This is a genomic window from Gammaproteobacteria bacterium (assembly GCA_032250735.1).
Taxonomy (GTDB): domain Bacteria; phylum Pseudomonadota; class Gammaproteobacteria; order SZUA-152; family SZUA-152; genus SZUA-152.
This window is the reverse complement of record JAVVEP010000002.1, coordinates 1-47902: the sequence shown is the minus strand read 5'-3', so window position 1 is coordinate 47902 and position 47902 is coordinate 1. Positions and strand designations below refer to the sequence as shown.

The window sequence follows — 47902 nt, the reverse complement described above, 5'->3', positions numbered from 1 at the left end:
TGTGCCTCTGCCTTGGCCTGTGCCTCTGCCTTGGCCTGTGCCTCTGCCTTGGCCTGTGCCTCTGCCTTGGCCTCTGCCTCTACCCTGGCCTGTGCCGCTGCCTCGGCCTCTACCTGTCGAGCAAGTTCCAGCTCCGCCTGGCGACGCGCCTCGGCTTCCGCCTGTGCCTGCATCTCTGCCGCAGCCGCCGCCTCGGGTTCAACGGCAGGTTCTGTCAGTGTCGCCACCACCTCGGCCTGTTCCTCCGCCTGCAACACTGGCTGCTCCATAGGCTGAAGCTCGGCGACCGGCGCCTTGCTGGCCACTGAGGGCGTGGGAAAGAGGTCCGACGGGGTTTTGACCTGGGTCAAATACAACACAAAACCGATGACCACGGCACCGGCAATCAGCAACAGGTTCCGCGTGGTCGGTCCGGTACTCTCACCCTCCGCAATAATCGCCTCGTTACCCATCGAGCTCGCACGCAATGGGAATGCGTTTTTGTTCAGGTTGGGTGACAGATCCAGATCCAGCGTCTCATCGATGTCGTCAATCGCCAAAGACTCCGGGGTATTGGCTGAGGTCAGCTCTGACTGACACAGTCGCTCATAGGCCTCGCCGACCCGGGTTACACCGGCCTCATCATTGTCTTTTTTATCCTGTCGCAGCAGCTTCATCAGCAGGCCATAGTGCATCTCCACCTCTGAAAGGGCCGCACCCGGGGCCAGGCCCAGTACCCGGAAATCATCTCCTCCGGGCAGGAACAGCACACGCCGCACAAAAAAGCGTACCGCGGCACGTAACATGGCGGGCGAAATCCCCATCACGGCGATCTGGCGTAGATTCGCCAACACAGAATCGTCCGCAATCGCCAGCTCCAGAATGGCGCGCATGCCGCTCGGCAGTGGCTGTTGAGGATCATCAAGCCCGGGAAAACTGCGTGGTGAACGATGAAATGCCAGCACCAGCCGTAGGATCTTGCGTAACACCACCTCCTGACTGTCGCCGGGCACATCGGGAATGGGAGCCATGACGGCCGGTGAGGGATGGTTGGCGGGCCGTTCAATACCGCGTTGGGTATCAATCGCATTCTTACCACCGGCCGTCTTGCCCACGTCGGCCTTTCCACCGGCGATCAGTCTGAAACGTTCCTTTTCCTCAACCGCGGCGACAGCCTCGCCAGACGAGGTTTCAGCCACATCCGGCTGCGCCTGCGCTACGGATTCGGTCCAACCATCATCGCCCACGGCACGATCCCTGCGGCGGGTCTCGGAACTGCCACTCGTTGTGCTGGTCGTCGCGACATCACCACCCTCAGACGGGTTGATGGATGCAGGCTCTTTGGCTGCTGGCGTGGCGGTCTCTTCCACCGGCGCATCATCAGGGATGTCCGCCGCCTGGGCTGTCGAGGACGATGGGTAAAGCAGTTCATCCTCTAGATCCGACAGCTCCGGTTTCGGAATCGGTCGCCCCGACACCTCGCCCTGCAATTCGTTGGTCACCTCGGTCAGCAGCGCCTCATCGACCACATGCCGCTCTTCCAGACAACCGAAAAGCAGCGCCCGATCGCACAGCATATTGATCCGTCGCGGCACACCCTCGGTGTAGGCAAAGATTATTTCATAGGCTCGCGCCGAAAATTGCGGATCATTATTCCAGCCCACATGTTTCAGGCGGGTCTCGATATAGGTCTGACACTCGTCTGCGCCCAGGGCGCTGAGGTGATAGTTGGCAATGACACGCTGGCGCAATTGCTCAAGATCGGGGTGGTCCAGCATCTGCCGAAACTGCACCTGGCCGAGCAGGAAGGTTTGCAGCAGGGCCTTATCGCCCACCTGCAGATTCGACAGCATGCGCAGCTCTTCCAGGGAGCGGGCCGGCAGGTTCTGCGCCTCGTCCACCACCAGCAACACCCGCTTACGCTCGCGCGCACGGGCCAGAAAAAAGGCTTCCAGGGTTTTCAGCAGGCCGGCCTTATCCCGGCCTTCATAGCGCAGACCAAACGAGGCCGACACCATGCGCAACATCTCATCGGCTTCGAGCTGGGTGGTGGTCAGATGGGCGACCACGATGTCGGACTGCTCCATTTCCTGGAGCAGGATCTGGGCGAGGGTAGTTTTGCCGGTACCCGGCGCGCCGGTAATGACTACAAAACCCTCGGACTGATTCAGTCCGTAGCGGAGATAGGCCAGGGCGCGCTTATGGCCGCGGCTCTCAAAGAAGAACCCGGGATCCGGACTTAACCGGAAGGGCTTGGATCGTAGATGATAAAAATTCTCGTACACGCAAGATTCCCTTCACTTTTGTTGTTATCGGGGCATTTATCGGCCCGCATCACGTACTCTTCAGTGCTTTGCCAAAGATCTACCGACAATAAACCCCGGCCGACCGCTGCCATGCTGCGGCGTATTTTATCATTGAATTCCGCTTTTTAAAGCCAAAAGCTCAGGAAGAATAGCACTTTTGGTAAAAGTGCACCTTGGCGACTCTCAGCTTAACCCGCACCCGGTGTATTCACCGCCTTGCAATAAACCGGGGTTACTATGGAGGGTAGTCCATTGGCGAGCGCTAATTGGCGGGAGCAACAACGCTTTTGCACCGCAAAGGCCCAGCCCTTAAACTACCCGGCATTCACGCGGGCCGATCGCACAACCAACCACAAGCCGTTAAAGGATAACGTAACCCCCATGTCCCAACCAACACCCAGCAACAAGGCCATTTTAGTCACCGGCGGCGCCGGTTATATCGGTAGTCACGTGGTTCGTCAGCTTGGCGAGGCCGGCGAAACCGTGGTGGTGCTCGATAATCTCTCGACCGGGTTCAAGGAATCCGTGTTATATGGCGAGCTCATCATCGGCGACACCGGCGATGAGGCGCTGGTGTCGCGCCTACTGGAAGAGCATAGCATCGGCTCCGTGATGCACTTTGCGGCCCATACCATCGTGCCGGAATCCGTCTCCAACCCACTGAAATATTACGGAAATAACACCTGTAATTCGCGCACCCTGCTGGCCTGCTGTGCCGATGCCGGGGTGGAACACGTGATCTTTTCCTCCACCGCGGCCGTCTATGGCATCCCCGAGGTCGAACAGGTGACCGAAGACACCCCTACCCGCCCGATCAATGCCTATGGCGGCTCGAAGCTGATGACCGAGCAGATGCTCAAGGACCTCTCCTTTGCCACCGATCTGCGCCACGTCGCCCTGCGCTATTTCAATGTCGCCGGTTCCGATCCGCTGGGCCGCATCGGCCAATCCACCAAAAACGCCACCCTCCTGATCAAGGTGGCCTGCGAGGCCGCCCTGGGCAAGCGGGACAAGATCAGCATCTTCGGCACCGACTACCCCACCCCGGACGGCACCGGCATCCGCGACTATATCCACGTGGAAGATCTGGCCAGCGCCCATCTGGCGGCCCTGGCCTACCTGCGCAAGGGCGGCGACTCCACCACCCTCAACTGCGGCTATGGCCACGGCTACAGTGTCCGGGAGGTGCTGGATGCCGTCGCGCGCGTTCACGGCGCGCCCCTCAACATCGTGGAGGAGCCGCGTCGGGCCGGTGATCCGCCCCAGCTCATCGCCCGGGTGGATCGCATCCACGAGAAATTCGACTGGGAGGTCAAATGCGACGATCTGGACTTCATCGTCAAGACCTCACTGGAGTGGGAGAAGAAGCTGCCGGGATGACCGGCAGGCAGGTCTAGTTTAACGCCTCATCATCCGGCCTTTCGGGCTCGCGCCGCAGGGCCTTGCGCAACAGATGCGGCACCAGCAGGCGCAACGGCATGCGTAGGTAGTGGGATCGCACAAACAGCAGGTACTCGGCCAGCCCGGTGAAGCGCCGCCGGCAGCTGACATGATCCGAGACCAGCATCCGCGCATAACAAAAATCCATCAGCCAACCCAGCCAGCGGCTGGACGACTGAGCCTGCAATCGCTGCAGGACATGCGCCGGAATCGGCGTGTGCAATAGTCGATGGGTATAGCGCGTGGCATAAAACAGCGGCTGCACCAGGTCCATCTCCACCGCCCGCCGCATGAGCGCCTCCCAGAAATCGTCCTGTGATGAGGCCTCGATCAACAGGCGGTGCAGATCAAAGAGATCGCGCAACCCATGATCGAACTCACCCTCATGGAACAGATGGGTCGCACTATGCAGCACCCGGTCCACCGGCGCCAGCACCCGCACCGAAAAATCCTCCCGCACGGCAACGGTGATGGCCGCCGCCATCAGCTTTTGCGGATCGGGTTTCAGGTGGGCGGTGACCGGCAGAATGGTGTGATGCACATCCACCGCGGTACCGCGTCGCATATGCTGTAACGGCGGCAACTCATGCATCCAGCGACGATAATATTTCTGGTCATAGGCATCGAGATGCCCGCTGGACCAGCCGGCCAGAAACAGCGCCTGCTCCACCCTGTCGATGTCCGCCCTGGGCACCAGAATATCAATATCGTTAAAGATGCGCCCCTGCGCCGCCGTCAGCCCGGCGAACACATAGGCCGCCCCCTTGAGCAGGATCGGCGGCGCACTCACGCCATCGAGCGCGCGATAGATCTGCGCCACCTCCCAGCGGATCGCAGTCTGGTTGGCCTGCACGACCATCGTATGCGCTGTGAAGTGACGGCGCACAGCGACAGGGATGCTCTCATCGGCGCCGGCATCATGCAGCAGGCCGGACACGGTTGCCAGCAGATCGGCGCGGCGCGCCTGGCGCAGCAACAGATCCCAGTCCTTCAGACCAAATGCCTGCGCCTGCGCGGGGTCTCGCAACACGCGTAGCAGGACACTAGTTGCGTTAGTCGACATGGCTCACCCGACGGCCTGGGGAACAGGCGAAGAAGAGGAAAGGTCTTCGAATATGCGGATCGCGTCTTCTAACTGCGAATAGCGAAAATCGAACGACGCCGTGGTGTCGATCAGCTTTGCCAGGGTCTCGAAACCCTGCCGACCCAACAGCTGGTTATTGAAGGAGTTTGAGGCCAGCTGCACCAGACTGTCGCCCCTGGGGTGTGGCTGTAGCACCGCCTCGCTCGCCGCCACGTATTGTGGATAGACGACCCAGCTGGGCGTCACCCACTGGGCATTCACACAATCGGCGTCCGCTGCCGCCATGTGGGCAACGGTACCCTTGCGGGTATCCTTGCAGGCCGGCCCGAAGCGGGCCTTCGGCAGAAAAGCCTGCATAATCTCAATGGAATCATTTTTCAGTCCCACCGGTCGTGGCATAGGTATCAGTTTGCCGCACTCCGGATCGATCAGCGCCAGCTCATCCGACAACAGACGCCAGCCCCGGCCCACCAGGGCCGCACACAGTGTGCTTTTCCCAGAACCCGGCGGGGCCGGTAGGATAATGCCCTGGCCGTTCTTCTCCACCACCGCGGAATGGATAATCAGCCAGTTATGGCAATGGTTGGCGATGCACCAGTTCATCCCCCACTCCAGCATGGGAAAGGCCTGCGCCAGTGGCAGCGGCTTAAACGGAATACGACCATCAAAATCAAACAGCACCTGGGGGTGATACCACTTGCGCAGACCACCGGGCTGTTTCAGCTCCACATAAAAATCCGCAAAGTCCTCGCTGTCCGCCACGGTATAGGCACCGTAGAGACGTTGCACCGTGTCGACAACCTGCGGAAGGGTCGAGCGAATGGAAAAGATCAGAGGCCCTGTCTTGAGAAAGACGCCCCGAGTGGAAAACCGATAGTAAATTTCAGCGGCTGATAGCTCAGACAGTTTCACAGGCGGGTTCGAATAAGGATACCGCGCTGGCTGAGACCGGCCAGGGTATTTTCCAATAGCGGGGCTAATGTTTCGATGGGGGTGTTGATGTTGACGGGGGTATGAACGGAGGTATCGACCGGGTCACTGGCATAATCAACACGCACCAGCTCCAGCAATTCCTGAAAAGAGTGTTGCCCGTGACGGAATTTCCCCAGCAGGTAGGCCGCAAACTCATTGATGAGAAAAATGCTGTTCTCACCCTCCAGAAAAACGGTGACGCCATCCTCCCACTCACGGAAATGATAGCGGGAGGATGAATCCAGACTCCAGCGTTCATTGGCACTCGTCACCAGAAACAGCCGCCGGATTCAGGTTAATGATAGGTCTGTTCTATAAACTCAACAAAATCCTGTGCGTCCAGCGTCTTACCCGTTCCGGGATGGGTGTACACACCGCTACCGGCAATCTGGGCAACCATCTCGGCAACATCATTCGGCGTCAGGCCGTATCCGGAAATATTCACGGCGTTGAGATAGGCCGCGACCGCGTGGAAACCAAATTTATAGGCATCTTCGTTACCTTCAAAATTCAGTATCGTGAGAAAACTGATATCGGCATCCCATGGGCCCCCGCTGCCATACCACAGCACCCCGAACTCCTGTCTAAACTTGACCTGTTTAAACGCCTCGGGGTCGTAATGGCGGTCATAGTTATTTTTCCAGTAACCCGGGCTTTTCCCCCCGCATCGCTGACCGGCGTCATGATGCGACAGATTGCCCGACAAAAACCCCGAAACCGTACAGAAATTCGCCAGGGCGGGCTTGCTGGACACCGCCATGACCACCGGCGCAGTGGCCATGAGCCCTTTGAGCAGCCGGCGCTTGCCGGTATCGGCCTGCGCTGTAGGGGTTTCATCGGAGGACGGGATTACCGGATCGATCTGTTTATTGGAATCTTTCGAACTCATATCTCATTTCCCTGCCACTTAAATTCGCTTTAATCTACCGCGTTGAATCGGCGTGTCTACCTATTATTGTAGAACTATTTATTATCGAACTATTTATTTAGAAAATATTTGCAAATTTCACGCCAAAACCTCAGTTTCACATAGAAAACAACAGCCTGCCCCGCTATAACCCTCACTGCCAACCATACTAACGGCAGAGTGTAAGATATCTCGACACGATCCGCACCCATCGGCCAGGGGCCTGGCCTCCTACACAGCGCCGTGGGGCGTAATAACCGAAAAGCATTGCGCCCTGTAGGAGCCAAGCCCCCTCGGCGATTCTCTACCAACAATCGTACCCTCTCAACCCATCAGCACCAACAATCGTGCCATCTCAACCCATCGACCAGAGGCCTCCTAACCCAACACTCAACATATTGACAACATCTCACCACCGGTAAAGAATAAAAACCGACGCTGAACAACCGGGCAATACTGTAATGAGTGAATTACACCGCATCACCATATCCGCTGACCACTGTGGCGGTCGGCCTGCCATAAGGGGGCTGCGTATACGAGTAAAAGATATTCTTGACCTGCTCGCCGCCGGCGCCACACGCGAGGAGATCATCGAGGATTATCCCTACCTCGAACCCGAAGACATCACAGCCGTCCTGGAATTTGCCGCCCGCCAGAATGATCACACCACTCTGCATGTAGCCTGATGCGATTTTTGGTAGACGCGCAGCTACCCCCAGCCCTCGCCCGCCAGCTGGCATCACAAGGACACGATGCCCAACATGTTGCAGACATAGGGCTGCTTGATGCTCCGGATAGTGATATCTGGGAAACAGCCAAATCCAGCAAAGCCACCATCAATACGAAAGATGAGGATTTTGCCCAGCGACGTAACCTTCATAATGAGCCGTATCCCACTATTGTGTGGATAAGAACCGGCAACACCCGAAAAAATACATTACTTAACTGGTTTGGACACCTCTTACCCCGGATCATCGAAGCTTTACAGCATGGCGAAACCTTAATCGAAATCGACTAAAAATCTGTCCACTACTATCTGCCAACTTTCCACTCAGCACCCAATACCCACCCCGTAGGGCGCAGCAACCAAAGGGCATTGCGCCGTATGTCCCTTAACAAAAATCACAAAAAAATCGGACTTCATACAGGCCTCAACATTGCCTTGATTAAAGGTAATTTATTGATATTACTGAAATATGGCTAATATTAAAGCGGACATAGAAGCGGACATAAAAGCCGTGTAGGGTGGGCACTGCCTACCTATCAGACATCGTTGAGTTTGGTGCAATGGTGGGCAATGCCCACCCTACTCCTACCCGTGGATTTTTCTGGCGATGCAAAAAAGGGTTCCGCGAGGCATTTCCACGGTCAATCAAAACGATTTGGCTTTGGGTGTTGTTTCATACGGCGCAATGCCCTTCGGTTATTGCGCCCTACCGCTGGATTGTTCCGGAAGGGAATATCAAGAAACTGGATACGGCCTATATGCCCCAAGGGTGCGCGCCAGAATGACAGTACCCAACATCAAGGGCGCAATAACCTAAAGGGCATTGCGCCGTATGTCAGCCGTCACCGAAAAAGCAACCGCGTAGCCGTGTAGGATGGGCACTGCCCACCTGTCAGACATCGTTGAGTTTGGTGCAATGGTGGGCAATGCCCACCCTACACGGCTCACCACATCATTCCTTCACTAAAACGGACTCAAGCAACTGCCTGGCGTGCTCAACCGGAATCGCATAGGAGATGCCGCTGGGTTTTTCCAGGACGGCCTCTTTGGTCTCTTTTACAAACACCATGTTCAGAACACCCAGTACGTGGCCGGTTTTCTGGTCATAGACGGGGCTGCCGCTGTTGCCTGGATAGGCCGTGGCATCCAGTTGAAAGACGTCATACGGGGCCTTCAGGCGTTTGATCTGCGCGGTGCTCAGCTGGCGCGATGACTGCGAGGGCAGCACGATGGGCGTGATGGTGGAGATGATGCCGCGGTGGGTCACCGGAAACAGGCCCAGGACCGTGCCAATGGGAAAACCGGTGAAGGCGATGGACTGTCCTTCGCGCACCCGGGAGGAATCGCCCAGGCGCAGGGCCGGCAAGGGGTCGCCCTCGATACGGAGGATGGCCAGGTCGTGTTCGGGATCCATGGCCACCGCCTCTGCCGTGCGTATTTCCGGCTGCCGGCCGCGGCCGGCAAAAATGGCCAGTTGCTCCAGCTCTTCCCCGTCCAATAGCTCAGGGATGACGTGGGCATTGGTGATCACATAGCGCCCGTCACCCACCACAAAACCCGTGCCCATAAATTTGCTGGGCGGTCGGCGGGTCTTTTGCATCGTGCCCACGGCCACCACGCCCGGCTTGACCAGCGCCAGGGTCTCCGGCAGACCGGACACCCCGGGTGCGCTGAACAGCATAAAGACCACCGCCAGACCGGCCCAGACCATCGGCCGCAGCGGGCAGGTCACTACTTTTCGCGGAAAATTCCCAGTAAACTGTGGCACTTAATGATCACCTGTGAACAGAGCATGAGCGAATTACTCTACGACTTAATCCTGCAGAGCGCCAGACAATGGCCGGACAACGAGGCGCTCGTCCACAAGACCAGCCGCCTCACCTATAAGACCTTAGCCGACAATCTGCACACCGTCGCCCAGGGCCTGCTCGAGCGCGGGCTGGCCGCCAACGAGCGCGTCGCCGTGTACCTGCCCAAACAGCAGGAGACCGTCAACGCCATCTTTGGCGCCTCTCTCGCGGGCGGTGTGTTTGTACCGGTCAATCCCCTGCTCAAACCGGAGCAGGTGGAATACATCCTGCGCGATTGCAATGTCCGCATCCTGATCACCTCCGCGGACCGCGCCCTGCTGCTCAGCGAGGCGCTGGCTAACTGTCACGATCTCAATCACGTGGTTATCGTCGGCCCCGCGCCCAAGGGCCTGCCCGAAATCGCCGGCGCCGAGGTCTTCAGCTGGGAGGCGCTGGTGTCGTCCGCCAGCCATCGACGACTCCCCGCCCGCATCGACGCCGACCTTGCCGCCATCCTCTACACCTCGGGCAGCACCGGTCGACCCAAGGGGGTGGTGCTGTCGCATCGCAACATGGTGGCGGGCGCCCGCAGCGTGGCCCAGTATCTGCAAAACACCCCGCAGGACCGCTTGCTGGCGGTGCTACCCTTCAGCTTTGACTACGGCCTGAGCCAGTTGACCACCGCCTTCAGTGTCGGCGCCAGCGTGGTGCTGATGGACTACCTGCTGCCGCGCGATGTGGTCCGCGCGGTGGCCACACACGGCATTACCGGGCTTGCCGCGGTACCGCCCCTGTGGGCGCAGATCGCCCATCTGCCCTGGCCCGAGGAGGCGCAGGCCTCGCTGCGCTACCTCACCAATTCCGGTGGCGCCATGCCCGGCTCCACCTTACGCGCCTTGCGGGCCGCGCTACCCAACACCCACCCGATCCTCATGTACGGGCTCACCGAAGCCTTTCGTTCCACCTATCTGCCGGTGGAAGAGCTGGACCGCCGCCCCGACTCCATGGGCAAGGCGATCCCCAATGCCGAGGTGATGGTGGTGCGCGAAGACGGCAGCCCCTGCGCGCCGGGCGAGCCGGGCGAACTGGTGCATCGCGGCGCCCTGGTCGCACTGGGTTACTGGAATGACGCCGAGCGCACCGCAGAGCGATTCCGCCCCGCGCCCGGCCAGCAGGCGGGCATGCCCCTGACGGAGATCGCCGTGTGGTCAGGCGACACCGTACAGACCGACGAAGAAGGCTTTCTCTATTTCGTCGGGCGCAAGGACGACATGATCAAAACCTCCGGCTACCGGGTCAGCCCCACCGAGGTCGAAGAAGTAATCTACGCCAGCGGGCTGGTCGGTCATGCCGCCGCACTGGGCATCCCCCATCCCAGCCTGGGCCAGGCGATCGTGGCCGTCGTCACTCCGGCCGCGCACGCCGAACATGTCGACGCCGACGCGCTGATCACCGCCTGCAAGAAACACCTGCCCGCCTTCATGGTCCCCATCCAGGTGCAGGTGCAGCAGAACCTGCCGCGCAATCCCAACGGCAAGATTGATCGCAAGCAACTGGTCAGCGAATTGCAGGACCTGTTTCAGGATGGCACGCCATAAGGCCTTCGCCGGCCCGGTGCAGAACGCCATGCCAGGCACGGTTAACATAACCATGAAAAGCGCCATCTACAGCAGCAGTGAACGCAACATTGAACGCAAAACAGAACGCACAACCCAATACAAAGGACGTTCCCGGAATGCTCCGAACAACAACAAGGACACACTGCCATGAGTAAACCCCGCCACGCGACCTCGGTACTGGAGGCCTTTCCGGTCGAAAACGGCGAACTCATGATCGGCGGCGTGCCGCTCACCCGCCTCGCCGCCCGGGTCGGACAGACGCCCTTCTACGCCTACGACCGCGCAAAAATCACCGAGCGGGTCGCCCACCTGCGCGCCCACCTGCCCGCCGAAATACGCCTGCACTACGCCATCAAGGCCAACCCCATGCCCGCCGTGGTGCAACACCTGGCCGGGCTGGTGGATGGCTTCGACCTGGCCTCCGGCGGCGAACTGCCGGTAGCCCTGGATACCACCATGTCCGCCAACCACATCAGCTTCGCCGGCCCCGGAAAATCGGCATGGGAGATCGGCAGCGCGATCGCCGCCGGCGTCACCCTGAATCTTGAATCCGAAACCGAACTGGAAAGGGCGGCCCGCCTGGGAGAACAACAGGGCATCCGCCCCAGGGTCGCGATACGCGTCAATCCGGACTTCGAACTCAAGGCATCCGGCATGAAGATGGGCGGCGGCCCCAAACAGTTTGGCATCGACGCGGAGCGTGTGCCCGACGTGCTGCGGCGCATCGGCGAACTCGACCTGGATTTTCAAGGCTTTCACATCTTCAGCGGTTCCCAGAACCTCAAACCGGAGGCCATCATCGAGGCCCAGGAAAAGACCTTTGCCCTCGCCTACCGCCTCGCCGAGTCCGCGCCCACGCCGGTCAGGAAACTCAACATCGGCGGCGGTTTCGGCATCCCCTATTTTCCCGGCGAACAGCCACTGGACATCCAGCCGATCGGTGACCGGCTGAACGAACTGCTGATAGAAAAGGCCAAACGACTGCCCGAGGCAAAGGTCATCATTGAGCTGGGGCGTTACCTCATCGGCGAGGCCGGCGTCTACGTCTGCAAGGTGGTGGATCGCAAGATATCAAGGGAACAGGTATTTCTCATCACCGATGGCGGCATGCACCACCACCTGGCCGCGTCCGGCAATTTCGGCCAGATCATCCGCAAAAACTACCCGGTACTGATCGGCAACCGACTGGGCGCCAGCGACACCGAAATCGCCAATGTTGTCGGCCCGCTCTGTACGCCACTGGACATACTGGCGGACAAGATGGAACTGCCCAGGGCCGATATCGATGACCTGGTCGTGGTACTGCAATCCGGAGCGTATGGGTTTAGTGCAAGCCCGCAGGGCTTTTTAAGCCATCCTGCTGCGGTGGAGGTATTGGTGTAAGCGCATACGGCGCAATGCCCTGCGGTTATTGCGCCCTACATTGCTGTGAGTTATTTCTTCCGGACAACCGAAACGATTTTGCGTTTGGGAGATGTTTCATACGGCACAATGCCCTGCGATTATTGCGCCTACATTGCTCGGTGCGTAGGGCGCAATAACCGCAGGGCATTGCGCCGAATGAAATAGGCCCCAAGCCTGAGCCTCTTGATTGTTTGGTTCAACATCCACCGTAAAAAAAGTAACCGGTCAACGCCGTGGCAGGAGAGTGAATTCCTAATCGAGTCATTGAGCTGATCCTGGCCAGGTATGGCCAGGCATGCGGCGCAATGCCCTTCGGTTATTGCGCCCTACATTGCTACATTGCTGTGAGTTATTTCTTCCGGACAACCGAAACGATTTTGCGTTTGGGAGATGTTTCATACGGCACAATGCCCTGCGATTATTGCGCCTACATTGCTCGGTGCGTAGGGCGCAATAACCGCAGGGCATTGCGCCGAATGGAATATGCCCCAAGCCTGATCCGCTTGATTGTTCGGTTCAACATCCACCGTAAAAAAAGTAACCGGTCAACGCCGTGGCAGGGGAGTAAATTCCTAATCGAGTCATTGAGATGATCCTGGCCAGGTATGGCCAGACATGCGGCCCAATGCGCTTCGCTTATTGTACCCTACGGTCCTGGATAGACAGATGACTTGTGTGGGCAACCCAGATGTCGGGTGCCCACCCTACATGACTACACTCATGGCTGTATGAGGGTTTCCGAGTAAGAATCACTAGCCATTTTTGAGTTTTCTGCGACGAACTGCAAAGACTGACAGCAAGCCCAGAGAAAATAAGGCAAGTGTACCTGGCTCCGGAATGTTTGCCGTAATCCGTAAAGCTGCACCCGATACAATCGCATCGTCGCCATACGTCAGTAAAATTCGTCCATCATTGACAAAATCACCTATTCCGCCAGAGAGGTAATTCTCGAGTTGTTGTTGAGAATAAAAATTGAGCAAATCAAGCGTTACTATCTTCGAAATATTATTCGATAACAGTGGATTTGCCGGATCATTGAATAGATCGGAAATCTGAGGGCTTCCAATGAACGTGGAGTTCTCAAGGTTGAATTGGTCGGTAGTGAAGAGAAAGTCCCTCGGCGTTAGTACGAGAGATAACGTTGCGGCAAAGATTTTTCCGTGAGGTTCTGCCAACAGGTTGCTGAAGTCTGAATAGGCTGCATCGCTTCGAAAATCAAAGATACCTCTAGTCCATTCATCAATTCCGTCTCCTATCGGGTCGGACGGATCGGTTTCAAACTCAAGTATCGTGAAGTCGCCGTTCACAAGAGATCCAGACCCATCGGCTGTCCCATTTTGCATCGGTGAAGAACAATTTCCAGACGTACCATACAGAGGCCCAACGGTCAGCACATCGCCGTCACAATCAAACAATACAGACTGCACCGTTATTGGACTCGAGAATGCTGGCAGGGCCAGCACAAATGATGCAAAAAGCCAAAATAATAATCTTGTTGTCCTTGAGAACATTTTCTGCTCCTCCTTAAGTAAGTTTGTTCATTCCAGTTATGACAAGGGTATGCCATGTAATGACGCGCATCGTCCTAATGCCAATAGAAACTACGCAGACAGATCCAATTACACATCCTGAATCTCCCTCCAGCCATACTAGCAAACTTAATGCCAGCCATAGCCTTTGTGTAGTGACGACAAAAGTTTTGCAGAAAGCTGGATAGTCCGACGCGATGATCTATGGTTACTGCTGGTAGCAGTAGTGTTTATTTTGATCGACTCCAAAGGGATTAAGGATTATGCGTAAACTGGAAGTTACGGATACGACTGTTTTGAAATCTGCGCTCAGAGGAGAAGCGAGATCCACTCCTGAATTTCGCTATCTCCACCGCTTGCATTGTATGCAGTTGGTGGCACAAGGTTGCAGTTGTTATCAGGTCGCTAAATGGTTCGGGGAACACCCAAGCACTATGGAGCGTTGGGTTTCCTGCTTTTGTGAATACGGTTTGGTGGGTCTATGGGATGAACAGAAAACGGGACGCCCCAGAAAGGTACGAGACGACCAGATGAGCCAACTGCAAGGCGATATCTTAAGAACCCCCTCTGAACTGGGACTGGGGTATGGCCGGTATGTGTGGAGTGGCAAGTTATTGAAAACATATCTGGCACGCCACTATGTCATTGAGCTAAGTGTTCGCCAGTGCCAGCGCTTATTAAAACAATTGCTGCTCAACGTTGTCTCTCATGACACCGGGGGCGTGCCTCGCTCAAAAAAAGATGCTGCGCACTTTTGTCGCCAACAGGGACAACTCCACCCAGCAACGTCAGACCATTTGCCCTGACTGTAAAATTACCCGACACTGTCGCCTTGTGGAAACAGCCTTCAAGAGCGGAATTCGTAGGGCCACAGGGCTTTTTGAGCCACCCTGCAGCGGTGGAGGTGTTGGCGTAAGCGCGAACTCAGTGCGTAAGGCGCAATAACCGAAGGGCATTGCGCCGTATGGAACATGCCCCAAGTCCAATCCTCTTGATTATTCGGTTCAACATCCACCATAAAAAAGTAACCGATCAATGCCATGGCAGGAGAGTGAATTCCTAATCGAGTCATTGAGCTGATCCTGGCCAGGTATGGCCAGGCATGCGGCGCAATGCCCTGCGGTTATTGTGCGCCCTACATTGCTGCAATCTGGAGCGTATGGGTTTAGTGCAAGCCCGCAGGGCATTTTGAGCCACCCTGCTGCGGTGGAGGTATTAGTCTAAAACCCGAAATTCATAGGCCCCGATATCCAGTGCTCCCTGAATATCCCGTGTCAACAGCGGCAGATCCTTGGAGGGAAGATATCTGGGCAATAAATCATTTTCTCCCGACAACACCTCAGCGCTGCCTTTATCAATAGATGGCGAGTCTGCCGTCAGTCGATAATCACCCCGCATGCGTGCCACAAAGCCCGGGGACTCGGTGGCAAGATTAAAGGATGCCTGTGCCGGTCCCTCGAGCATTTTTCCCTTTCCCACAAAAAGATTGTTATACAACCATGCCTCGGAGCCTTTGGCGGTTTTCACAAACACCCCGTTGTGTCGATCGTTCACCAGTGTGTTGTTGGCCATATACAGGCGATTATCACTGTTCTTCAGCCCCTCCATTCCATAGGCGATTAGTGAATAATTCTCCGCATACTGCCCCTGCTGAATGGAATTGCCGACCAAAACAGAGTAACCGCCATTGGAGAGATCAACCTGATAACTGGCTGTGCCGTTAGCGCCATCACGAATGATGTTGTACTTGATAATATTTCTGGCGGCCCTGCTTTTGACATTGTGACCAATCTTTGCCCCTCTGAACGTATTGAAACGTAAGACAAGCTCTTTGATGGCCCCAATGTAGATGTTGTGACTTTGGCCATCACCCGCACCATTTTCCTGAAATTCAGAATGCTCAATCAGGATAATGCTCTCCTTGTCCTTTCCCGAGAGGATGCCATTTTCATTGTGATGGAAATAACAGTTCCTGATAGTTAAATGCGTTCCCTCCAGCCTTATCCCGGCGCCATTTTTGTCCGGCACTTTCGCACCAGAGAATTCGACATTTTCGACCAGGACATTATTACCCTTAATAACCCAAATGCCTTTCTGACCGGCGCTTTTACCAGCGGCCTGCAGGTGCGGCCGTCCGTTAATACCCCGTATGATCAGATTGTTCTGTTTCCAGATAGCGACATCACCCTGATAAATGCCGCTCCCGTCAATTTCCACGATATCGCCATCAACCGCAAAGGTGGCTGCCACAGCCGGTGAAATAAACTGCTTCCCCGGCCCCACCGAAAGAACTTCGGCGTAGGCCGCGGGCAATAAGCCAACGCAGAGCACCAGCGCCGAACAGTGGCTTAGCAAATACTGGCGTAGAGAAGTGAGTTTAATTTTCATATGCGGGCAATAATCCTTCAGTAAAAGCTGCGGCCCCTTACCGCAGGTCCTCATTACCACACCACAGCATTCATTGATTCAAAGGGTCACAAATGATACAAGCGAGAGTCAAAATATCAGCCTCTGCAGGAAAGCGTAGACTATTTTATTTTGTAGACAGGTCATCCAGCCAGGTCAATGTCCATAGACCAACCTGGTCACGCCACTGCGCTGATGAAAAAGTATGGTTTGCCTCTGGCAGCGTTTTAAGCTGAACGCCGTCCCGCGATAGCAACGCTTGCCAGTCAGCCGATACCGCTACCATATCGCGAAACTCACAGGCCACGTAATCGTTCTTGCCGCTCAAAACAAACAACACTTCGCCATTAAAACGCCGCAGACCTTCAGCCATACGTTCCGGCAATGGCGCATCGCTATTCAATACTTCATCACGGGAACTTAGCGATGAATTGGATATTTTGCTTTTTTTAAGCATGCCCAGAAATGACCGCGCAGATTCCCACACTTTCCATTGGCCGGAAAATAGTTTCTTCCAGAAAGCGCCACTGCACAAACGGGCCAGATAATAATGCTTGAGATATGCCTTTGCCTCACCCGATTCGGTACGCACCCAGGGATTCAGAAGCACCAGCCTTTTCACACGCGAATCTTTATAGGCATAAAAAATCGCCGCTGAGGCTGCGTCACACAACCCCCAGATAACAACACCCTGCATCTCTGGCATTCTTTTGTAAAACTGATCAATGGCTGCGGCGATATCAGTGTCAACGTCTGCGAAATCGACCCCATCACCCTCCGCGTCTCCCATGGCCCGATAATCGAAACGCAACACCGGAAAACCCTGCGCCGACAAGGCGCGTGCCAGCAATAAGAACTGGCGATGACTGCCCACTCGATACTGCGGTCCACCCACCACAATCAGCACACCTATACGGGCTACATCTCGTGGCTGATGCAAAATACCCACCAGTGACTCGCCCCGGCAATCAAACACAAAGGGAATTTCCTTAACGCCCACTATCATCTCTCTGCATAAGCGCTGAGGTCTTTTCCAGCAATGCAGGCAGCACCGTGATCTCCGGCGTCACCCAAAATGGTTCACCCATGGCCGTATGCGTCGACACCTGCATACCCGCATCTCGCCATGCACCCAGCACCTTTTGGCTGGCCGGACTCAGCGGCTGGTCTTCTGAACTAACCACCTCAAACCATTCAACAGGGGGTGATTCGGCGGCCCCCAGATTCAGCATGTTGAGGCTATCCAGCCCCTCGACCAGTCCAGGCGACAGCTCATAGCCCGCCACTTCCACGTGGCCACCCGCAGCCAACTGGTCGCGCAAATCCTGCACAGTGACTTTGCTGCCGGCACCGATCATATCGGCGGCCAGTCGCAGACGTAGAAACTGAGTCATCAGCTGATCGCCACGGAGAGAGGGCTGCCACAACAGGATACGATTGAGCCTGTCCCCCAATCTGTCGCGCAACCGTGGAAGCGAGTGCATGGCAACCATGGCGCCTAACCGCAGCCCCCACAGAGAAACCTGTTTGGCGCCCGCCTGCTCAAGCCAGGCGACGATGGCGCCAAGGTCTTCTTGCCAGATCGCCCAGGTCGCATCCCCAAAGTTGCCCGCGCTATCGCCCGTCCCATAATAATCCACCAGCAGCACGCCATAACCCATTGCGGCAAACTTGCGCGCCTGTAGTGACAGCATCCTTCGGGCCTTATTCAGCTCTTCCGCAAAAGGGGGGAAAAGCAAAATAAAGTGCTCGGGATGCCCTTCCTGACCCGGTCTGAAATAGAGGGAAAAGAGTTGACCCGCCGAACCCGGCAGGAAAAATGGAGATAGAACTGCTGCTTTCATTGAAACAAACTATTCGTTGACCTTGTTTTCAACAAAGCGTGCCAGCGAGCCTAATGTCTCAAAGGTTTCCGCAGAAATCTCGTCATCTTCCACCACGAAACCATACCGATCCTCCAGTGCCGTGATAATCGTCACCACGGCCATAGAATCCAGCTCAGGTAATTCACCCAGCAATCCAGAATCCTCGTGCAAACTCGCCGCCCGCTCTGCCAGCTGCAAAGAATCTTTTAATATCGCCCTAACGTCTTCGAGCATCGTCATTACCTGCTTTTCCTCTGTTGATGTCCCACTGCTATTGATATTCCGCTACTGCCCCACTACGCCACCAACCCCAACAATCGGCCAGGGGGCTGGCCTCCTACAGGCATGAGGCCATACCCGCGTATTATCACACCATCCAAATCTATTAACAAAACCGCCTCAGAAAACCGCCGTACAAACCCCTCAAATCACCTTCTAGATGCCCCCGGCGCATAAACCGCCAACCTGTGACGGCGCGCACACAGCTCATAAAGGGCCTGTGACGCGCATCACTTCCTGTGACGTGCATCACTTCAGTCGTAACAACGAAGGCCGATAGTCTGGTCAACAAATAAACAACATCGGATATGGCCCCCGGCAACGCTATGAGCAAAAAAATGAAATTTCATGGAACCAAACCGAATCGAGATAGGTTTACTCTGTCAGAAATCGTGTTTAACCATCAGACGGCCACGAATGACAATAATAAAAATAATAAAAGACTCATTAGTGGCATGATTCTAAAGAGTTTTTATACCATTCTCATCATTACACTATTACAGGCCTGCGGCGGCGGTGGCGGCGCCAGTAGTGATGGCAGCACCTCCAACGGCAGCGGCAATACCGGCAATATCGATTTCGGAGGTGGAAACACCATCCCCAGCGTCTCAACAACGATTATCTCCAGCGCAGCGGTCGGCACACCGGTAAACCTAACCGCCAGCGCGAGCGATCCCGATGGCGACACACTTCAGTTCAACTGGACCATCACAGCGACCCCTTCCGGCAGCGCAGCATTACTGGACAGTGCCGACCAACCCGACGCTACCTTTACGCCCGATGTCATAGGCAGTTACACCGTGCAACTGGTGGTTGACGATGGACTCGATCAAGTCACACAAAGTGGCGTTATCACCGCCGCGCTGGGCAACATTGCACCCACCGCCAATATCGCCAATGTTCCCGTAGCCGCATTGAACAGCGTCGTACAACTAAATGGCGCAGGCAGCACCGACCCGAATAATGACACCCTCTTTTATCAATGGCGTTTCCTCAGCCGCCCGGCCGGAAGTCAGGCCTATTTCAGTAACGCCAACATTGCAAACCCCTCCTTCACCGCAGACATCGGCGGCGACTATCAAGTACAGCTGATCGTCAATGACGGCAGCCTTGACAGCACCGCGGTCACCGCCACCGTCGTCGCCAGCGCCTTTAGCATCACCGTTTCCTGGCCCGCCAATACCGACGACCCCGCAGGCTACACCGTGTACGTGGGCCCCACTGCGGACACCACCGATGAACTGGCGAAGATCCTGGTGCGCAATGCGACAGACTGGAACCCGGCCAACCCTGAGGTCGAGCTGGGCGGTGACGCCATCCTCAATGCCTTACCCCTCAACAGCACCCAGGCGTGCTTCACCGTCAAAGCCTATAACGGCGTGGGACTGTCAGCGGCCTCAACAGCCACCTGCACACAATTGCCTTAACTTCTTCGCGCTCAATTTTCCGCGGATAAAACCGAAAACATACGGAAGCACACAAAGCCATGACCATGAATAAAACCAGACTCATTATTATTGCCGCACTGACCGCCACACTGTGGGGTTGCGGAGGCGGCGGCGGTGGAACGGATACCACACCAGCAGCCACCCCCGCACCATCAGGCAATACGAATAATGATCCGGCTCCGGCACCCGCTCCAGCCCCAACCACCGATCCCTACACCGGTGGTACCTACTCAGGCGGCACGGTACCGGCCGCACAGGTCGGCGCCACGGTCGTGGGTTTAACGATTGAAGAACTCTCGGGTGTCGAACAGACCTCCGTCCCGGTGACCTTCGGGCAGGTATTTAAACCGGGCGAGATCCCCGCAGGCTCATTACTCGCCGTACGACTGGCCACCGGCACGCAATCACTCCTGCCGAATCAGGTCACCAAAAAGGCCACACACGCCGATGGATCGCTTCGGCATGCCATCATCAGCACACGCATTCCCACCCTCGCCGCCAACAGCCAGCAGGATATCGAAATCGTCGTTGTAGATTCCGTTCCCGTTGCCCAGTCCGTGAGACTGGCAGACTTGCTGGCCACCAACTTTGATGGCGTGGTTTCACTCACCGTAGCAAGCACACCCTATACCGCTTCCATTGCCGACCTGCTGACCACCACCCAATCACAAACTTGGCTCTCAGGACCAGAGGTCACCGAATGGATCGTATCCGCCCCGCTCAAAGCGGCAGATGGCACAGAACACCCCCACCTCACCGCACGCTTTAATATACGAGCCTATGCAAGCTTTGATAGTGTTCGCGTAGATGTGATCATTGAAAACAACTGGGCCTACGTCCCCAACCCACAAAACTTCGTCTATGACGCAACCGTTTCACTGTGCGGCAACAACGTTTACAGCAAAACAGGGCTCACCCACTACCACCACGCCCGCTGGCGCAAAACCTTCTGGTGTGGCAATGAACCTGCCATTCACGTTAAACATGATGTTGATTACCTGATCGACAGTTATGCCATTCCCAGCTATGACAGAAACCTGGTCATTCCTGAGTCAGACCTTGCATCAATGGAGGCGGATTGGACGGGTAGTAAAACCGAACCCATGGGGATTGGTTTTGCCAGAGCGGATATGCCGGGTACAGGCGCAGCACCAGATATCGGCCCGCTTCCCCGCTGGACAACACGTTATTTACTGAGCCAGGATAAACGGGCCAAAGCCACCACACTGGGAACGGCGGATAGCGCAGGCAGCTGGAGCATTCATTATCGCGATCAAACCAGTAATTTGCCCGTTACACTGGTCGATCACCCGAAAATGACCATACTTGCAAACTATAGTGATACATATAATTCCTCTACCGGACAATATGAAGCGTTCCCGGCTTGCAGCGGAGACTGCGCAACACCTTATAGGCACGATTCGCCTCACCAACCCTCATTAACCTATTTACCATACCTGGTAACAGGCGATCACTACTATCTTGAAGAACTCATGTTTTGGACAAACTATAATATGTTCGAAAGTAACCCAAACTATCGTGAAACCGGCAAAGGGTTATTAGGTTGGGGTCAAGTCCGCGGCCAGGCATGGGCGATGAGAGCGTTAGGTCAGGCAGCTTATATAACGCCAGACAGTGATCCGTTAAAATCCTACTTTGCTGAGCGCCTTCAATACAACCTTGACTGGTACAACGATAAATATGTAACCAATACCCCACCGAATCAACTCGGTTTTTTACAGAATGGTTACACTTTCATTTACACCAGCGGCCGCGGCATAGCCCCCTGGATGGATGATTTTTTTACCTGGAGTATGGGCTATCTGGCTGAGCTTGGGTTCTCTGATGCAGAACCAGTGCTGGCATGGAAGGCACAATTTCCCATCAACCGAATGCTGAATACAGAATACTGCTGGATTTTCGCATCAACTTATAATTTGAATATGCGAAATGATTCTGCAAGTCCCGTATATACATCATGGGCCGAGGTATACAACAACCGTTATGATCCTGCTATAACTTCACTAAGCTGTGACAGCCAACAAATGGCGGATTATCTCGGCACACAAACTGGTGAAATGACAGGGTATGCTGACCTTCCTACTGGCTACACATCAAATCTCCAGCCAGCGCTCGCAGTTTCGGCCAATGTAAGCATACAGAATGGGCAAGCGGCATGGGCGAAATTTGATAGCCGTTCCGTCAAACCGGACTATTCTACTTATCCAAATTTTGCAATCGTCCCAAGAAACTAAACCGATAGTCACACGCATAGTCACGTCGAGTAAAAAAGATGAAGATGAATATTAAAACCAAACAGTCGCTATTCGCCTCAACAAAAGCAACTCAAATAGGTCTTTTTTCGTTTTTAATACTCTCTGCCAACTATGTAAGTGCAGGCCCAATTGAAGACTTGCAACCTGGTCATTGGTTGGAGGTACCGAACACCAATTTATCACAGGTCTACCCAGCATCGATTCCAGCAGAAACACGAGGAAACTCAGGTCCCACATCAATCATGCAAGCCTGGAGTGGTGGAGCATACGACACCAAGAGAGACCGGCTTATGGTCTGGGGCGGAGGACACCAGGACTACGGTGGCAATGAATTATATGCATTTGATACAAATACGCTTGCGTGGGAAAGAATAACCGAACCAAGCGCCAGCACCCCAACCTGTGAAAACTATATGCCTGACGGACAGCCTGCAATAACTCACACCTATAATCAAATACAATACTCACCCAACACAGACAGCTTTACGCGTGTCACTGGAGGCTTTTGGGGTAGCAACTGCCCTTGGGACATTATTTCACAGTCATATGAAGCAACAGACATATTTGATATCGAAACAAAGACGTGGACTAGAGGCACGCAACATCCATCGATCAGCAATTCAACCGGTTTGATATCTGCCGTAGATGCTGCTACTGGCCACATCTGGGTGCACGGCACCTATGGCGGCGGAAAATTATTTGAATACAATCCCAAAAAAGATCAATGGACCGCGCGTAGCGGCAACAGATATCTAGAAGTCAATGCCACAGCCGCAATTGACCCAGAGAGAAGATTAATGGTTGCTGTGGGTGGATATAATGGCCAACGTCAAATACTGGTCTGGGACCTAACACAGAAATATGGGAACGCTTATATTCCAACGACCAGCGGGGATAGCATATTAGAGAATTCATCCGCATCGGGATTTGTCTATGATCCAACCATCAAAAAATTCGTTGGCTGGACAGAAAGTAGTTCTGTTTATACTCTTGACCCCACCACATGGGTCTGGGAAAAGGTAGATGCAGCACCAACCAATACTGTGATACCCAGCACCAAGGGGCGTGGTGTCAATGGCCGGTTTCGCTACATCCCTTCAAAGAATGTTTATATCTTAGTAAACCGCACCACCGAAAATGTCTATTTTTACAAGCTTAATAGCCAGTCGATTAATAATGTTCCGGAAAACCCTGGCACACCTTCATCTACCGAAAATCAGCTATGATGCATTAGTGTTCAGGCCTGGCCATTAATTAACATTTAATCTCTGGTCGCATTTGCATGCTATTTTCAGGCAACAGGCTAAGCTAATGAGTTATCACAAAATATGTTTAACGATAGCAATTTATCCAACACTATCATTTATTTCTTCTTATAATAAATTTTAACGCTCTCCTTATATTTTCATTCGCGATTCCCACAAGCCCGCGAATCGTGGATGGATTATAGGCAACAATACCCCACTTTTCGCGCCGGCAACTCATCCAGTCGCGCTTATAGGCTTCATCACCGTTAAGGTAATCCACCTCCTTAACCCTATCAACATCGATGACATGTCGCATCAGAAAATTCGTTAAAATCGTCCCAACAGAAAGCTTGAAATACTTCTCATCATAAGCCAGCTTATAGATAGCCGCCCTACCATGACTAACAATCCAGATCTGGGCCGCAGCAGGCTCACCATTCACGTATGCTAGGGCAAGGCGGAGCTGGCCTTTTTTAGCATAGCAACGAATAAGACCCGGAATAAAATCTGGAAAAGGTTCCTGCACTTTCCAGCTTGAACGGTAGATTACCTCATAATCAGAGATGGCCTTGTCCAAGCGCTCATCATTAGCATACAACTCAAATGTACCGGAATACTTTTCTTTAAATCTTTTTCCTTTTCTATGAATCGTGTTTCGCAACACTGAAGGCAATGTTTGCGAATACTCTTCAAAGCTACGTCCGTCAACAGGAAAGTACCAATTTGCAAAACAGAAGTAGCGAAATGTTTTCCACTTTGCGCCACGCAAAGACGATACGATCACCTCATATATTTCATCATCGTAGGGCAATGGATGGATATCCATAACTGAAAAACGTCGTGGGTCTGTACGTAGCTTAGAGAACAGGAAAACCAATGGGTCCTTATTTTCTGTTGACCTAATAAAAGGACGAAATTGTGAAGTGTAGAAAGTCCCCAACGCTTCCAGTTTAAATTTCCCACGCTGATACATAAGAGGAATTACTGCCTCTGCTATGCAACCATCAGCATTTTCCACACCTGCTAATAATACCTCATATTTTTCTTGCAGCCCGGTAGATGAAAGAAGCTGGAACCAATCGAGTTCGAGATCAAATCTCTTTTTTTCCAAATTATTTATGAGTGACTGATAATTTGATGTTAGCTGCCCGAAACCATTAAACTCGCGAAGCACAAGCTGCTTCGTTGTTTCAGAAACACCCTTCACTACGTTAACTTTCTCACTGTTCTTTTGCGAAATCTGTCGTGTATTTTGTAGAAATTTATACAGCGAAAGGAAAAAATGGCTACGAAATAACGAAATATGTTCAATACTTCGCTGCCCAGTAGACCATGCAATTTGGTCCTCTGTAGCATTGGTATAAAATTCTACCGAATTTACACGCCTGACCTGGAATTCCATTTCCAAAAGATAATAAAGTAGCACCCTTCCTGGTGCGTATGCAGAATACTCCTCATCAAAAGTTGTCTTTAGAATTATCAATATTGAATCGTTATTAATACATAAACGCGATGCCGCTAATTTATCGTCTATATATAGCTCCATTACCATCGCACCCTTCTCTTCCGCGAAGCTTTGTAATAGCGATAAATAAAACATTCCCTGCGTATTATCGGCATGGATAGCAGTACCTACCTTACCTTTCCAACCAGCAGACTCGATTGCCCCATAACGGTGCAAGGCAGCCATAAGCTGATTTTTTTCTGTGTGAACTTCAATACGGCAACCGCCTTCGCTTTCAATTCTATTTCGATAACGCTTAATATTTTTCTGGAGATTTTTTGAACGGCTTTTCCAATAGTTATCAAAATCGCCAATAATATCAACTTTAATGGTTGTGGCGTGCTTCTGCATACAGACGGGAGATTCAGCGCCTAAATTAAATGCTGATGAATAATCTGGATCCTGATTAAGCATTTCTAACAAAATTGCATATCCAGGCAGGTACGGCAACAAACGATTCAGATCTTCCGGATTCTTCATCAGAATCGGTGCTATTTGCGCCTGCGATGGGAGAAACAATGACCACACACCAGGCTTTCGATTCTTCACTATTAACAAACCATCAATAGAATCAGATCTATCAAGATGTATACAAAGCTTTTCATCACCAGCTCCATAGTGCTTAAGTAACAAGTCAATAAAACGCGAGTCATAAAATGGATGGCTCGAATTAATGTCACGATTTAGACGATCCCAGACATTACAATAATCCTTTAACGATAATTCCAGATTTTCGATTACCCACGTCATAATTATAATTTATGAGATTCCGTAGTTAGGGCTAAACGTAGCACCGACGCCATCCAGTCGATATCATTACCAGCAATATTTTGATGGCATGGTAACTGCAACAATGACTGTCTATAGTCGTTCACAATCTTGCAATCTGACACAGCCATATCCTCCCACCTCCACACAGGAACCCCGTTTAATTTCAAGATATGGAAGGCTATCTTTGGTTCCTTCGTAATAATGAGCGGGAACATGTAGGGAACAACATTGTCTGGCAGCTCCTCAAACAAAGGACGACACCCGATTAAGCCCGTTACTGCATCAAGCCAATGTTGGTAGTTTTTCCTTCGCTGCGCGCAAACAAAGCCATGATTTGTATTATTAATGATCAGAGCTGACACACGAAGTCCAGCTTTACCCACTTTTGATGGATCAAACCATTTCAAATCCGAATCATATACCTCATCATTCTCTGGTGATTTTAATATTTCATCGCCATGCACCAATTCATCACCGGCTATCCCATTTTTCCTCAGGCTACCAATGATACTCACACCGGCACGTGCTGCCGCTTTTAGTTCGGAAGCTACACTTTGACTGGTCAAAATGGGTAACTCTGCTCCAGTACCGTGATTAACTACTAATACCCCACCATCTGCCACAGGTAAAAATTTACGTGGGCTCGCGATAGAAAACTGGCCAAAACTCCCAATAGCCTGGCCATTGACAGAACCATAAAAAGCATGTGCGCAATCTTCAATCAGCACAATATCTTTCCTACGGCAAAATTCCACAATCCAGTCAAGCGGCTGAGGAAACCCAAAATAGTGCGTAATCATGATCACCTTTACTGGCATGAAAGAGTTTTCAACCAACTCTTCAATTGACTGCAAATCTGGACGTAATTTTTCATCAACATGATAAAATAGTATTTTTGTACGAAGAAAAACAGCCGGCTCTACCAGCGAACGACAATGGTATGAAGGTAGTAAAATTGCCGCTGCAGGCTCAACACCAGAATTTATCAATGCGTTAGCTATTGCGTAGCGGCCTTGTAAATAAAATGGCTTCCTACTTATAAATATAGATGGAAAATTACTAATCCCTTTCTTAAATGCAGAAAAACTCATCGTTGGAAGAATAGAGAATCTTGAACACGGGTAGTTTTTAGCATTAGCTAACGGTGGATTAAATTTAAGATTTTCATTAAAAACATAATCTGCGCTGCCTCTCATTTCCAAATACCCTTCTGTATATAAAATGCATAACTCTAATGTATTAATTTGTAGATAACATCTTTAAATTCATTATAGATCTTAGGGGAAAAAAGGATAAGTAATGCTGAATATATGAAGGCACCAACCATTACTAAAATAGAAAATATTATTCCTGTTGCAATGTCAAAATCACGCAACATGTACCGTAATAGAAAAATCAGCAGCCACATTAGAATAGATGCTATAAGTGGCGGCAAGAACATAGACAAAAAACTGACAAAAGAAATATCTAACAGCTTTACACTTTTCCAATAAACAACAATCGATAAAACTGATGAAATAGCAACGGCAGCAGAAACAGCGACAATTCCCATCGGGACAGCCGCAATAATCATTATTAAAGTTATCGCTGTTATTACAGCATTATATTTAAAATTAATTGAAACATGATTCATTGAATAAAATATCGGCATTGACAACGAGGCACATGCACGGATAGCCGTATTAATTCCTAGAAACGTCAAAATTGGAATCATATCAAGCCATTTCTGACCATACAAAATAGGAACTATTTCCTGTGAAGTCGCAGAAATACCAAAACCAATAGGGATCACTACGCACGACAAAAGCCTACCACTTCTTCGTACAGAGTTTTGCAAATGTAACAGCTCATTTTGCTGTGAAGAAAATGCTGGAAATAATACTCGTTGCAAAGGAACAGCTATACGATAACGAACCTCATCTGTAAGCGAACGTGAATTTTGATAAAAACCTAAAGCAGCTGCACCTAACATCCTACCGATCAGTAGCAAGTCAAATGTCGTATTTGCATAAAAAAGAAACCCACCACCAAAATAACTGGCGCTAGTTTTCCACGTTGTGCGCAAATATACTAAGTTAAAGCGTAAGCGAGGCCAATATCGAACGAATACCTGACTAAATAAAATTTTACTTATTACTCCAGCAAATGCACCAGCAACAAAGCTCCAAACACCATATCCTTCCCAAGCAAAGAAAACTGCAATGCTTAATCTTATAAAAATTGAAATTATTTCAATCCAAAATATTGTACGAAACCCCATTGTGCGCGTTAAGATTACGTTGTGAATAACGGTAATATTTGTTAACAAAAAAATTAAACATAAGACACGCAACAACTCACCAATAACCTCTTCTTTAAAAAATGAAGATGCAACAAATGAACTTAAAAAGATAGCGACGGTAATTGCTGAACCTAACAATATAGACGCCCAGAACACTGTATCTATTTGGATTCTAGTTATTCTACGTCGCTGAATTAAGACCGAACCAAAGCCAAAATTTCCAAACAGAACTGCGAATTCAGTTACTACTGCTGTCATCGCGATAAGGCCAAAATCAACTGGCGTAAGTAGTCTAGCCAGCATGGCTGTCGAGCCAATGGTCAATACCGTCCTTAAGAAAACACCAAGAAATGTAAAACTTACTCCATATAAAACTTTCTGCCCAAGCTTGTCAGAGCGCAATACAAATGCGTGCTGAAGTAAGTTTCTTTTTCGCGTGTTGTTAGGCATTTTTGCTCATAGCTGTATTTCTCAAGGTAGATTACGTGTTAACCGTATTCATCATGCTGTCTTTTGGCACTCCATACCCGTTCGTTCCGGGTACAGCATGGCCGAACAGTTCGGTGAATTGTTGCAAGTTATTCTAGACCATCGCTCCGGTTGTGCGACCATTGCAGCCTGACACACGATCTCACGTTTGCGAGAATTCCTTTGTCTTCTCCACAATACCATTGCGTCTGTGTGACGACGTGAGGTCGGCAATGACGATGCTCATTGTTGAGCCATGTACCTGAATTCGCGGTTAAGCTACGGATTCAGGATAAAGACATGTTTTATGTCAGATTGGCATCCTCATCGGCTAAATCTAGTGCGAGCTGCTGTCGGCTGTGGGCAGTGCTTCATCATTCAATGCAAGGACTCCGAATACTGGTTGCAGTTGGTGACTAGAGATCGTCTTTGTGAAAGTGTTATGCCCAGTTCATGCAACTTGGTAAGAAGCGTCGATTTCTTCATCGGTGCACCGTTATCCGAGTGCAGATCCGGCGGTGTTCTCCAGCACCGTTCGGCCATGTCGGTTTTCTGCATCAACCCGTCTGCGTGTTCATCACATTCCTGATCGTAGCCCCCCCAACCGTTGGTCTAGTATCTGTAGATGTCTTCAACCAGGTAGAGTCCGTAGAGCCATCCACACACCAGTGAGGGCAAATAGACGTATCACATGCCCATACCTGACGGACCGCTGCATTGCTGTAGCTGGTCAGGGTTGCCCGGTGGCGCAGTGGCTGCGTATCTTCTCGCAAATGACCTCGAACAGCAGATAGTTTTACCAAAATATACGTTGCACTAAATATCCGAATTTAATAATATCAAAATATGAATCTTTATTACTATACTCATCCAAAAGGTAATTTTGGAGATGACCTCAACCCCATTATATTCAATCATTTACTTCCAAATTTTTTTGATGGAAATGATTCTACATTGTTTCTTGGTATCGGCACATTAATAAACCATCGCATTCCATGGAGCCCCAAAAAGATCGTTTTCGGTTCTGGGGTAGGGTATGGTGAATTACCTACAATAGACGATAAATGGCATTTTTACTGCGTACGAGGCCCACTTTCAGCAAAACTATTAGGGTTAAGCGAAAGTACCGCTATTACTGATCCTGCGATACTTATCCGAGAAATATATCCTAAAGAAGCCATCACCGATGCAACTTTTATATCATTCATGCCACATCATGATAGTACTGAGCTAGCCAACTGGAAAGATATATGCAAATTAGCAGGGATCACATATATAGACCCTGCTTTTAACGTGAAAGAAGTCATTAAAACTATCCAACACTCTAAGCTCCTTATTACAGAAGCGATGCATGGCGCGATCGTAGCAGATGCATACAGAATACCTTGGGTACCAGTTGTATGTTATCAGCATATTTTACCATTTAAATGGCTGGATTGGTGTCAATCTATAGGCGTAAGTTACAAACCTTTACCAATTAAAAGTGTATATCAAATCGAAGATTATAAGACCAAAACTGAACGTATCAAAAATTTAGTAAAACGCAATTTATTAAAGGCTCACATTTGGTCAAACGAATGGGATAAGCCTTGGAAAAAACGTAGCCGTCAGCAAGAAATAGAGGCGGCAGCGGCTATGCTCTCAAAAATTAGTACGACTGCTGACCCGATACTTAGTAATGCTAGCAACCAAAGTTGTTTATTAGATCAGCTGCACACCAAGCTTAAACTAGTGGAGTCAGAAAGAGGCTGAAAAACATAAACTTCAACCATACATCTTTTGGTAATATGAATCACATAACAAATATGATGCCGCTAGTATCTGTCATTGTTCCAGCCTATAATTGCGCAAGTTTTATTGAGCAATCAATACAAAGTATTCTTGCTCAGAAGTACCCAAATATTGAAATAATAGTTATCGATGATGGGTCTACTGATCAAAGCACTGAACTTGCTCGCCATTTTGGGGAACCTATAAAAGTTATTCTTCAAACAAACCAAGGGCCGGCGGCAGCACGCAACCGTGGCATAAGAGAGTCAAAAGGCGAATTTATTGCCTTCCTCGACAGTGACGATGTATGGCTACCAAATAAGCTCGCCGATCAGGTAACTTTTCTACAGGAAAACCAGGATATTGGTATTATTTATGGAACCTTCACAAGATGGTTAGCAAGTAAAAATGGATGCTATCCACCGGCTGAACAATTTGTTGCAAATGAAAATGATTCATCCTTCGATGCTGAATTGTCCGGCTGGATTTATCACAAGCTACTACTTGATAACTATATTCACATCATAACCGCAGTTATCAGACGTTCGCTCTACGACAAATTGGGCGGTTTTGATGAAAGCTTACGTACGGGAGAAGATTACGATTTCTGGCTTAGAGCAAGCCGTATAACGCAAGTATACAAATTTTCCCGCACAGTCGCTCTGTATCGCACCAACCCAGACAGTACAACAAATGTACCACGCCCCACTAACAATGAGCTTTTGGTATTGCAACGGGCTACTAATGAATTCGGCCTTTCCAGTCCGAATGGCAAGACAATCTCCAGCGAAGAAATGAACGAACGGCTATTTCGTTTATGTTTTGGGCATGCTTATCTACATTTCTGGAAAGGATCTTCATGCATCGCAAAACAGAACTTCAAAGAGGCTAAAAAATATTCGCCACGTAACTACCGTTTACTTATCTACACCATGCTCTCAGGAATTAAATGTTTTCTGAAGATAGACGATAGAAACAGCATTACACATTAAATTCATATGCGTCAGATAACTATTTACGTAACTTCATTTGTCTTTCCACTGGCCTTCAGCAATCAGCTTGTTCTTTAATCCAGGCAATGGATAACCGAGAGAATATGCCTTTTTGGCATAGTTTAAGGACTTCTTGTAATTGCCCATCTCATAATACAACAGTCCCATATTATTAAACAGCTCGGAAGAATCCTTAATATGCACCTCAGCATATTGATATCGTTTTTCTGCTTTTTTGTATTCACCCGATAGGTGCAAATGTATTCCGTACAGCATGTGCACAATATAGTCGTCGGGCCTGAAAGCTATTGCTCGTTCAAAATAACATTCCGCATAACGTTTTTCAGGTGGGGCTCCGGGCCTAGCTGGTAGTTTCCCATCATTCTTTATCTGCAGCTTTGACATAGCCCGTAATGCACGGTGATGATTCGGGAATCGAAACAGCGTGTAGTCAATATCGCCGATTAACCAGCCGGATTTCCCCTTAATAAGGCTCTCTACCTCCTTTGTAAAATGCGCTCCTTCCACCAACTGCAGGCGACCACCTTTATTGGTTGCGTCCTGACTCGGCCTTCTGTTGATCGGATCTCTATAATCCCAGGGACCACCGCCATCTCGAGCTGGAGTTACAATGATATCCCCACACAAAGCGCTATCGGCAGAATAAACATTGCCTGGAATTATAAACACGACCAAGATGACAGCCTGTAAAATATGATGAATAGATTTAATTAGCATTTCAATAATCCATTAAATATATAAGGTCAGGTAATTCACTATCTTCTCTCTGTCTGCTGACTTCAATCCATATTGTTACTAGTGTCACTTCCCATGCTCGTCAAGCCAAAATTCTAGCATCATTAATATCCAAACGAGTTCTCCGTAAAATTTTGCATGAACACCTTTGTGCATCTGAATTGTTTGCTCAATAAATGATACTTTAAAGATTCCTCGTTTCTTTATCGATTCTAATGATGAATAAGCTAGGCTCCTCAACCCCGCGTGCTCGCTTGTCCATACGCCAAATGGCAAACCAAAGCCCTGTTTGGTTTTCTCGATTATTTCCTGAGGGAGAAAACCACTTACCGCCTCTTTATAAAACCAACGGAGTTTTCCATTATTTATTTTCATACTCGAAGGGATGCGGCATGAAAAATCAATCAATTCGTCATCTAGTAAAGGATAATCGACTCCTACCCCAGCCAGCTCACACATACGATTGACCTTCACCAGATCATTGTCGTGCAATGTTTTTTTCCAATCCATCCATAACATGCGATTAAGAGCCGTCGCATCATTTGGCTGTTGATAACTATCACGCAGTGTTTTTATTGGCTGCTGATGATCTATGCCATCAAGAAATTCTTCCGAAAATATTTCAGATGCCGCATGTCTATGCAAATAATTATAGGTTTCCAGACGATCCGGCAATGGAATTTTTGCTTGCCGGATGTAACTGTGAATTTTCATCAACCCTGGAATATGTTGCGTTATGGGATTATGGAAAAACAATGGCTCCAGTAGTAAGCTGCGAAACATTGCCGGCACTTTTGTATACGATTCAAAAACACCCTGTTTTGCATAGCGTTCATTACCGGCAAATATTTCATCGCCGCCATCACCCGCCAGCAACCGCTCAACGCCCTGTTCTTTGGCCATCCTTGCGCAGAAATAGGCTGGCAATGCCGAGGAGTTACCAAAGGGTTCATCCAAATATTTCGCGATATTTTTTACTTCCGCCACGACATCTTCCGGAGTCACATAATATTCATGCTGCTGGGTTTTAAAGTGACGTGAGGCGATACGGGCATATGACATCTCGTCATAACCTTTCGCGTCAAAACCAATCGAGAAGGTACGAGCCTGGCCACAAGTTACTTTAGATAAAATGCCAGATACCGTCGAGCTATCTAGCCCGCCACTCAGAAACGCACCAGTTGAATGAGGGGACGAGTTACTCGGTATTGATCGCGAAACAGCGCGCTCAATGATCGGTAGCATTTCCTCTGTCAGAGCTTCGATTGTTCCTTGCTGCTGCTCTGAAAACATTGGCTCCCAGTAACGGTGGCTATGTTTATTACCATCTTGGAAAATCAGATACTGGCCATTTTCAAGTTTATTGACACCTTCAAAGATAGTCCCAGGGCTTGGCATGGCATGGAAATAGAAATAATTATAGATACCCTGGTGACTTATTTTTTTAGTCACCGAGGGATGGTTTACCACTGCATCAGCACGCGAGGCAAATACCACACCGTTATCTGTCTGTGCATAATAAAGATGTTGCTGGCCGATCCTATCAATGCACAGCACTAATTGTTTACGAGCATGGTCAAATATCACAATCGAGAAACGACCAGCCAGGGTATCCAAAAAACTCATTCCATGGTCTAGATATTTCTTTGTGATAAATAATGCATGCCCTTGCTCATTGGCTTGCTTTTCTGAGTCACTATTCTTCCAGTAAGGTGCGCCAATTATTGCAACATCAACCTTACCAGCCAGGCTGGCGACATCACCCTGCGCGGCAATATTTAAATGCTCACTTTCAAACCAGCTTGCTTGCCATGATGAAAAGCAGGAAAGCATTGCTGAGCGTGCAGCTTGAACATCAGGCATTACCGATCCAGCAGCACACCAGCCGCAAAGAAAAGCATTACCCGTCATCTATATACCCAATTCGAATCTAAGATTGTATTATCGTTCACAACACTCTCTCTTCCATACCGTTATAACGCATTTTAGCCAGGCGAAGCAGGAACTTCGGGATGCTATTATCCCAGGGTGTAAATCGCGGGAGCTGATAGATGTCGGATTGTTGTGATGCCGTTCCCCATGCAGTACTCACTGCCGCATCAAAGCCGATCTCTTTCATCATTTCAATATGCTCTGCATGATAGTCCTGACCGGGCTTTCCATTGGGATAAGCAAACAGTCTGATCTTGTCACCGGTAATATTTTCTAAATAGTCTTTTCCGTTTTCTATTTCCTGTCTTGCTTGTGGCGCATCGATCTTACTCAGTATGGGGTGGTGAACCGTATGGGCACCTATTCCCATGCCTTTCTGATGCAAAATCCTCACCTCTTCGTCTTTCATCATCAGGCCATCCGGCTTTGGTACGCCGAGAATAGTTGGTAATTCTTCCACCAATCTCTCGCGCGCATCGAAGGATAAATATTTTATTGCTTTCAGAATTTCATTGAGACATTCATTGCGTTGATCAGGAATGTTAATAAAACCCAATCCATAATCGGTCAGATCAAGCCTGGTTTTACTTGTTCTGCGTAGACTCTCAATGACGACATCATTCCACATGATGCCACCATTTAAAAACCCCGTCGCGATGAAAAAGGTGGCAGTGAGGCCATGCTTTTCCAAAATTGGCGCTGCATTCTGGAAGTTGTCCCTGTAACCATCATCAAAGGTAATGCACAGTGCACGCGAAGGTAGATTATCATCCACCAACCTCTTCACTGCATCTTCCAGATCCAGCACATTGTAAAACCGTTTGACCCACTTCATCTGTTGCTCAAATCGTTTGACACAGGGCTCGGACGGCATCAATGAATCTTCCCGCTCCAGAACACGATGGTAGAGCAATATACTCAGCCTTGCATTACTCATACCAACGGCCTTTCTATATTAACGACACCTTGCTCTTTACTAACTCGACTTTCGAGTTCCCGATTCACAAAAAACTGACACAGGACACAGATAACCATAATGTGGTACGGGAGATCGAAATAGGCCAGCCCTAAGAAGGCACCACCAACACCATAGGCGACTAAACTGACCTGTACCATTGAGGCCAATGCCTCTGCCCACTTCATATTTTCTATATCTCTAACCTGTTTGCGAATATTCCCACAGGTCCGATAGCACAAAACCCAAAGCGTTAAAAATAGAAATAGTCCAACAAAACCCTGTTCGCCTAACACCTCAAAATAGATACTATGCGCGTCATGGAAATCGAGTGGAGAAGGAGCGTAGGTCAAAAACAATAATTTAGTAAAAGAACCAAATCCACCGCCAGTTAGTGGGTGGTCAGCAGCAAGGTTCACCGCAAAATGCCATGCATTTATTCGACCCATTGCCGACGCATCCTGCTCATAAGTCTGGATAGTATTTATGCGCTCAAAATAATGTGAGGGCATAAAGCTAAGCACCGTAATAGCTAGCGCTACCAGCACTGTGCCAATCAGCAACTTTTTGTTGCTTTTCATCCAGAACATCATCATCACTGCAGCTGATGCCACAAATGCACCGCGTGAATAGGTACTAATAATCGACAAAACACACAGCAGTATTGAGACTAGCAATGCATGTTTGATCCATTTATTAATAGACTGAGTCCTCAGATACCACATTAATGGCAACACCATTAATAGCGCCAGAGCAATCTCATTATTACCGGATACAAAAGAATCAGGTGGCCCCCCAACTCTGAATGAGCCACCCGTTGCGGCGACAAATAAGCCTCCCTTGATACCGAAAAATCCAATTGATAACACAATCACCCAAATGAGCTGGTTGAGCCTTTCCCGTGAGGTAATCAGCAATAGCGTAAATAGGGTAATCAACTGAATTTTCACTACCCGCCTCCATTCAACCATGGAAACCTCAACATTAATTGCAGTAAATGTTGACAAGGTGATCCAAAGAAAAAACGCAATCCAGACAATTGTAATGGGTGTTACGATAAATTTATTCTTGTCTTTAGTTAGCAAAAACCCAGTAATTAAGGCGCCAGCCGTTATGGCTGAAAATGGCATATTGTAGGCAAATCCCCATGAAAACCGATGCGGGTTCATATAGGACAGCCAGGACCAAACATAAACGCCAATATAGGGGCGCATCAATATGAATGGCACAGCACCGATAATTACTAATGTAATTATAAGGTCACGCATTGCCGACAACCTGCTCAAACAGCTTTAATTGACCTTGTGTCGTATCTTCCCAGCCGAATTGCTCCGCATATCCTCGTGTTTCATCACGATTAACATGTCGTGAAAATAGGCTTTTTATTGAGCACGCAAGAGAATCAGGGGTTCTCTCCTCTACCAGCACACCTGAGGCTGGAATCGTAACAACCTCAGGAGTACCCCAAATTCTGGTCGCAACCACGGGTGTTCCACAGGCCATTGATTCCAGCAGAACATTGGCCCAGCCTTCACGACTTGATGCCAACACAAGCGCATCAGAAGCTCCGTAATATTCTTTAAGACTTTCATGAGGGACAGCGCCCAACAGAGTCACCCGTTCATTCAATTTAAGCTTATTGATCAAGGCGACCAAATTTGATCGCTCCTCACCATCGCCAGCGATTAACAACTTGTATTCCGGCAATAAGCACATAGCCTCGACAATAAGATGGTGGCCTTTTCTTTCGACCAAATGACCGACGCTTAATAGCGTCTTCCCATTAATATCCAGCTTATTTCTTAGCTCTTCTCGATTAAGTGGTGGAGAAAATGTTCCCAGATCAACACCATTCCTAAGCACTGTAATTTTATTATCTGGCACTCCCATTTCCAGCAGGACATCTTTCAGCGCCTGGCAAACCGTAATCAATGCATCAGCTTTATTGGCAGCCCAGAGGATTTTTTGTCGTGGGATCTCATATTTAGGAATAAGGTTGAGATCTGTTCCTCTGGCAGTAATAATGACCGGCTTCCCAAGCGCCTCTCCGAGCATCACAGCCGCAACACCATCTGGATAAAAATAATGTGCATCAATCAAATCAAAATCAAATCCGGATTTTATAAGTGCCTTGGCACGCGGCAAGGCCACTCGAAAAATCGACTCCGGCGCATTGTTCATGCCAAGCTTTGGCAGTAAAAGATAACGAGGATGTAAAACATCAACGCTATTTCGCTGTTCCTCATCAGGCACCGATGAAAACGTTGCATATTTCCCAAATATTGGCGCCTTGAAAGGAAACCACGGCACTGGGGCGATAACTTTGGTTGTTATCTCTCCCGTTTCCAGCAAGTGGCGCAGCCGGTTTTCAACAAACACACCGTGCTGTGGCTGAACACTATTAGGAAACAACGTGCTGAAAAGCAGGGTCTTAATCATTGTGATGCAATGACCCTTTTATATATTGCCTCATAGTTTGCGACACTATTTTCCCAATTTCTCACATTTTCAACGAAATCACGCCCCGCATCATGCATGGCTTCCCATGAATCCCTGCTATCGATTAATTTTGTTATCGCATCTGCCAGTGCGTTTGGGTTTCCTGCCTCAAACAGTACGCCGGTTTTACCATCTTCGATCAACTCTTTGTGGCCTCCTACATCAGAGGCAACAACCAGCCTTTTTTGCGCCATTGCCTCCAGGGGTTTTAGAGGGGTGACCAGGTGGGTTAATCTCATTGGCAAGCGGGGGTACGCGAAGATATCGACCAGGCTGTAATATTGCTGGACGATTTCATGTGGAATCCGGCCTGGCAGTATCACTTTATCTTCTAGCTGTTTATCTTTAATGAGCTGCCTGACATATGCATCCTGTGGGCCACCACCTACCAGCAAAAGGACAATATCGTCGCGGTCGCGACTCAGGAGAGAAATTGCCTCAATCAGCTGCGGAATCCCCTCATACGCATAAAAAGATCCAATAAATCCAATGACGATCTTTCCTATCAGACCATGTTTTTTCTCAAGCTGTGCCTCTTTTCCATCGCAAACCGGAAACCGCTCGATATCAACCGCATTAGGTATAACGCCAACCTTTTCTGCTAGGACGCCACGCGCAACAATATCCGAGCGCAAGCCTTCGCATATCGTGGTCACCGCATCGGCCTCTCTTATCACCTTTGTTTCCATGGCTCGCGTGAGGCGATAACGCAGACTCCCTTCCGTGGTCGTCCCGTGATCAACCGCGGCATCTTCCCAAAATGCCCTTATTTCATAGACAACGGGTATACCGTATTTTTTTCCGACGTTGACCGCTGCACGACCATTTAACGCGGGCGAATGTGCATGCAAGATATCTGGCTTAATTTCCTTAATAACGGCTTCAAGCCGCGCCTCAAGCGCGGATACGATTGATAACTGATTCAGAATAGGCAGTTTTGAGAACAATCCCTTCGATGGTTCTGTCCTATAAAAATGAAACCCATCAATTTCCTCTTCTTTGCCATCAGGTTTTGTTGCCTGATTGTGCTTTGGACTCGTAATGTGCTCGGTCGTCCAGCCAAGTTTTCGTTGGTGCTCCAAAATCGCACGCGAACGGAATGTGTAGCCACTGTGCAGCGGGATAGAATGATCAAAAATGTGTAATATTTTCATAACAATTATTTTTTAATACTAGTGGTATAAATTTTTTGATTTAGTCATGAAGAGCAACATCATCAAACCAAAATCATCACCAACAGTTGCGCTACCAGGTTTCTTTTTTACGCCAAAATGGCGAAATGTTTGTTATATGGGGAATGGAATAATCAAAAATACGGGATCACACATCAATTCTCACCCATCATTATTTTTCGTAAAAACGCATCAAACATCAACAATGTCCAGATCGCTGCGCTGTAGTCTCTCAAGCCGGACTGGTGCTGTGAGACGAGATGCTTAATGTAGTCCATATTGAAGATCCCGCTTTGCTGCATGGTTTCGCCCAGCAGCGAATCCTGCACACGCTGTTTCAACGGGCCTCTGAACCACTCTGCCAGCGGTACCGAAAAACCCATCTTGTTTCGGTACAACACATCATTGGGCAGATAGGGTTCCATTGCCTTTTTGAGGATGTATTTGCTTTCTTGCCCATGCAGCTTCAGGTCCGGGTTCAGGCCGGAGACCCATTCGATCAATTTGTGGTCCAGCAGTGGCGCGCGCACTTCCAGGGAGTTGGCCATGCTGGCCCGATCTACCTTGGTGTGGATGTCACCCACCAGATAGGTCTTTAGGTCCAGGTATTGGATAAGCGACAGCGGATGCTGGGAGGGGGCCTTGTCGGCATGACGCCGAAATACTTCCACCGCGTTGTATCCCTGCAGCGACTGCTTGAAGCTGGCGGAGAACAGTTTGTTGCGCATATCGTCAGAGAGGATGGAGACGGTGTGTAGATATGCCGCCACACTATCCCTGCCTATCGCCTGGAAGGTGGTTTTGGCGCGTAGAAATTTTGGGGCCCAGTCCAGCTTCGGGTAGACCTTGCCCAGCAGGCCAAAAAGCGGGCCCCGAATGGCGTAGGGTAGAAAGCTCCTGACCTTTTCCTCATTCATATGCCAGCGATGACGCCGATAGCCGGAAAAATATTCATCTGCCCCGTCACCCGACAGGGCGACCGTGACCCGCTTCCTGGCCAGCTCGCAGACACGATAGGTGGGAATGGCGGAGCTGTCGGCATAGGGCTCGTCATAGATGTTGGCGAGTTTGTCCACCAGACTAAAATCATCGGGATCGACGGTTTCCACAAAATGCCGGGTGTGATAACGCTCGGCTACCTTTTTGGCAAATTCGGCTTCGTTAAATTTAGGGTTGTCGAAGGAGATCGAACAGGTGTTCACCGGCTCTTTGGACACCTGTGACATCATCGCCACCACGGCGCTGGAATCCACGCCGCCGGAAAGAAACGCCCCCAGGGGGACTTCCGACATCATCCTTATGGAGACCGTTTCCCGAAAGCGTTTCACCAGCTCTTCCACGGTCTGGCTTTCCGATTGCTCAACTGACGGCGTGAAGGGGATGTCCCAATATTCCCTGGGCGCCGGCAGTGACTGTGCGCCCATAGTGAGCAACAGGCTATGCGCCGGTGGCAGTTTCCATATGCCCTTAAAGATCGTCCGCGGATCGGCCACGTAACCCAGGGCAAAATATTCTTCAACCGCGCAGGGGTCGATGACCTTTTCCAGTTCGGGATGCGCGTAGAGGGCCTTTAATTCTGAGCCAAAGATCACCTGCCCCGAATCCAGCAGCGTGTAATGCAGCGGCTTTTTGCCCAGGGGATCGCGCGCCAGAAATAAGGTCTTTTTATTCCTGTCCCACACGGCAAAGGCGAACATGCCTCTGAAGCGTTTCACGCAGTCTTCGCCCCACTCTTCCCACGCGTGGACGATGACCTCTGTGTCCGAATGAGTTTTAAAACTGTGGCCGGCGGCTTTGAGTTCGTCGCTCAATTCCGGGAAATTGTAGATCTCGCCGTTGAAGGTGACGATCACGGAGCCGTCTTCGTTTTCCATGGGCTGCTTGCCGCTGGACAGGTCGATAATGGACAGGCGGCGATGTCCCAGCCCCACACCGGGCTCCACATGCAAGCCGCCGGCATCCGGGCCGCGATGAAACTGGGTTTCATTCATTTTGTGGAGAAGCTCCCGGTCGATCGGGCGCTCTCCGTTCAGGTTAAAGATTCCGACAATGCCACACACGTTATTATTCGCTCACAAATTCTGTTGCGGGTGCCGTGACGCCGCGCACCCGGTCATACACCGCATTATATCCATTCACCATGCTGGCCATGCTAAACATTTTTTCGACGCGCCGGCGTCCGGCCTCGCCGTGGCGCTGACGCAGCTCGGGACTATTGATGTAGTCGAGGATGGCTCGGCTCATGGCCGCGGCATCCGCAGCCGGCACCGTGACGCCCGTCTCGCCATGTTGTACCAGTTCCGGATTACCACCTACTGCGGTTGCCACCACCGGCAGCCCCGTCGCCATGGCCTCGAGAATGGTGTTGGAGACGCCCTCGATCAGGGAGGGCAGGACAAAGATATCCAGTGACTGCATCATTTCGGGCGCGTCATTGCGGGCGCCCGGCAGCCAGGCAAGGTGCTCCGCATCGGCCTCGCGCAGCAGACTTTGGGCCTGTTCCCGCAGGGGGCCATCACCGATCAGCACCAGCCGCAGGCGCTCCCTGCCCCGCTCCACCGTATCCAGCAGGCCGATAAAGGCCCGCACCAGGGTCAGTTGGTCCTTCTCCGGCTGCATGCGGCCGATGGTTCCCATGACCACGCCATCCTGCGGGGCCGCATTCTCCACGGGTAAAGGCAGGCGTTCCCTTGCTGGGAAAAAGCGCTCGGTGTCCACGCCGTTGTAGATCTGGCTGATGTTCTCCGCCGCGACGCCCGCCGATTGCTCCAGCCAGGTGGCCAAATCCTGCGACAGCGCGACATAGCGCGTCACCAGCGGCCGCATCATTTTGCGGTACAGGAGGTATTTGCGCTTGGTGCCCAGGAGATCGCCGGTGTCCCTGCCGTGTTCTCCCTGCACGCGGTGGGCTACCCCGGCAAGCCAGGCGGGTAACTGAAATTCCAGCGCGCCCAGGTTGCGGGTGTGCACGACCGTGGGCCGCAGGCGCCGCATGAGTTTCCAGAATCGGACATGGGCCCCCAGGTCGGTGCCGGGACGCTTGTGCAGGGCGTACACGTCGACATCGTCACGCTGGATACGCTGCCGAAAATCGGTGTAGTCATCGATGCACACAATGGCATGGCGATAGCCGTCCGGTGCCATGCGATTGATGAGGTTCACCAGACCATTCTCCAGCCCACCCACGGCCAGTCGATAGATGACGTGCACCACCAACGGGCGCGGGTGGATGCGCGTGTCACTCAGTGCGCCGCTCATTGCTGCACCGCCTCCCGCAACTGGGGCAACATGCTGCCAAGGAAGTCTTCCATCACCGCCGCACCCTGTTCGGCGCCCAGTGAATATTCGGTCGATAGCACCCAGGCCACCGAGCCGGTCCGCGAGCCCAGGAGGCGACTGCGGGCGGCGTAGGCCTTGGCCCACACCCGACTCACCGTGGCAGCACCATCGATCTCATACCAGTGCCATACCAGTCGCGAATCGTCACCCGTCAGCAGGCGTGTTTCGAATACCGGCCAGCTCGCCGCGTTGGGCAGGCGCGCCTGAGCGGCTGCCCCGGCCAGACGCTGGGAGCGCTCCGAATCAAACACCGCGTTATGCCAGTTAATGAGTTCGGCCTCCTTGTCCTGACTCGGGTAATAGGCCAGGTAGACCTCTACCCGCTGTCCCTGTTTGCGGTATTCGACACGCTGTTCCTGCGCGCCCACGAAATGCGGGCGCCATGGGCTGCTGGTCGCGAAGGGCCCCGCCCACTCGCCCGTCCCCTGCGGCAGGGTGACCGCGCTGAGCGGCGCCGCTGCGCTGCGGGCGTCCATCCAGGCGGCAAATCCGGGGGCGCTCGCCGCGATGCTGAGGGTCAGCGCGGCCCACAACGCTAACCGCTTTACCTCGTGCGCCTGTACCGCCGTGGTGGCCTGTGTATTGATTTCGGCGTGGTCCGGTTGCGGCGCCAGATCCTCGCGGAAGAACGAGCCCACCCAGAACAGCAGCATGATGACCACGCCAAAGAACAGCCAGCCGTAGATGAGGTGATCGACCCCCACCGCGATGGTGTAATCGCTGAGATGCGCCAGCATCACGATGCCGTAGGCGCGCAGGCCGTTGGCGATGATGGGCACGATGATCGCCAGCGCGACAAAGATCAGCCGCCGCTGCAGGCTGACATAATTCAGGTAGGCATAGAGGGTGCCGAGGGCCAGGGAGGCGATCAGGTAGCGTATGCCGCTACAGGCCTCGGCCACTTCAAACGCGCCGGTCGGTATATAGAAGAAGCGTCCTTCGAGATAAACGGGGATGCCGGTCAGCTGTAAGGCCCAGACCGTGAACACGGCGGTGACGTCCTGCAGGGGGCCGACCAGAAAATCCCCCAGCGGTACCGCAAACAGCAGATAGGCCAGGGGGAACAGGATGCGGCGCAGCACGGCGGTGCCAAAAACCACCCACACCAGTATCGGTATCATCAGCACAACGGCCAGCTGTTCGGCTGCGGCGACCTGGGCGGCATTCGCCAGCAGCCAGAGCAGGGCCGGCAATACCATCAACAGCGCCGCCAGGGGTGCCGGTCGCGGTGCGAGCGGGGCCAGATCGGCGCGTTTTAGCCACAGGAGATAACCCACGATGGGCAGAATCAAAAAGCCGTGGGCGTAGGTTTCGGCCCGCCACCAGATGACCACGATATCGCGATACACCGGCCAGAACACGGCCCCCAATACGAGCAGGGAAACCCCAAAGATAAGCACCGTCGGATACCAGCCCGGAGCCCAGTTCAGGGCTTTGGTTGTGTCGGCTGGCATACCGGCTTTACCTTTTACTTCGACCTCTGCCGCGTCCGTCATGATGTTACCGCCTGCATAGCCGAATCGTTGAGTGAGTTTTCCAGCTCGGGGGGCGTGCTCTCCAGCAGCTCGCTGAAGCGCTGTAGATTGGTCGCCCAGCCGTAACCCTGCAATACGCACTGCCGGGCGGCGGAACCGAGTTCGACGGCCTCACCTGTCAGCAACTGTAGTGCCTGTTGTTGCAGTCCTGCGGGCGTGGACTCCACCCACAGATCCTGCCCCACACGGGCGGCAATGCCCTCGGCCGCCTCCGGCGTCGCCAACACCGGCCGAGCCATGGCCATGGCCTCCAGCACCTTATTCTGTACCCCACGGGCAATGCGCATGGGCGCCACCGCCGCCCGGGCGTGGGCCATGAAGGGGCGGATATCCTGCACGGCACCGGTCACCGTGACGCCGGGCAGTTTTCCCAGCGCCTGTACCTCCGTCGTGGGACGGCCACCGACAATATAGAATTCCGCCGCCTCGGCGCGGGCGCGGATGCCGGGAAAGATCTCCCGGGCAAACCAGCGCACCGCATCCACGTTGGCCCAGTAATCCATCGCGCCGGTAAACACCAGCACCTTTGCCGCAGGCGGATAGGGATTGGGATAATCGCGCTGCGGGGAAAAATAGTCCGTATCGACGCCATTGTGCGCGACATTAACGCGCGCCTGGACCTCGGGCGCGAGCCGCCGAAACAGCGCGCACTCGTCCTCGGTGACGAACACCGAGGCATCGAATTCATCGGCGATTTTGCGCTCGAACGCGAACAGGGTGCGGGCCTCGCGGCCATAGATCCAGCTCAGCGGCCAGGGCTTGGCGCGGGCATATTGCGCCCATTTGTCCGAGTCGATATCCACAAAATCGATCACCCGCCGCAATGCGGCATAGGCCGGGCCGGAGACAAATTGCGCCATGGGCGAGGAAAACACGACCACGCGCTCAATCGGCCGGCGGGCCAGCAAGCCGTCGACCCAGCCCTGCATGGCCGGGCTGGCATAATAGGGAACCGTCAGCGAGCTGCCGGTGGCCAGGGCAGTGAGGCTTTTCAGCTTGCGCGTGGTCGGGTTCAGATTCAGCAGCCGAACCTCGCCCCCGACTTCTCCACACAGGGTTTCCAGATCGCGCTGATAGCGCCAGTCATGGGCGTCATCCACAAACGCCCCGACATGCACGCGATAGGATTTCGCCAGATGCTTGAGCAGGTTGAACGAACGGATCTTGTCGCCCTTGTTCGGCGGATAGGGAATCCGGTGTACCAGCAATAGCAGTTCCTTTGCCTTGTCCATTTAGCCTAGATTCCTGACAATATGCGGGCCGAGCCACTGGGTCATACCCAGCGGCATCTTGCGCCAGAGTTTAATGAACATCTGGTATTTCGGATTGTTCGGATTCACCTCTGGTATCTCTCGCGTCTTGACCAGGTGATATTCGTAATGCAGCGGCTCGGGTTCAAAACCCCAGTTCTTTTTGAAACTATAGGAGCCCGCGCCGTTCTTGCTGCGGCCGAAATCGAAAATCTCGATACCCTGCTCCGCTGAGCGACGCATGAGTTCCCAATACATGAAGTCATTGCCCTTCAGCGCGCGGGCCTCGGCGGTGCCGCCGCCGTAGTACGGCAAGACCTCGTTGCGAAAATAGAAGTTCATCACCGAGGCCACGGTTCGTCCTTCCTTGGTGATGGTCAGGATACGACAGTCATCGCCGAATTCATCGCGCAGGGTAGTGAATAACCGGCGGGAGAAGACCGGCGTGCCCAGGGCATGAACGCTCTGCGAGTAGGCGTCATAAAAACGATCGACCTCGTCATCCCATGTCCCCTGCAGGCCGGCCTGGATGCCCTTGCGCACCATCGCCCGCTGCTTGCGCGGAATATTATTCATATTGACCTCGGGATCAGGGTCGATGCCTTTTCTGAAGGTGACGTAGAGATCCTTGTGCGGCCACTCCGGGTAACGCGATTTCTGGTTACGCATCTCCAGTGCATCCACGTTCAGGGATTCGGCCTTGCGCTGCGCAGCCTGCGTCAGGCACTGCATGGCCTCGGCGGAATTGGCGGCCACACCGCCGTAGACACAAAATGGCAGCGACATAAGCGAATTGCCGAACAGGCGGCTGTTGATCTGCGCCAGCGGCAAGACGCCTTCGATGTTGCCGTCACGCTCGGCGTAGAGAAACCAGCTGCGATGCCCAAACACCTCTTCCATCACCCGCTGCCAACCGGCACGATGGAAAAACGTGGCCTCAGGGCAGGCCTGCACAAAATCATCCCAGCGAGTTTTATCGCTGCTGGCGAGTTCGCGAACGGTCAGTGCGGAAGTGCTCAGCGTCATACCCGGTCACCCGGATGGGTGTTTTTGGTGTTGCCGTCCAGAAAAATACGGTCCATGCGATCCCATTCAAAATCGTGCAACAAGGCTTTCAATCTTTGCTCCATACGTCCAAGGTTAAGATAATGTCGAATACGTGTTTTCAGGCTGATGCCGGTCTGCCGGGGCTGATCGGGGTCAATCTCCCAGGGGTGAAAATAGAACATGCCCGACTGACCTTCATCCCGGTTGACGCGCCGTAGCGCCCAGCGGGACACGGCGTAGGGATAGAGGCGAAAAAATCCGCCGCCGCCACAGGGCAGGTTTTTTTCGCCAAAGCGCACCGTGGTAATGGGGATCTCCAGGATGCCCTGTTCGCCGCGTGGCCGAAAGGCAAACCGCGATGCCTCCGGCATGCCGTAGAGGTCATGCTTCACTGGATAAATGCTGGAGCTATAGTGATAGCCCGCCTCCGACAGTTCATCCAGTGCCCACAGGTTATCGGCGCCGATGGAATAACTGGGCGCGCGATAGCCCTTCACTTCTACACCGCCGATATCCTCCAGCAGTTGCTTGGTTTTTTCGATGTCGGCGCGAAAGACTTTCTGGCTTTGCTGGGTGACGCGAGTATGGGTAAAACCATGGCTGGCCAGCTCATGCCCGTCACTGACGATGCGCCTCACCATCTCCGGATAGCGTTCGGCCACCCAGCCCAGGGTAAAAAATGTCGCCTTGACGCCCTTGTCCGCAAACAAGCCGAGGATGCGATCCATGTTGCCCTCAACGCGACAGGGGATGTTATCCCACTGGGAGCGATCGATCGTGCCCTCAAAAGCGGAGACCTGGAAATAGTCTTCCACGTCCACCGTCATTGCATTGGCTATCGGCGTGATAATTGTTGGGGTACTCATTGTTGATATACCAATAGTGCGTCCAGACTGCGTTAGTGAGTCGGTGATTTTTCGGAAAGCCAGTCTTCCAGAATGTGGACAATACGCTGCGCCGCCTTGCCATCCCATAATTCAGGCACCCTGCCCGCCTTCCCGCCACTGGCCATCACCTCATCAAAGGCGGCGCGGATGGCAGCCGGATCCGTGCCGACGACGGTGTTGGTGCCCTGCTCAACGGTAATCGGTCGCTCCGTGTTTTCGCGCAGGGTGATACAGGGAATGCCCAGTGCCGTGGTCTCTTCCTGGATACCGCCCGAGTCCGTCAACACCAGCCGTGCCTCGGACATGAGACCCAACAGTTCCAGATAGCCCTGGGGCGGCATCAGCAATACCCGCTGCGGGTCCAGGATATCCGCCAGTCCCGCCTCCTCGATCTTGGCCCGGGTACGCGGATGCACGGGAAAGACCAGTGGGAGCTGTTGGCTGATCTCGGCCAGGGTGGTGAGCAGTCGTTTCAGCACAACGGGCTCATCGACATTGGAGGGACGGTGCAGGGTCAGCAAACCATAACCACCGGACAGATAGGCATCATTGGCATTGGCGGTAAGGAAGGTATCTGCCACCGGAATCTTTTTATCGAGTTGCGCGCGCAGAGTATCGATCATCACGTTACCCACAAAATGGACACGCGAGGCATCAATCCCTTCACGCTGCAAATTGGCTTCGGCATCCCGTTCGGTGATGAACAGCAGGTCTGATATCTGATCGGTCAGCACCCGGTTAATCTCTTCGGGCATCTTTCGGTCATAGCTGCGCAGCCCGGCTTCCACATGCACAACGGGCACCTCTTTTTTGCTCGCCACCAGGGCGCAGGCAATGGTGGAATTCACGTCACCCACTACCAGCACCAGCGCCGGGGTCTCCTGATCCAGCACTTCCTCGAAGCGACGCATGATTTCCGCGGTCTGCACGGCATGACTGCCAGAGCCCACGCCCAGATCGATATCGGGTTCCGGGATACCGAGTTGATCAAAGAAGGCATGCTTCATCGCTGCGTCATAATGCTGGCCGGTATGCACCAGGTAGGGGGTTAAATAGTCGGATTGTTTCAGCGCCGCCATGACCGGTGCGATCTTCATGAAGTTTGGGCGCGCGCCGACCACGCACATTATTTTTTGTTTATTTTTCATTTCACTGCTGTCTCGTTTATTTTATATCTGTCATGTCGGCGAAAGCCGGTATCCAGGAGCCGAGCCCTCTCGGCGATTTCCTCTCAACAATCGCACCATCCCAACCCATCGGCCACGAACATACGGCGCAATGCCCTACGGTTATTGGCGCCCTACACGACTGAGCAAAGCCCTGTGGGAGCCGAGCCCTCTCGGCGATTTCCTCGCAACGATCACACCAACCCGACCTATCAGCCACGGACATACGGCGCAATGCCCTACGGTTATTGGCGCCCTACACGGCTGAGCAAAGCCCTGTGGGAGCCGAGCCCTCTCGGC

At 51.9% G+C, this 47902-nt stretch carries 38 protein-coding genes; 11 read left to right on the top strand and 27 right to left on the bottom strand.

Annotation, left to right across the window (positions count from 1 at the left end):
- The coding region (locus tag RRB22_01555) for an XrtA-associated ATPase (protein ID MDT8383081.1) at window positions 1–2264 on the bottom strand (2264 nt) is incomplete at its 3' end.
- Window positions 2265–2666: 402 nt separating this feature from the next.
- Here RRB22_01555 and galE point away from each other — a divergent pair.
- Window positions 2667–3665, top strand: a complete 999-nt coding sequence (gene galE, locus RRB22_01550; protein ID MDT8383080.1) for a UDP-glucose 4-epimerase GalE — start codon at window positions 2667–2669, stop codon at window positions 3663–3665.
- Between the two features lie 13 nt (window positions 3666–3678).
- On the opposite strand, the gene RRB22_01545 is transcribed toward galE, so the two are convergent.
- The 4 genes from RRB22_01545 to RRB22_01530 are packed head-to-tail and all read right to left on the bottom strand — an operon-like array spanning window position 3679 to window position 6670.
- Window positions 3679–4788, bottom strand: a complete 1110-nt coding sequence (locus tag RRB22_01545; protein ID MDT8383079.1) for a nucleotidyltransferase family protein — start codon at window positions 4786–4788, stop codon at window positions 3679–3681.
- A gap of 3 nt (window positions 4789–4791) precedes the next feature.
- The gene (locus tag RRB22_01540) at window positions 4792–5721 is read right to left on the bottom strand and encodes an HprK-related kinase A (protein MDT8383078.1); all 930 of its coding nucleotides are present in this window, start codon (window positions 5719–5721) and stop codon (window positions 4792–4794) included.
- The gene (locus tag RRB22_01535; GenBank protein ID MDT8383077.1) at window positions 5718–6053 is read right to left on the bottom strand and encodes a hypothetical protein; all 336 of its coding nucleotides are present in this window, start codon (window positions 6051–6053) and stop codon (window positions 5718–5720) included. The genes RRB22_01540 and RRB22_01535 overlap by 4 nt, the downstream gene beginning before the upstream one ends.
- 23 nt (window positions 6054–6076) lie before the next feature.
- Complete coding sequence (locus RRB22_01530) at window positions 6077–6670, bottom strand: hypothetical protein (GenBank protein MDT8383076.1); 594 nt, start codon at window positions 6668–6670, stop codon at window positions 6077–6079.
- 479 nt (window positions 6671–7149) lie between these two features.
- Between RRB22_01530 and RRB22_01525 the strand changes: the two genes are divergently transcribed.
- Complete coding sequence (locus tag RRB22_01525; GenBank protein MDT8383075.1) at window positions 7150–7374, top strand: DUF433 domain-containing protein; 225 nt, start codon at window positions 7150–7152, stop codon at window positions 7372–7374.
- Window positions 7374–7706: a DUF5615 family PIN-like protein gene (locus RRB22_01520; GenBank protein ID MDT8383074.1), complete on the top strand. Its 333-nt coding sequence runs from the start codon at window positions 7374–7376 to the stop codon at window positions 7704–7706. The genes RRB22_01525 and RRB22_01520 overlap by 1 nt, the downstream gene beginning before the upstream one ends.
- A gap of 661 nt (window positions 7707–8367) precedes the next feature.
- Here RRB22_01520 and RRB22_01515 read toward each other — a convergent pair.
- A complete protein-coding gene (locus tag RRB22_01515; protein MDT8383073.1) occupies window positions 8368–9183 on the bottom strand; it encodes a serine protease in 816 nt (271 codons plus the stop codon).
- A gap of 24 nt (window positions 9184–9207) precedes the next feature.
- Here RRB22_01515 and RRB22_01510 point away from each other — a divergent pair, with 24 nt between their 5' ends.
- Together RRB22_01510 and RRB22_01505 are read left to right on the top strand one after the other, a co-directional pair.
- On the top strand, window positions 9208–10803 hold the full coding sequence (locus tag RRB22_01510) for an acyl-CoA ligase (AMP-forming), exosortase A system-associated (protein MDT8383072.1): 1596 nt from the start codon (window positions 9208–9210) through the stop codon (window positions 10801–10803).
- A 168-nt stretch (window positions 10804–10971) separates the two neighbouring features.
- Window positions 10972–12207 carry a pyridoxal-dependent decarboxylase, exosortase A system-associated gene (locus RRB22_01505; GenBank protein ID MDT8383071.1) on the top strand — a complete coding sequence of 412 codons (1236 nt, stop codon included), beginning with the start codon at window positions 10972–10974 and terminating at the stop codon, window positions 12205–12207.
- Between the two features lie 773 nt (window positions 12208–12980).
- Here the strand turns inward: RRB22_01505 and RRB22_01500 are convergent.
- A complete protein-coding gene (locus RRB22_01500) occupies window positions 12981–13739 on the bottom strand; it encodes a PEP-CTERM sorting domain-containing protein (GenBank protein ID MDT8383070.1) in 759 nt (252 codons plus the stop codon).
- A 281-nt stretch (window positions 13740–14020) separates the two neighbouring features.
- Between RRB22_01500 and RRB22_01495 the strand changes: the two genes are divergently transcribed.
- Window positions 14021–14563: a helix-turn-helix domain-containing protein gene (locus tag RRB22_01495; GenBank protein MDT8383069.1), complete on the top strand. Its 543-nt coding sequence runs from the start codon at window positions 14021–14023 to the stop codon at window positions 14561–14563.
- Between the two features lie 409 nt (window positions 14564–14972).
- On the opposite strand, the gene RRB22_01490 is transcribed toward RRB22_01495, so the two are convergent.
- The 4 genes from RRB22_01490 to RRB22_01475 form a co-directional block, all read right to left on the bottom strand.
- Window positions 14973–16145, bottom strand: a complete 1173-nt coding sequence (locus RRB22_01490) for a right-handed parallel beta-helix repeat-containing protein (protein MDT8383068.1) — start codon at window positions 16143–16145, stop codon at window positions 14973–14975.
- A 145-nt stretch (window positions 16146–16290) separates the two neighbouring features.
- The gene (locus tag RRB22_01485) at window positions 16291–17169 is read right to left on the bottom strand and encodes a hydrolase 1, exosortase A system-associated (protein MDT8383067.1); all 879 of its coding nucleotides are present in this window, start codon (window positions 17167–17169) and stop codon (window positions 16291–16293) included.
- The gene (locus tag RRB22_01480) at window positions 17153–18007 is read right to left on the bottom strand and encodes a hydrolase 2, exosortase A system-associated (protein MDT8383066.1); all 855 of its coding nucleotides are present in this window, start codon (window positions 18005–18007) and stop codon (window positions 17153–17155) included. Before RRB22_01480 ends, RRB22_01485 begins: the two co-directional genes overlap by 17 nt.
- A 9-nt stretch (window positions 18008–18016) precedes the next feature.
- Window positions 18017–18268, bottom strand: coding sequence for an acyl carrier protein (locus tag RRB22_01475; GenBank protein ID MDT8383065.1), 252 nt, complete (start codon window positions 18266–18268; stop codon window positions 18017–18019).
- Between the two features lie 494 nt (window positions 18269–18762).
- On the opposite strand from RRB22_01475, the gene RRB22_01470 reads away from it, so the two are divergent.
- The 3 genes from RRB22_01470 to RRB22_01460 are packed head-to-tail and all read left to right on the top strand — an operon-like array spanning window position 18763 to window position 23257.
- A complete protein-coding gene (locus RRB22_01470; protein MDT8383064.1) occupies window positions 18763–19734 on the top strand; it encodes a PKD domain-containing protein in 972 nt (323 codons plus the stop codon).
- Window positions 19735–19793: 59 nt separating this feature from the next.
- Complete coding sequence (locus tag RRB22_01465) at window positions 19794–22010, top strand: hypothetical protein (protein MDT8383063.1); 2217 nt, start codon at window positions 19794–19796, stop codon at window positions 22008–22010.
- A 38-nt stretch (window positions 22011–22048) separates the two neighbouring features.
- Window positions 22049–23257 carry a hypothetical protein gene (locus RRB22_01460; protein ID MDT8383062.1) on the top strand — a complete coding sequence of 403 codons (1209 nt, stop codon included), beginning with the start codon at window positions 22049–22051 and terminating at the stop codon, window positions 23255–23257.
- Between the two features lie 133 nt (window positions 23258–23390).
- On the opposite strand, the gene RRB22_01455 is transcribed toward RRB22_01460, so the two are convergent.
- The 3 genes from RRB22_01455 to RRB22_01445 are packed head-to-tail and all read right to left on the bottom strand — an operon-like array spanning window position 23391 to window position 28284.
- The gene (locus tag RRB22_01455) at window positions 23391–25532 is read right to left on the bottom strand and encodes a GNAT family N-acetyltransferase (GenBank protein ID MDT8383061.1); all 2142 of its coding nucleotides are present in this window, start codon (window positions 25530–25532) and stop codon (window positions 23391–23393) included.
- 2 nt (window positions 25533–25534) lie between these two features.
- Entirely contained in the window at window positions 25535–26749 is a 1215-nt protein-coding gene (locus RRB22_01450; protein ID MDT8383060.1) for a DegT/DnrJ/EryC1/StrS family aminotransferase, read from the bottom strand.
- Between the two features lie 35 nt (window positions 26750–26784).
- Window positions 26785–28284: a lipopolysaccharide biosynthesis protein gene (locus RRB22_01445; GenBank protein ID MDT8383059.1), complete on the bottom strand. Its 1500-nt coding sequence runs from the start codon at window positions 28282–28284 to the stop codon at window positions 26785–26787.
- Window positions 28285–29148: 864 nt separating this feature from the next.
- Between RRB22_01445 and RRB22_01440 the strand changes: the two genes are divergently transcribed.
- Both RRB22_01440 and RRB22_01435 read left to right on the top strand, forming a co-directional pair.
- Window positions 29149–30054, top strand: a complete 906-nt coding sequence (locus tag RRB22_01440; GenBank protein MDT8383058.1) for a polysaccharide pyruvyl transferase family protein — start codon at window positions 29149–29151, stop codon at window positions 30052–30054.
- 53 nt (window positions 30055–30107) lie between these two features.
- Window positions 30108–31064, top strand: a complete 957-nt coding sequence (locus tag RRB22_01435) for a glycosyltransferase (GenBank protein MDT8383057.1) — start codon at window positions 30108–30110, stop codon at window positions 31062–31064.
- A gap of 33 nt (window positions 31065–31097) precedes the next feature.
- Here the strand turns inward: RRB22_01435 and RRB22_01430 are convergent, their stop codons facing one another.
- From RRB22_01430 to wecB, 13 genes are all read right to left on the bottom strand, one after another.
- Entirely contained in the window at window positions 31098–31802 is a 705-nt protein-coding gene (locus RRB22_01430; GenBank protein MDT8383056.1) for a tetratricopeptide repeat protein, read from the bottom strand.
- A gap of 84 nt (window positions 31803–31886) precedes the next feature.
- Window positions 31887–33731 (bottom strand): asparagine synthase-related protein, encoded by a 1845-nt coding sequence (locus RRB22_01425; protein ID MDT8383055.1) that lies wholly within the window; start codon window positions 33729–33731, stop codon window positions 31887–31889.
- 37 nt (window positions 33732–33768) lie between these two features.
- Complete coding sequence (locus RRB22_01420) at window positions 33769–34689, bottom strand: polysaccharide deacetylase family protein (protein ID MDT8383054.1); 921 nt, start codon at window positions 34687–34689, stop codon at window positions 33769–33771.
- Entirely contained in the window at window positions 34686–35975 is a 1290-nt protein-coding gene (locus RRB22_01415; protein ID MDT8383053.1) for a putative O-glycosylation ligase, exosortase A system-associated, read from the bottom strand. The genes RRB22_01420 and RRB22_01415 overlap by 4 nt, the downstream gene beginning before the upstream one ends.
- Window positions 35968–37146 carry a glycosyltransferase family 4 protein gene (locus RRB22_01410; protein ID MDT8383052.1) on the bottom strand — a complete coding sequence of 393 codons (1179 nt, stop codon included), beginning with the start codon at window positions 37144–37146 and terminating at the stop codon, window positions 35968–35970. The genes RRB22_01415 and RRB22_01410 overlap by 8 nt, the downstream gene beginning before the upstream one ends.
- Window positions 37143–38360, bottom strand: coding sequence for a glycosyltransferase, exosortase A system-associated (locus RRB22_01405; GenBank protein MDT8383051.1), 1218 nt, complete (start codon window positions 38358–38360; stop codon window positions 37143–37145). The genes RRB22_01410 and RRB22_01405 overlap by 4 nt, the downstream gene beginning before the upstream one ends.
- A gap of 173 nt (window positions 38361–38533) precedes the next feature.
- Complete coding sequence (locus RRB22_01400) at window positions 38534–40438, bottom strand: amidotransferase 1, exosortase A system-associated (GenBank protein MDT8383050.1); 1905 nt, start codon at window positions 40436–40438, stop codon at window positions 38534–38536.
- Window positions 40439–40442: 4 nt separating this feature from the next.
- The gene (locus tag RRB22_01395) at window positions 40443–41636 is read right to left on the bottom strand and encodes a TIGR03088 family PEP-CTERM/XrtA system glycosyltransferase (GenBank protein MDT8383049.1); all 1194 of its coding nucleotides are present in this window, start codon (window positions 41634–41636) and stop codon (window positions 40443–40445) included.
- Window positions 41633–43171 (bottom strand): exosortase A, encoded by a 1539-nt coding sequence (gene xrtA / locus RRB22_01390; protein ID MDT8383048.1) that lies wholly within the window; start codon window positions 43169–43171, stop codon window positions 41633–41635. The genes RRB22_01395 and xrtA overlap by 4 nt, the downstream gene beginning before the upstream one ends.
- 38 nt (window positions 43172–43209) lie before the next feature.
- Window positions 43210–44484 carry a TIGR03087 family PEP-CTERM/XrtA system glycosyltransferase gene (locus RRB22_01385; protein MDT8383047.1) on the bottom strand — a complete coding sequence of 425 codons (1275 nt, stop codon included), beginning with the start codon at window positions 44482–44484 and terminating at the stop codon, window positions 43210–43212.
- On the bottom strand, window positions 44485–45528 hold the full coding sequence (locus tag RRB22_01380) for a FemAB family PEP-CTERM system-associated protein (GenBank protein MDT8383046.1): 1044 nt from the start codon (window positions 45526–45528) through the stop codon (window positions 44485–44487).
- Window positions 45525–46415, bottom strand: a complete 891-nt coding sequence (locus RRB22_01375; protein MDT8383045.1) for a DUF3473 domain-containing protein — start codon at window positions 46413–46415, stop codon at window positions 45525–45527. Before RRB22_01375 ends, RRB22_01380 begins: the two co-directional genes overlap by 4 nt.
- Window positions 46416–46447: 32 nt before the next feature.
- Window positions 46448–47584: a UDP-N-acetylglucosamine 2-epimerase (non-hydrolyzing) gene (gene wecB, locus RRB22_01370; GenBank protein ID MDT8383044.1), complete on the bottom strand. Its 1137-nt coding sequence runs from the start codon at window positions 47582–47584 to the stop codon at window positions 46448–46450.
- Window positions 47585–47902 lie beyond the last annotated feature (318 nt).

Bases quoted from the DNA above. Each gene is read 5' to 3' on its own strand.
- galE (MDT8383080.1), top strand. From the start codon at position 2,667: ATGTCCCAACCAACACCCAGCAACAAGGCCATTTTAGTCACCGGCGGC.
- RRB22_01545 (MDT8383079.1), bottom strand. From the start codon at position 4,788: ATGTCGACTAACGCAACTAGTGTCCTGCTACGCGTGTTGCGAGACCCC.
- RRB22_01530 (MDT8383076.1), bottom strand. From the start codon at position 6,670: ATGAGTTCGAAAGATTCCAATAAACAGATCGATCCGGTAATCCCGTCC.
- RRB22_01525 (MDT8383075.1), top strand. From the start codon at position 7,150: ATGAGTGAATTACACCGCATCACCATATCCGCTGACCACTGTGGCGGT.
- RRB22_01520 (MDT8383074.1), top strand. From the start codon at position 7,374: ATGCGATTTTTGGTAGACGCGCAGCTACCCCCAGCCCTCGCCCGCCAG.
- RRB22_01510 (MDT8383072.1), top strand. From the start codon at position 9,208: ATGAGCGAATTACTCTACGACTTAATCCTGCAGAGCGCCAGACAATGG.
- RRB22_01505 (MDT8383071.1), top strand. From the start codon at position 10,972: ATGAGTAAACCCCGCCACGCGACCTCGGTACTGGAGGCCTTTCCGGTC.
- RRB22_01500 (MDT8383070.1), bottom strand. From the start codon at position 13,739: ATGTTCTCAAGGACAACAAGATTATTATTTTGGCTTTTTGCATCATTT.
- RRB22_01495 (MDT8383069.1), top strand. From the start codon at position 14,021: ATGCGTAAACTGGAAGTTACGGATACGACTGTTTTGAAATCTGCGCTC.
- RRB22_01490 (MDT8383068.1), bottom strand. From the start codon at position 16,145: ATGAAAATTAAACTCACTTCTCTACGCCAGTATTTGCTAAGCCACTGT.
- RRB22_01485 (MDT8383067.1), bottom strand. From the start codon at position 17,169: ATGATAGTGGGCGTTAAGGAAATTCCCTTTGTGTTTGATTGCCGGGGC.
- RRB22_01480 (MDT8383066.1), bottom strand. From the start codon at position 18,007: ATGAAAGCAGCAGTTCTATCTCCATTTTTCCTGCCGGGTTCGGCGGGT.
- RRB22_01475 (MDT8383065.1), bottom strand. From the start codon at position 18,268: ATGACGATGCTCGAAGACGTTAGGGCGATATTAAAAGATTCTTTGCAG.
- RRB22_01470 (MDT8383064.1), top strand. From the start codon at position 18,763: ATGATTCTAAAGAGTTTTTATACCATTCTCATCATTACACTATTACAG.
- RRB22_01465 (MDT8383063.1), top strand. From the start codon at position 19,794: ATGACCATGAATAAAACCAGACTCATTATTATTGCCGCACTGACCGCC.
- RRB22_01460 (MDT8383062.1), top strand. From the start codon at position 22,049: ATGAAGATGAATATTAAAACCAAACAGTCGCTATTCGCCTCAACAAAA.
- RRB22_01455 (MDT8383061.1), bottom strand. From the start codon at position 25,532: ATGACGTGGGTAATCGAAAATCTGGAATTATCGTTAAAGGATTATTGT.
- RRB22_01450 (MDT8383060.1), bottom strand. From the start codon at position 26,749: ATGAGAGGCAGCGCAGATTATGTTTTTAATGAAAATCTTAAATTTAAT.
- RRB22_01445 (MDT8383059.1), bottom strand. From the start codon at position 28,284: ATGCCTAACAACACGCGAAAAAGAAACTTACTTCAGCACGCATTTGTA.
- RRB22_01440 (MDT8383058.1), top strand. From the start codon at position 29,149: ATGAATCTTTATTACTATACTCATCCAAAAGGTAATTTTGGAGATGAC.
- RRB22_01435 (MDT8383057.1), top strand. From the start codon at position 30,108: ATGATGCCGCTAGTATCTGTCATTGTTCCAGCCTATAATTGCGCAAGT.
- RRB22_01430 (MDT8383056.1), bottom strand. From the start codon at position 31,802: ATGCTAATTAAATCTATTCATCATATTTTACAGGCTGTCATCTTGGTC.
- RRB22_01425 (MDT8383055.1), bottom strand. From the start codon at position 33,731: ATGACGGGTAATGCTTTTCTTTGCGGCTGGTGTGCTGCTGGATCGGTA.
- RRB22_01420 (MDT8383054.1), bottom strand. From the start codon at position 34,689: ATGAGTAATGCAAGGCTGAGTATATTGCTCTACCATCGTGTTCTGGAG.
- RRB22_01415 (MDT8383053.1), bottom strand. From the start codon at position 35,975: ATGCGTGACCTTATAATTACATTAGTAATTATCGGTGCTGTGCCATTC.
- RRB22_01410 (MDT8383052.1), bottom strand. From the start codon at position 37,146: ATGATTAAGACCCTGCTTTTCAGCACGTTGTTTCCTAATAGTGTTCAG.
- RRB22_01405 (MDT8383051.1), bottom strand. From the start codon at position 38,360: ATGAAAATATTACACATTTTTGATCATTCTATCCCGCTGCACAGTGGC.
- RRB22_01395 (MDT8383049.1), bottom strand. From the start codon at position 41,636: ATGAGCGGCGCACTGAGTGACACGCGCATCCACCCGCGCCCGTTGGTG.
- xrtA (MDT8383048.1), bottom strand. From the start codon at position 43,171: ATGCCAGCCGACACAACCAAAGCCCTGAACTGGGCTCCGGGCTGGTAT.
- RRB22_01385 (MDT8383047.1), bottom strand. From the start codon at position 44,484: ATGGACAAGGCAAAGGAACTGCTATTGCTGGTACACCGGATTCCCTAT.
- RRB22_01380 (MDT8383046.1), bottom strand. From the start codon at position 45,528: ATGACGCTGAGCACTTCCGCACTGACCGTTCGCGAACTCGCCAGCAGC.
- RRB22_01375 (MDT8383045.1), bottom strand. From the start codon at position 46,415: ATGAGTACCCCAACAATTATCACGCCGATAGCCAATGCAATGACGGTG.
- wecB (MDT8383044.1), bottom strand. From the start codon at position 47,584: ATGAAAAATAAACAAAAAATAATGTGCGTGGTCGGCGCGCGCCCAAAC.